We start from the raw sequence: 56961 nt of genomic DNA on the forward strand, positions 1-56961 counted from the left end.
GCAGGGGTTGCTGCTGGCGCAGCAGGCCTTGCTGAATGCGGAGATCGAACAGCAGCGTAAGAGCCTGGAAGGCAATACTGTGCTGCAGGATACGCTGCAGAAACAGCGCGATTACGTGACTGCCCATAGCAACCGGCTGGAACATCAGCTGCAACTGTTGCAGGAAGCGGTGAACAGCAAGCGGCTGACCCTCACCGAGAAAACCGCTCAGGAAGCGGTCTCGCCGGAGGAGACCTCGCGGATCCAAAATAACCCGTTGGTCAAGCAGGAGCTTGAAGTTAACCATCAGCTTAGCGAAAAGCTGATTCAGGCGACGGAAAACGGCAACCAACTGGTGCAGCGCAATATCAGAGTGAAAAACTGGCTCGACCGCGCGCTGCAATCCGAACGCGATATCAAAGAGCAGATTTCGGTATTGAAAGGCAGCCTGCTGCTGTCGCGTATCCTCTATCAGCAGCAGCAAACATTGCCATCAGCGGATGAGCTGCAGGATATGACTAACCGCATTGCCGATCTGCGCCTGGAGCAGTTTGAAGTTAACCAGCAGCGCGATGCGTTATTCCAGAGCGATGCTTTTGTGGCAAAGCTGGAAGAGGGCCATAGCAGCGAAGTCACGCCGGAAGTTCACGACGCCCTGTTGGAAGTCGTGGACATGCGCCGTGAATTGCTCGACCAGTTTAACAAACAGCTGGGGAACCAGCTGATGATGGCCATCAACCTGCAGATTAACCAGCAGCAGTTGATGAGCGTCTCCAGCAATCTGAAATCGATCCTGACCCAGCAGATTTTCTGGGTGAACAGCAATAAGCCGATGGATTGGGAGTGGATCAAATCCTTCCCGGAAGCGCTGAAAGCCCAGTTCAAATCGATGAAAATCACCGTCAACTGGGAGAAAGCCTGGCCGGCGGTATTTATCGCGTTCCTCGCCGGGCTGCCGCTGCTGTTGATTGCCGGGCTGATCCGCTGGCGCTTGCAGTGGCTGCGTGATTACCAGGCTAAGCTGGCCTCCCAGGTAGGCCAGTTACGCAATGATACTCAGCTAAACACGCCAAAAGCGATCCTGATAGATTTAATCAGAGCGCTGCCGGTGGTGCTGCTCATCCTCGCCGCCGGGCTTATCCTGCTGACGATGCAGCTGAATGTCAGCAACCTGCTATGGGCCTACAGTAAAAAACTAGCGATGTTCTGGCTGGTGTTCGGCCTGTGCTGGAAGGTGCTGGAAAAAGACGGCGTGGCGGTGAAGCATTTCAATATGCCCGCGCAGCTCACCAGCCACTGGCGGCGGCAGATCGTCCGCGTCAGCCTGGCGTTGCTGCCGCTGAATTTCTGGTCGGTTGTTTCTGAGCTCTCTCCGCTTAATTTGATGGACGACGTTCTGGGGCAGTTTGTTATCTTCGTCAACCTGCTGCTCATTGCGGTGCTGGTGTGGCCGATGTGCCGCGAAAGCTGGCGTGACAAAGAGTCGCACAGCCTGCGTCTGCTGACGGTGACCGTGCTGTCGATTGTGCCCGTCGCGCTGATGGTCCTCACGGCGACCGGTTACTTCTATACCACGCTGCGTCTGGCTGGCCGCTGGATTGAGACCGTCTATCTGGTGATGATGTGGAATCTGCTGTACCAGACCGTTCTCCGCGGCCTGAGTGTGGCGGCGCGACGTATTGCCTGGCGCCGGGCGCTGGCGCGTCGCCAGCATCTGGTGAAAGAAGGGGCGGAAGGCGCCGAACCGCAGGAAGAGCCGACGATCGCGCTCGAACAGGTTAACCAACAAACGCTGCGCATCACCATGCTGGTGATGGTGGCGCTGTTCGCGGTGCTGTTCTGGGCGATTTGGTCCGATCTGATAACCGTGTTCGCCTATCTCGACAGCATTACGCTCTGGCACTACAACGGCACCGAAGCCGGGGCCAGCGTGGTGAAAAGCGTGACGATGGGCAGCCTGCTGTTTGCGATTGTCGCCTCGATGGTCGCCTGGGCGCTGATCCGCAACTTGCCGGGCCTGCTGGAAGTGCTGGTGCTGTCGCGTCTTAATATGCGCCAGGGCGCCTCCTATGCCATCACGACGATCCTCAACTACGCGATTATCGCCATCGGCGCGATGACGGTCTTCGGCTCCTTGGGCGTGTCGTGGGATAAACTGCAGTGGCTGGCCGCGGCGCTGTCGGTTGGTTTAGGTTTCGGCTTACAGGAGATTTTCGGTAACTTCGTCTCCGGCCTGATCATTCTCTTCGAACGCCCGGTGCGGATCGGCGATACGGTCACTATCGGTACCTTCTCAGGCACCGTCAGTAAGATCCGTATCCGCGCGACGACCATCACCGATTTCGATCGCAAAGAGGTGATTATTCCAAACAAGGCCTTCGTGACTGAACGGCTGATCAACTGGTCGCTCTCCGATACCATCACCCGCGTGGTGATCCGCCTGGGCGTGGCCTACGGATCCGATCTCGATAAAGTGAAAGAGGTGCTGCTGCAGGCGGCGCATGAACATCCGAAAGTGATGCAGGAACCGGCGCCGTCGGTCTTCTTTACCACCTTCGGCGCCAGCACGCTGGATCATGAACTGCGCCTCTATGTGCGTGAACTGCGCGATCGCAGCTACGCGGTGGATGAGCTTAACCGTTCTATCGATCGCCTGTGCCGTGAAAACAATATCGATATTGCCTTCAACCAGCTGGAAGTTCATCTGCGTAACGAGAAGGGAGATGAAGTGACGGAAGTGAAGCGCGATAATAAAGGGGATGATACGGCGCCAGGCGTCGCATAATCGCTAATCGGGGCGGCATATGCCGCCCCGAATCGTTTTATTCTTCTGACAGGGGCGCGTCAGGTTGGGCGTTTTTCAGTTTGTTTTCATAGTCACGCTTAATAATATCCAACGCTCCCAGCACCGTTTTTGCGCTGACCCGGTTTTCCTCCAGCAACATAATTAAATCGACGGCCAGTTTGACCTCGTCCGGTGCATTTTCCAGCGACATAGTCCTCTCCTGTTAGCGCGTTAAACGCGCCAGTACGTTTTCAATATTTTCCAGCGCATCGCGACAGCGGGCCAGGCGCCCGGCATAGGCCTCGACCTCTTTCGTTAGCCGTTGCTGTTCGGCAAGCGTCGTTGCCGACGCCAGCTGACGTTGGCGATCGTTGCGCATTGCCAGCAGGCGGCGCTCATACTCCTGGTGCTGCAGGCGGCGGCGTTGCCAGCGGTTTAGCGTCGGCGAGGCGCTGTCCCATTGGCGTAACGACCAGGTCGCCGTCTCACGACTAATGGCGGCAATCTGCGCCACCAGCCGCTCGGCGAGCCAGGCGACCTGGGGCAGATGCTGATGCTCAACGGCATGCTGGAGCTCGGCGAGATTATGCTGTGCTTCGTCGAGATACGCCTGCATCTGGGTGTCGCGGGTACGGAACAGCTGGCGGTCGAAACGCGGGCTCAACGTAGCGTGGCTGGACAGCGGCGCCACCTGAAGCGCCAGTTCAGCCAGCTGATTTTTCAGCGTTTGTAAAAGCCGGGTGGTTTTCAAATAACTCCTCCATTCCCTACTCAGCAACTGTGCTACAGTAGCGACATCTGCTTGATAACGATTCGCATTATGCCACGTATTATTTTAATCATCATTGGCTGGCTGGCGGTAGTGCTGGGGACGCTGGGCGTATTCTTACCGCTGTTACCGACAACGCCATTTATCCTGCTCGCCGCATGGTGTTTTGCCCGCTCGTCGCCGCGCTTTCACCACTGGCTGCTGTATCGCTCGTGGTTTGGCGGCTATCTTCGCCACTGGCAGCAGTACCGGGCGATGCCGCCGGGGGCCAAGCCGCGAGCCATTATCATGATTTTACTGACCTTTGCCATTTCTCTGTGGCTGGTTAAGCTTATGTGGGTGCGCATCATGCTGCTGGCGATCCTCGTCTGCCTGTTGATATTTATGTGGCGCATTCCGGTGGTTGACGCAAAGCAACAAAAGCACTGATGCGCAATAATGCCTGTTGCAATTGTTGGCGACAGCCAGTAAATTCTGGCGTTTTCGAGCGCGGGTAAGCCTGGTCAAAGGTTAAACAAATGTTTCTTTGGCCCATTTTGCACGCCCGTGGGTAACACCGTTTCAATCAGGCATAAACTTATGACCGCAACTGCACAGCAGCTTGAATATCTGAAGAACAGCATCCAAAGCGTCCAGGATTATCCGAAACCGGGCATCCTTTTCCGCGATGTCACCAGCTTGCTGGAAGACCCTAAAGCCTATGCGCTTAGCATTGAACTGCTGACCGAGCGTTATAAAGACGCCGGCATCACCAAAGTGGTGGGGACCGAAGCGCGTGGTTTTCTGTTCGGCGCCCCGGTTGCGTTGGCGCTGGGCGTTGGCTTTGTTCCGGTTCGTAAGCCGCGCAAGTTGCCGCGCGAAACCATCGCCGAAAGCTATGAGCTTGAATATGGCACCGATCAGCTGGAAATCCACGTTGATGCCATTAAAGAAGGCGATAAAGTGCTGGTCGTTGACGACCTGCTGGCGACCGGCGGCACCATTGACGCCACCGTGAAGCTGATTCGTCGCCTGGGCGGCGAAGTTCACGATGCCGCTTTTATTATCAATCTGTTCGATCTGGGCGGTGAACAGCGCCTGGAAAAACTGGGCATCAATTGCTTTAGCCTGGTGCCTTTCCCGGGCCACTAAGCAAATCCCGACACATAGCCTCGCCGATCCGGCGGGGCTGTGATAGCATTACCCCCTCGTGAATTCACCTTCCAGCGTTTCAGAGCCAGCCCATGAGTTATCAGGTCTTAGCCCGTAAATGGCGCCCACAAACCTTTGCTGACGTCGTCGGCCAGGAACATGTGCTGACCGCACTGGCGAACGGCTTATCGTTAGGGCGCATCCATCACGCATATCTCTTTTCCGGCACCCGCGGAGTAGGGAAAACCTCCATCGCCCGTCTGTTGGCGAAGGGGTTAAACTGCGAAAGCGGTATTACCGCGACGCCGTGCGGCGTCTGCGATAACTGTCGCGAAATAGAACAAGGCCGCTTTGTCGATCTGATTGAGATCGATGCCGCCTCGCGCACCAAAGTGGAAGATACCCGCGATCTGCTGGACAACGTCCAGTACGCGCCGGCCCGCGGCCGCTTCAAGGTCTACCTGATCGATGAAGTGCATATGCTGTCGCGTCACAGCTTCAACGCGTTATTGAAAACGCTGGAGGAGCCGCCCGCGCACGTCAAATTCCTGCTGGCGACCACCGATCCGCAAAAGCTGCCGGTGACGATTTTGTCCCGCTGCCTGCAGTTCCACCTCAAGGCGCTGGATGTCGAACAGATCCGCCATCAGCTTGAACACATCCTTGGCGAAGAGCAGATCGCGTTTGAGCCGCGTGCGCTGCAGCTGCTGTCGCGCGCCGCGGATGGCAGCCTGCGCGATGCATTAAGCCTGACCGATCAGGCAATCGCCAGCGGCGATGGCCGCTTAACCGCGCAGTCCGTCAGCGAAATGCTCGGCACCCTCGACGACGATCAGGCGCTATCCTTGATAGAAGCGCTGGTGGCCGCCGACGGCGAGCGCGTGATGGCGGGCGTCAGCGACGCCGCCTCGCGCGGCGTTGAATGGGAAGCGCTGCTGGTGGAAATGCAAAGTCTGCTGCACCGTATCGCGATGGTTCAGCTCTCGCCATCGGCGCTGGGGGCGGATATGGCCGCCGTCGAGCTACGAATGCGTGAGCTAGCGCGTACCGTGCCGCCGGCCGACGTGCAGCTTTACTATCAGACGCTGCTGATTGGCCGCAAAGAGCTGCCTTATGCGCCAGACCGGCGTATGGGGGTTGAAATGACGCTGCTGCGCGCGCTGGCTTTCCATCCGCGCCAGCCGCTGCCGGAGCCGGAAGCGAAGCCCATGCAGACCGCTGCGCCTGCGCCGCAGCAGCAAACAGCGCCGCCGGTCGCATCGGCTCCGCCGCCGCAGAATCTGCCGCAAAGCACCAGCCAGGTGCTGGCGGCGCGCAGTCGGCTGCAGCGAACCCCGGGAGCAACCACCCCAAAAAAGAGTGAACCGGCAGCCGCATCCCGCGCGCGGCCGGTGAATAACGCTGCGCTGGAACGACTGAGTTCGATTACCGAGCGCGTACAGGCTCGTCCGGCTGCGGCCGCGCTTGAGCAGGCCCCGGCGAAGAAAGAAGCCTATCGCTGGAAATCGACGGCCCCGATTGAAGAGACCCAGGTCGAGGTCGCCACGCCGAAAGCGCTGAAAAAAGCGCTGGAGCATGAAAAAACGCCGGAGCTGGCGGCAAAACTAGCCGTGGAAGCGGTCGAGCGCGATAGCTGGGCGGCGGAAGTGAGCCAGTTGGCGGTACCGAAACTGGTTGAACAGGTGGCGCTGAACGCGTGGAAAGAGCAGGACGGCAATCGCATATGTCTGCATTTACGCCCGAGTCAGCGGCATCTCAACTCCACCGGCGCACAGCAGAAACTTGCTGAAGCGCTGGGCGTGTTGTACGGTGCGCCGGTTGAATTGACTATCGTTGAAGATGATAATTCGGCGATGCGCACGCCGCTGGAGTGGCGACAGGCAATTTATGAAGAGAAGCTCGCGCAGGCGCGCGACGCGATTATTGCGGATAACAACATCCAGACCCTGCGACGATTCTTCGACGCCGATCTGGATGAAGAGAGTATCCGCCCCATTTGAGCGGCAGTCTGACTGGCGTTCAGTACCTTAACGATGACTTACTGAGAGAGAAGCCTATGTTTGGTGGAAAAGGCGGCCTGGGTAACCTGATGAAACAGGCCCAGCAGATGCAAGACAAAATGCAGAAAATGCAGGAAGAGATCGCGCAGCTGGAAGTGACCGGTGAGTCCGGCGCGGGTCTGGTAAAAGTAACCATCAACGGCGCGCATAACTGCCGCCGCGTGGAAATCGACCCAAGCCTGCTGGAAGACGACAAAGAGATGCTGGAAGATCTGGTGGCTGCCGCATTCAATGACGCAGCGCGCCGTATTGAAGAGACCCAGAAAGAGAAAATGGCCTCCGTTTCTGCCGGCATGCAGCTGCCGCCAGGCTTCAAGATGCCGTTCTGATGCAAACCAGCCCGCTGTTAACTCAGCTTATGGAAGCGCTGCGCTGTCTGCCGGGCGTTGGCCCGAAGTCGGCGCAGCGCATGGCGTTTACGCTGCTGCAGCGCGATCGCAGCGGCGGTATGCGTCTGGCGCAGGCGCTAACGCGCGCGATGTCGGAAATCGGCCACTGCGCCGATTGCCGCACCTTCACCGAGCAGGAGGTGTGCAATATTTGCAGCAACCCGCGTCGCCAGGAAAACGGTCAGATCTGCGTGGTGGAGAGTCCAGCGGACATCTACGCCATTGAGCAGACCGGGCAGTATTCCGGCCGCTACTTCGTGCTGATGGGCCACCTGTCGCCGCTTGACGGTATCGGGCCGGATGACATCGGGCTTGACCGCCTCGAGCAGCGCCTCGAAGCCGAGTCAATCAGCGAGTTGATCCTCGCCACCAACCCAACGGTTGAAGGCGAGGCGACGGCCAACTACATCGCTGAGCTATGCGCGCAGTATGGCGTTGACGCCAGCCGCATCGCCCACGGCGTACCGGTTGGCGGCGAGCTGGAAATGGTCGACGGCACCACGCTGTCGCACTCACTGGCCGGGCGCCACAAGATTATTTTCTGAACAAATGGAGGCGGCGTTCGCTGCCTCCGCTTGAAATTTCCCGCACCTATCCCCATCTCCTCCCCAACACGTTATTTCCATTAATAATAAATGGCATTGTTGAGGTCGACTTACATGAAAGGACAAGAAACCCGTGGTTTCCAGTCAGAAGTGAAACAGCTTCTGCACCTGATGATCCATTCTCTTTATTCCAACAAAGAAATCTTCCTGCGCGAGCTCATCTCCAACGCCTCGGATGCGGCGGATAAGCTGCGTTTCCGCGCACTGTCCCAGCCGGATCTGTATGAAGGCGACGGCGAGCTGCGCGTACGCGTATCGTTTGATAAAGACAACCGCACGCTGACCATCGCTGATAACGGCATCGGGATGAACCGCGACGAGGTCATTGACCATCTCGGCACCATCGCCAAATCCGGCACCAAAGCGTTCCTCGAATCTATGGGTTCCGATCAGGCGAAAGATAGCCAGCTGATCGGCCAGTTCGGCGTCGGCTTCTATTCAGCCTTTATCGTTGCCGACAAAGTCACCGTGCGCACCCGCGCCGCGGGCGACAAGCCGGAAAACGGCGTGTTTTGGGAGTCCGCTGGCGAAGGCGAATATACTGTTGCCGATATCACTAAGGCCGATCGCGGAACCGAAATCACGTTGCATCTGCGTGAAGGCGAAGACGACTTCCTCAACGACTGGCGCGTGCGTTCGATCATCAGTAAATATTCTGACCATATCGCGCTGCCGGTTGAGATTGAAAAACGCGAAGAAGTGGACGGCGAAACCGTTATTTCGTGGGAAAAAATCAACAAGGCGCAGGCGCTGTGGACCCGCAGCAAATCTGAAGTCAGCGATGACGAATACAAAGAGTTCTATAAGCATATTGCCCATGATTTCAGCGATCCGCTGACCTGGAGCCACAACCGCGTCGAAGGTAAGCAGGAGTACACCAGCCTGCTGTATATTCCGTCGCAGGCGCCGTGGGATATGTGGAACCGCGATCATAAACACGGCCTGAAGCTGTATGTGCAGCGCGTCTTCATCATGGATGACGCCGAGCAGTTTATGCCGAACTACCTGCGTTTCGTGCGCGGCCTGATAGATTCCAACGATCTGCCGCTGAACGTGTCGCGTGAAATCCTGCAGGATAGCAACGTCACCCGTAATCTGCGCACCGCGCTGACCAAACGCGTGCTGCAGATGCTGGAAAAGCTGGCGAAAGACGACGCCGAAAAATATCAGACCTTCTGGAAACAGTTTGGCCTGGTGCTGAAAGAAGGCCCGGCGGAAGATGCCTCCAACCAGCAAGCGATTGCTAAACTGCTGCGCTTCGCCACTACTCATACCGATTCTTCCGCGCAGACCGTGTCGCTGGAAGAGTACGTTTCGCGCATGAAAGAAGGGCAGGAGAAGATTTACTACATCACCGCCGACAGCTATGCGGCGGCGAAGAGCAGCCCGCACCTCGAGCTGCTGCGTAAAAAAGGTATCGAAGTTCTGCTGCTGTCCGATCGCATTGACGAGTGGATGATGAGCTACCTGACCGAGTTCGACGGCAAGGCGTTCCAGTCGGTTGCCAAAGCCGACGAGTCGCTGGAGAAACTGGCGGACGAAGTTGACGAATCCACCAAAGAAGCCGAAAAAGCGCTGGAGCCGTTCGTTGAGCGTGTGAAAGGCCTGCTGGGTGAGCGCGTGAAAGAGGTGCGTCTGACGCATCGTCTGACCGACACTCCGGCGATTGTCACCACTGATGCCGACGAAATGAGCACCCAGATGGCGAAGCTGTTCGCCGCTGCCGGTCAGGCGGCGCCGGAAGTGAAATACATCTTCGAGCTGAACCCGGCGCATCCGTTGGTGAAACGCGCTGCCGATACCCAGGACGACGCGCAGTTTGGCGAGTGGGTCGAACTGCTGCTGGATCAGGCGCTGCTGGCGGAACGCGGTACGCTGGAGGATCCTAACCAGTTCATCCGCCGTATGAACCAGCTGCTGGCATCCTGACGCGAACCTGAATGAGTAGCCCGGCCGAGCGACGCGACGCCGGGAACGGAATAAATGCCCCGTCTGAGTGATTTGCTCATACGGGGCATTTCACATTAGATTGCATAAAATATCTGACCATTAACCGTTTCAGCCGCACCGCCTTCCTTGAGCCATGGCCGTTCTGGTGGTATGGTTTAGCGTTTTTTGAAAAATTGAAACGACATTTGAGGGGATTTTCGTAATGCGTATTATTCTGCTTGGCGCTCCGGGCGCGGGTAAAGGAACTCAGGCTCAGTTCATCATGGAGAAATACGGTATTCCGCAAATCTCCACCGGCGACATGCTGCGCGCCGCGGTAAAATCCGGCTCCGAGCTCGGTAAACAAGCGAAAGACATTATGGACGCCGGCAAACTGGTGACCGATGAGCTGGTCATCGCGTTGGTGAAAGAGCGTATCGCCCAGGAAGATTGCCGTAACGGTTTCCTGCTGGACGGCTTCCCGCGCACTATCCCGCAGGCTGACGCCATGAAAGAAGCCGGCATCGCCGTTGACTACGTGCTGGAGTTCGCGGTACCGGACGAGCTAATCGTCGATCGTATCGTGGGCCGCCGCGTACACGCCGCTTCCGGCCGCGTCTATCACATCAAATTCAATCCGCCGAAGGTGGAAGGTAAAGACGACGTGACCGGCGAAGAGCTGACCACCCGTAAAGACGATCAGGAAGAGACCGTACGTAAGCGTCTGGTGGAATACCATCAGATGACTGCGCCGCTGATCGGCTACTATCAGAAAGAAGCGCAGGCGGGTAACACTCAATACGCGAAAGTCGACGGCACCAAAGCGGTGGCTGACGTGCGCGCCGATCTGGAAAAAATCCTCGGCTAATTAAGCCCTTTCTCATCCTGCTGCGGCAGGATGAGAACACCTCTCATTTCTACCTTTTGCTATGATTGGTTCCGTTTAACGCCATTTACGCTACAATTGTCAGCGATTCAAATGGTTAAGAGGCGGTAATGCATCAGACGAAAACAGGTATTTTGCTAGCCAATTTAGGCACTCCCGATGCGCCCACGCCCGATGCGGTAAAGCGCTATCTGCGACAATTTCTTAGCGACAAACGGGTAGTGGATACGCCTCGTCTGCTGTGGTGGCCGCTACTGCGCGGCATCATACTGCCGATTCGCGCTCCCCGCGTGGCGAAGCTCTATCAGTCTGTGTGGATGGCGGAAGGCTCGCCGTTGATGGTGTATAGCCGGCAACAGCAGCAGGCGCTGGCGGCCAGGCTACCCGATGTTCCAGTAGCGTTGGGGATGAGCTATGGCTCGCCGTCGCTGGCAAGCGCGGTCGATGAGCTATTGGCCCAGGACGTTGACCATATCGTGGTATTGCCGCTGTATCCGCAATATTCGTGTTCTACCGTGGCGGCGGTATGGGATGAACTGGCGCGGATCCTCGCGAAAAAGCGCGCCATTCCGGGCGTTTCGTTTATCCGCGACTATGCCGACGACGCTGACTATATCCACGCGCTGGCGGCCAGCGTACGCGCTTCGTTCGCCGTTCACGGCGAACCGGATGTGCTGCTGCTCTCCTATCACGGTATTCCGCAACGCTACGCCCATGAGGGCGATGATTACCCGCAGCGCTGCCGGGTAACGACTCGCGAGCTGGTTTCAGTGCTCGGGCTGCCGCCGGAGCGGGTGATGATGACCTTCCAGTCGCGCTTTGGCCGTGAACCCTGGTTGACGCCATATACCGACGAAACGCTAAAAATGCTTGGCGAGAAGGGCACACAGCACGTACAGGTTATCTGTCCGGGCTTCTCCGCCGACTGTCTGGAAACGCTGGAAGAAATCGCGGTGCAGAACCGGGAAATTTTCCTTGAGGCCGGCGGTAAGCAATATGAGTATATTCCGGCGCTTAATGCCGATCCTGCACATATTGAGATGATGGTGAACCTGACCGCGTCGTATCGCTGATCGCGCGCGTGGCGGGGAATATGCTACTATTCCCCGCTTGTTCCCTGTCATTAAATCGCCACTATGAAATTTCCCGGTAAACGCAAATCTAAACACTATTTCCCCGTTAGCGCTCGCGATCCGCTGCTGCAACAAATTCAGCCAGAAAATGAGTCCAACGTCTCCTGGGTGGTTGGCATCGACCAGACGCTGGTGGATATCGAAGCGAAAGTGGATGAGGCGTTTATCGTACGCTACGGCCTGAGCGCCGGTCATTCGCTGGTAATTGAAGATGATGTCGCCGAAGCGTTGTATCAGGAACTGGTACGCGACGGCCTGATCACACATCAATTTGCCGGCGGCACCATTGGCAATACCATGCACAATTATTCGGTGCTGGCGGACGACCGCTCGGTGCTGCTCGGCGTGATGTGCAGCAACATTGAGATCGGCGGCTACGCTTATCGCTACTTGTGCAATACCTCCAGCCGTACTGACCTGAACTACCTGCAGGGCGTTGATGGCGCCATTGGCCGCTGTTTTACGCTGATTAGCGATAGCGGCGAACGTACCTTTGCCATCAGTCCTGGCCACATGAACAAGCTGCGTCCGGAAAGCATTCCGGAAGAGGTGATTGCCGGCGCTTCCGCGCTGGTGCTGACCTCCTACCTCGTGCGCTGTAAGCCGGGCGAGCCGATGCCGGACGCGACGATGAAAGCCATTGAGTATGCCAAAAAGCATGATGTGCCGGTGGTGCTGACGCTGGGAACGAAATACGTGATTGCTGACAACCCGCAATGGTGGCAGCAGTTCCTCAAGGAACACGTTTCGATTCTGGCGATGAATGAAGAAGAAGCGGAAGCGCTGACCGGTATCGCCGATCCGCTCACCGCGGCGGATAAAGCGCTAGACTGGGTCGACCTGGTGCTGTGCACCGCAGGACCGGCGGGTCTCTATATGGCGAGCTTCACCGAAGAGGAAGCGAAGCGTAAAACGCAACATCCGCTCCTGCCGGGGGCGATTGCCGAGTTCAACCAGTATGAATTCAGCCGCGCGATGCGCCATCAGGATTGCGTTAATCCGCTGCGTATCTATTCGCACATCGCGCCTTATATGGGCGGCCCGGAGAAGATCATGAACACCAACGGCGCAGGCGACGGCGCGCTGGCGGCGTTGTTGCATGATATCACCGCCAATAACTACCATCGTAATAACGTGCCGAATTCCAGCAAACATAAATGCAAATGGCTGACCTACTCATCGCTGGCGCAGGTGTGCAAATACGCCAACCGCGTCAGCTATCAGGTGCTGAATCAGCATTCGCCGCGTTTAACCCGCGGCCTGCCGGAGCGGGAAGATAGTCTGGAAGAGGCCTACTGGGACCGTTAATCCCGTGGATAAGCGTACGCCCCGCGAGCGGGGCGTCGGATCAACCGGTAACAATCTCGCCAGCCGGCGGCGTTTCCAGCAGACGTAACATTGCCCGCGCGATTTCGCGTTCCCCCATCACCACCTGATTGGCTCCGCGTTCGGTAATATAATCGACCTCATCGTCGTAATGGGCGCGGGCGATAATCTCAATGTTCGGGCATTTTTCCCGCGCTGAGGCGACAATTTCACCGGCTTCATAGCCGTTAGGGATGGTCAGTAGCAGCCAGCGGGCGCAGTCGAGATGCGCCAGATTCATGATCTCTTCGTTGGCCGCATTGCCCAACACGGCGCTGATGCCGCGCTCACGCAGCTCATCCACGCGGGTGCGGGAGGTTTCAATCACCACCAGCGGGATCCCCTGGGCCATCAGTTTCTCGCCAAGCAGGCTGCCGACGCGGCCAAAGCCGACCAGCAGCGCATGGTTGCAGATATCCACCGGCACCTGTTTTTCGTCTTCCAGCACCTCTTCCAGTGTCTGTTCGTCGAGAGTTTCGGTTTTATCGAGATATTTTTCCAGCAGGGTAAACAGCACCGGGTTAAGCATAATCGAAATTATCGCACCAGCCAGCACCAGGTTCTGCCCGGCCTGCGGCAGCAGATCCAGCGCCATGCCGAGACCGGCAAGAATAAAAGCGAACTCCCCGATTTGCGCCAGGCTGGCGGCGATGGTCAGGGCGGTACGCGGCGAGTGACCGAACATACGTACCAGGAAGAAAGCGGCGGCGGATTTACCAAAGATGATAATCGCCAGCGTCGCCAGCACCGCCAGCGGCTGTTCGACCAGGATCATCGGGTCAAATAGCATCCCGACGGAGACAAAGAACAGCACCGCGAAGGCGTCGCGCAGCGGCAGCGTATCGTGAGCGGCGCGGTGGCTGAGTTCGGATTCGTTAAGCACCATCCCGGCGAAGAATGCGCCGAGGGCGAAGGAGACGTCGAACAGCTCAACGGCGCCGAAGGCGATGCCGAGCGCCAGCGCCAGTACCGACAGGGTAAACAGCTCGCGTGAGCCGGTTGCCGCGCTGCGCGACATGATCCACGGCACCAGACGGCGGCCCACCAGCATCATAATGGCGATAAAGGCGACGACTTTACCGATGGTAATGCCCATGTCGAGCGCCAGCGACGCCAGCCCAACATCGCCTTTTTCGACCATTCCGGCGATAGCGGGCAGCAGCACCAGCGTCAGTACCATCACTAAATCTTCAACGATCAGCCAGCCGATGGCGATTTGCCCACGCTGGCTATCAATAAGCTGCCGTTCCTCCAGCGCGCGCAGCAGCACCACGGTACTGGCGGTGGAAAGACACAGGCCAAAAACGATGCCGGTCATCAGCGACCAGCCGAGCAGGGAAGAGAGCGCCATCCCGAGCAGCGTCGCCACGGCTATCTGGGCGATGGCTCCGGGAATGGCTATCGACTTTACCGCCATGAGATCTTTCAGCGAAAAGTGCAGCCCGACGCCAAACATCAGCAAGATGACGCCAAGTTCGGCCAGTTCAGGCGCAAGCTTGGTATCCGCAACAAAACCAGGAGTAAATGGACCGGCCAGCACGCCCGCTAATAAATATCCTACCAGTGGTGAAATACGTAGCTTATTGGCAATCATGCCGAGGATAAAGGCGAGCACAAGGCCGCCGACAATGGTGGTGATTAGCGGTGTTGCGTGATGCATTCCGTCTCCTTGCGTGTGGTGAGCCGATCCATTTTCGCTACTTAAAGCAAAAAACCGATTAATAGTTTATGACACTTTTGCTCGTTTTGTTTATGAATAATTATTGAAATTTGCGAAAAATTGGAATTACGGCAACAAAAAGCACAGACAGGAAAATGGCGACAGGTCATGGCGGCGTAATGCTGATGGGATAAGGGGTTGTGGCGGCCAAACTTTCACTTTGGCCGCCAGATACTCAGGCTTTTTGATGGTTATTAGGCAGGAATATCGTCAGAATGCCGAGAAGCGGCAGGAAAGCACAGATTTTATAAACCAGATCGATGCTGGTATGGTCGGCTAACAACCCCAACACCGCGGCGCCAAGGCCGCCCATGCCAAACGCGAAGCCGAAGAACAGGCCGGAAACCATACCGATTCTCCCCGGCAACAGCTCCTGGGCATAGACCAGGATAGCGGAAAAGGCTGATGCGAGGATAAAACCAATTATCACCGTCAGGATCCCGGTCCATTCCAGCGATGCGTACGGTAAAATAAGGGTAAATGGCGCCACGCCGAGGATAGAGCCCCAAATTACATATTTACGACCTATCTTATCGCCAACAGGCCCGCCAATCACCGTTCCTGCAGCCACTGCAAACAGGAAGGCGAACAAGTGAAGTTGGGCGTTTTGCACCGATAATCCGAATTTGTGTATCAGATAAAAGGTGTAATAGCTGCTAATGCTCGCCATGTAGAAGTATTTGGAGAAAATCAGCATTAACAGAATGCTGACGGCCAGGATGACCTTGTTACGCGGCAGCGGATTAACGATAACCGGCTTCGGTTTGCCTTTATTCATTCTGTGTTGCGCGGCATACCAGCGGCTGATTTGCGACAGCACGACGATCGCCAGCAGCGCGGCCAGCACGAACCAGGCGACGTTGCCTTTGCCGTAGGGGGCGATGATTACCGCCGCCAGCAGCGGCCCCAGCGAGCTGCCGAAGTTGCCGCCAACCTGGAACAGTGATTGCGCCAGGCCGTGACGGCCGCCGGAAGCCATCCGCGCCACGCGTGAGGACTCCGGATGGAAGACCGAAGAGCCAGTACCGACCAGCGCGGCGGCCAGCAGCACCATGCCGAAGCTGCCGGCCAGCGCTAACAGAATTAAGCCGCAGAGGGTGAAACACATCCCCACCGGTAATGACCACGGCATCGAGCGTTTATCGGTGATGTAACCAATCACCGGCTGGAATAGCGATGACGTCAGTTGGAAGGTGAGGGTGATCATACCGATCTGCACGAAAGTTAACGAGAATTCCGCCTGCAGCAGCGGATAAATCGCCAGGATGAGCGACTGGATCATGTCGTTTAGCAGATGGGAAAGGCTGATTGCCCCCAGGATGCCAAATGAGGTGCGCGCTTTTTGCGGCGGCGCGCCGGTACCGGGTAAGGACTGAGCGGATTGGTTGGTTGTCATAGGTTCACTTCAGCGAGTTCTATTTGTTGTAGAGAATGCAGGTTGAATTATTATCCGACTAACATACCTGTCCCTAAGGTTTGAAGGAAGTCGCAATTCTGAAAACATATTTGTCAAAGCGGCTGACTCGCTATACTTTCGGCACTTGTTATTAAGTCAGGGAGTGAAACATGCATTATTTAAAACGCGGCGTAGCGCTGGCGTTATTCGCCGCCTTATCGCTGGGCAGCCTGTCAGCGCAGGCCTATGAGCAGGACAAAACCTATAAAATCACCATCCTGCACACTAACGACCACCACGGTCATTTCTGGCGCAACGACTATGGCGAATATGGCCTTGCGGCACAGAAGACGCTGGTGGACGGTATCCGCAAAGAGGTGGCGGCCGAAGGCGGTAGCGTCCTGCTGCTGTCCGGCGGCGATATCAATACCGGGGTGCCGGAATCTGATTTACAGGATGCAGAACCTGATTTTCGCGGCATGAACCTGATTGGCTACGATGCCATGGCGGTTGGCAACCATGAGTTTGATAACCCGCTCAGCGTGCTGCGCCAGCAGGAGAAGTGGTCGAAGTTCCCTTTCCTGTCGGCCAATATCTATCAGAAAAGCACCGGCGAACGCCTGTTTAAACCCTGGGCGCTGTTTAAGCGCGGCGGGCTTAAAATTGCGGTGATTGGCTTAACGACCGACGATACGGCGAAAATCGGCAACCCGGAATATTTCACCGATATCGAATTCCGTAATCCGGCGGCAGAAGCCAAGCTGGTGATTCAGGAACTGCAGCAAAATGAAAAGCCGGACGTGATTCTGGCGACCACCCATATGGGCCACTATGACAACGGTAATCACGGCTCTAACGCGCCTGGCGACGTTGAAATGGCGCGGAGTTTACCTGCGGGATCGCTGGCGATGATCGTCGGCGGCCATTCGCAGGATCCGGTCTGCATGGCCTCGGAAAATAAAAAGCAGGTCGATTATATCCCCGGCACCCCGTGCGCGCCGGATCGCCAGAATGGCATCTGGATCGTGCAGGCTCACGAGTGGGGTAAATATGTCGGACGCGCCGATTTTGAATTCCGCAACGGGGAGATGAAGCTGGTGCACTATCAGCTGATCCCGGTCAACCTGAAGAAGAAAGTCACCTGGGATAACGGTCAGAGCGAGCGCGTATTGTATACGCCGCAAATTGCTGAAAACCCGCAGATGCTCTCGCTGTTAACGCCGTTCCAGAATAAAGGCAAGGCGCAGTTACAGGTGAAAATAGGCAGCGTCAACGGCCATCTTGAAGGCGATCGCAGCAAAGTTCGCTTCGTACAAACCAATATGGGGCGTCTGCTGCTGGCGGCGCAGATGGCGCGCAGCAATGCTGATTTCGCGGTGATGAGCGGCGGCGGTATTCGCGACTCTATCGAAGCGGGTGATATTACCTATAAAGACGTGATGAAAGTGCAGCCGTTCGGCAACGTGCTGACTTACGTCGATATGAGCGGTAAAGAGGTGACTGAGTACCTGACCGCCGTCGCGCAGATGAAGCCGGATTCCGGCGCTTATCCGCAGTTCGCCAACGTCAGTTTCGTTGCCAAAGATGGCAAGCTTAACGATCTGAAAATCAAAGGCGAACCGGTGGATCCGGCGAAAACTTACCGTATGGCGACGCTGAGCTTTAACGCCACCGGCGGTGACGGCTACCCGCACATCGATAATAAACCGGGATACGTCAATACCGGCTTTATCGATGCCGAGGTGCTGAAAGAGTACATCGAGAAGAACTCGCCGCTGGATGCGGCGGCTTACGAGCCGAAGGGCGAGGTCAGCTGGCAGTAAGCTATCGCTTAACGGATCCCGGATAAGGCGCGTGTGCCGCTATCCGGGATCCGGTCTCTCAATCGCGGCGGGCGATATCGGCGAACTTCGCGTCCAGAAGCTTCGCCAGATCACTTGCCGCCAGTTCGATATCGAGCCCGCGTTTGCCGCCGGAAATATAGATGGTGGCAAACTCCTGCGCCGGGGCATCAATCACCGTCGGCAGGCGCTTTTTCTGCCCTAGCGGGCTGATGCCGCCGACCAGGTATCCGGTGATCCGCTGTGCGACCATTGGGTCGGCCATATCTACCTTCTTGGCGCCCAGCGCTTTGGCCACTTTCTTCAAATCCAACTGTCCGGCAACCGGGGTGACGGCGACCGCCAGATGTTTCATATCGCCGTTAACGGCCACTAATAGCGTCTTGTAAACCTGATCCGCATTGAGCCCCAGCTTGCGAACCACTTCATCGCCAAAATTGGTCTCTTGAGGATCGTGTTCGTAGCTGTGGATCTGAAAGGTAATTTTGTTTTTTTCGAGTAATTTAACGGCGGGAGTCATAGTAATCCTTCTTACCAACCGACCTAACGTATGACCAGCATACGCGTGAGGGTTGTATAAAAAATAGTACCATCTTGCGCAATAGTATTGGCAGTGATGGTCACTTTGAGCGACAATCAGACGATCCGGGATGTATATCCCGGGATAATAATAATGATGAAATTCCTCTTTGACGGGCCAATAGCAATATTGGCCATTTTTTTACGTCAACATATCCGGCAGGTTCCCTTCGCCATATAGATGCAGCGCGCCGACGGCGACCACATAGCGCCCCGGCGGCAGAGCAAGCAGCGTGTCGCGCCAGGCTATGTTGCGCTGATGCATCAGTACATCATATAAAGATTGGCTGAAGGTCGTTGGCAGCGTTTCCGCGCCGCGCGATGGCGGTTGCTCCAGCCACCAGCCGATCATCACCTGCAGTAAACGGGCGTTAGTGCGCCAGTGGGTCAGCGTATCTTCCAGCAGCGCCTTACCACCGTCTGGTAGATTGCGCAGGAGCGCGATTTGGCTATCGGCGCCTTCCAGCTCCATCACCCTTATGTTGCTCTCGCGGGCAGCCATCAGCAACTGATAATCAATGCCGTAATCGGGCCGTAATCCCAGTTTTTGCGCCTGAGTGGCTTGTAGCACCATCGCCACCTGCCACAGTGGCTGGCTATCGAAAAGATCGGCCGACAAACCCAGCTCGCCGGCGCGTGAGCGTAATTCTGCTAATTGCGTTTCGCTCAGACGTTCAGCCAGCGGGGGATAAGAGGGGAGATTACTGAAAGGCGTTTCATTACCGGTGATGTCCGCTTCGACGATTAAGGCGTCGGCCTGACGTATTTTTTTCAGTAGCTTGGCCGGCGGCGGCGCCATGTCGCGGGTGCCCATATGAATGCTGCCGACGAGATGTAAATAACGGTCGCCGGGCAGGACGATATCCATTGCAGGCCAGGAATAAGACGAGCCGACGGCGGCTCGCCACAGCATTTTTATTCGGTTTAACAGGCCCATACGCGCTCCGAAGTGTGAGGTAATCATGCTAGCGCATCTGGTGGTGGCCGTCATCTTTCCCGCGGGTTTTTCTTGTCGCCAGGAAATAAACGGGCGCTGAGTAACCTCAGCGCCCGTTTTCCTGTGATTGCGCTAATCTTTCGGTTTAAAGCGCAGCAGGCGGTTAGCGTTACTCACCACGGTGATTGACGACAGCGCCATTGCCGCGCCGGCGACCACCGGGTTCAGCAGGGTACCGGTCAGCGGCCAGAGGATCCCGGCGGCAATCGGGATGCCCAGCGAGTTATAAACAAACGCGCCCAGCAGGTTCTGTTTCATATTGCGTAACGTCGCCTTCGAAATCGCTAAAGCATCGGCCACGCCGTTAAGGCTATGGCGCATCAGGGTGATCGCCGCAGTTTCAATAGCGACATCACTGCCGCCGCCCATGGCGATACCGACATCCGCCTGCGCCAGCGCCGGGGCGTCGTTAATACCGTCGCCGACCATCGCCACTTTGTGCCCCTGGCTCTGCAGACGTTTAATCGCGTCAGCTTTGCCGTCCGGCAGCACGCCGGCGATCACTTCATCAATGCCCGCTTCTTTGGCGATGGCATTGGCGGTAGTAGGGTTATCCCCGGTCAGCATCACCAGCCGGTAGCCCTGACGATGCAGGCGCGCCAGCGCGTCGATGCTATCTTCCCGTAACGGGTCGCGGATGGCGAACAGCGCAGCGGCCTGACCATCGATCGCCAGCAGCACCGGCGTGGCGCCGCGCGAGGCCTGTGCCGTCATCTCGCTTTCCAGTTCAGCGGTAGCGATATGCTGCTCGTTAAGCAGCGCCTGGTTGCCGAGCAGCAGTTGATGGCCTTCCGCTTCACCGCTGACGCCGAGCCCGCGCAGGGTACGGAAGCCGCTTACCTCCGGTAAAGTGCTGTCAGCGGCTTTATCGAGGATCGCCCGCGCCAGCGGATGGCTTGAACCCTGCTCGAGCGCGGCGGCAAGCCGCACGACAGTGGATTCATCAAAGCTGGCGAAGGTTTTCACGGCCACCACCTGCGGCTTGCCTTCGGTCAGGGTACCGGTTTTATCAAACACCAGGGTATCGAGCTCGCTGGCGCGCTGCAGAGCATCGGCGTCACGCACCAGCACGCCGTATTCTGCCGCCCGGCCGACGCCGGAAATAATCGACATCGGCGTCGCCAGGCCCAATGCGCATGGACAGGCGATAATCAGTACCGTGGTGGCAATGACGAGGGTATAGACGATTTGCGGCGCCGGGCCGAAGAAGTACCAGATAGTGGCGCTAATCAGCGCAATGGCTACCACTGCCGGAACAAATACCGCCGAGATTTTATCGGCCAGTTGGCCAATTTCCGGTTTGCTACTTTGCGCCTGACGTACCATGCGAATAATCCTTGCCAGCGTGGTCTGGCTGCCGACGGCGCTGGCGGTAAACAGTACGCTGCCATCCTGCACCACGGTACCGGCATGAATGGCGTCGCCATCGCCTTTTTGCTGCGGCACTGGCTCGCCGGTGAGCATCGCTTCATCAAACCAGGCTTCGCCCTGGCTTATCACGCCGTCAACCGGAACGCGATCGCCAGTGGTCAGGCGCAGGGTCATACCCGCCTCTACTTCAGCGAGCGGCAGATCCTTTTCCCCTTCAGGCGTCACAACGCGTGCCGAAGGCGGTGTTAGGTCGAGCAGTTTTTCCAGCGCTTTCGAGGAGCGCTGGCGCGCGCGGGCTTCCAGCATATGGCCGAGGTTGATAAGACCAATGATCATTGCGCTGGCTTCGTAATACAGGTGGCGCGCTTCCATCGGGAACCACTGCGGCCACAGGTTAACGCTCATGGAGTACAGCCAGGCGACGCCGGTACCCAGGGCGACCAGCGTATCCATGGTGGCGGTACCGTTTTTCAGGCTTTTCCAGGCGCTGCGGTAGAAGTGACCGCCGGCGAAGACCATCACCGCGAGGGTGACGAGACCGATGACCAGCCACAGCGATCGATTGTCGTCGCTGACCATCATGTTATCGCCGATCATGCCCCAGACCATAACCGGTACGCCGACCAGCAGGGCGACAATCGCCTGCCAGCGAAAACGTTTCATGGTGGCGATGGCGGTTTCCTGCTGCCGTTCGCGGCGTTCCAGATCGTCTTCGATCGCCTCCGCGCCGTAGCCGGCTTTTTCCACCGCCTGCACTAATTCTGCGGCGGACGCACTGCCCATCACCAGCGCCGTGCGTTCCGCCAGGTTTACCCGCGCCTGTGAGACTCCCGGCACCGCGGCAAGCGCGTTTTGTACCCGGGAAACGCAGCTGGCGCAGCTCATGCCGTTGATCAGCAGCTGTTGACTGTCATCCTCGTCATGGGCTGCCGGAAGCTCAGGAGTGGCCGCTGTCAGTGCTTCCGACGGGATTGATGATTCTGCCAGCGGTTTAGCCTTTGGGTGGCTGAGTTCCGCGCCGTATCCGGCTTGTTTGATGGTCTCAATCAGGGCTTCAGCGCTGGCGCTACCCGTGACGTGGGCTTCGGTAACGGTTACATCAGCCTGTTCAACGTCGGGACGTTGTTCGAGGCTCTCTTTCACGCGTTTAACGCAGTGGCCGCAGGAGAGGCCATCAAGCGTCAGGTCGATAGTGTTAGACATAAAAAACTCCTGAATAATTTCCGGTTAATGATTGACCGAACACACTCTTTCATCGAGTATTAAGAAGGTTAAACCTTCCAGCAAGGGGAAGGTCAAGGGGGAAAAATGAATATTAGCGATGTGGCGAAAAAAACCGGTTTAACCAGCAAAGCGATTCGTTTTTACGAAGAGAAAGGGCTGGTGACGGCGCCGCTGCGCAGCGATAACGGCTACCGTACCTACACTCAGAAGCACCTTGATGAACTGACGCTGCTGCGTCAGGCGCGGCAGGTGGGATTTAACCTGGAAGAGTGCCGCGAGTTGGTGACGTTATTCAACGATCCGTCGCGGCACAGCGCCGATGTGAAAAAACGAACGCTGGAGAAAGTCGCGGATATTGAGAACCATATCCGCGAGTTGCAAAACATGCGTGCGCATCTGCTGGCGCTGGCGGACGCCTGCCCCGGCGATGAGAGCGCGGATTGCCCGATTATTGATAATCTTTCCGGCTGTTGTCACCGCAAAGCGCAGGTTTAACGGACGGTGGCTCTTACCCGCAAGGTAATCCCTTCTACGGCGACCACCTCCACCTTGCAGCCCGCCGCGAGGTCTTCATCGGCAAGCACCGGCCAGGAGCTATCGCCGACGCGGACGTGGCCGCGGCCGTTTTCAAGCGCGCTGTCGAGAGTAAAACGGCGGCCAACCAGCTGCTGGCCGCGCTGGTTAAGCTGTGCGTCGGCGGGGCGCTGCTGCCTCATGCGTTTACGCAGCCATTTTGACCACAGCCACGCCGCCAGCAGGGTAAGGACGGCAAACAGCGTCCCTTGCCATTCCCAACTGAGTGGAATAGCCCATATTAGCAGGCCGGTGACGACGCCAGCTACGCCGCTCCACAGCAGGTAGCCGTTGCTGCCGAGCATCTCCGCCGCCAGCAATAGCCCGCCGAGAGTCAGCCAGAAAATATGCGGATGGGCGAGGATCAGGGCGATCATGATTTTTTCCGCTCGGCGCTACTCTCTTTCAGCAGTTCGCCGATCCCGGCTATCGAGCCCATCAGGCTGCTGGCATCCAGCGGCATCAACACCACTTTGCTGTTGTTGGCGGCGCCAATCTGCTGCAGCGCGTCGGTATATTTCTGCGCCACGAAGTAGTTAATCGCCTGAATATCGCCTGAAGCGATTGCCGATGAGACCATCTGGGTGGCGCGGGCTTCCGCTTCGGCGGAACGTTCGCGGGCTTCCGCCTGCAGGAAGGCAGACTGACGTTCGCCTTCGGCTTTGAGGATCTGCGACTGCTTTTCGCCTTCGGCTTTGAGAATTTCCGCCTGGCGCACCCCTTCAGCCTCAAGGATATAGGCGCGTTTGGTTCGCTCGGCTTTCATCTGGGCGTTCATTGAGGAGATAAGCTCCGCTGGCGGGCGAACGTCGCGGATTTCGACGCGGGTGATTTTCACCCCCCACGGATTGGTGGCGTCGTCGACGATATGCAGCAGGCGGGTGTTAATGCTATCGCGCTGGGAGAGCATTTCATCCAGCTCCATCGAGCCGAGTACGGTACGAATATTGGTCATCGTCAGATTGACGATCGCCAGCTCAAGATTGCTGACTTCATAGGCGGCTTTTGGCGCATCGATCACCTGAATGAAGCAGACGGCGTCAATAGTGACGTTGGCGTTATCGCGAGAGATGACTTCCTGCGAAGGGATATCCAGCACCTGCTCCATCATGTTCACTTTACGGCCGATGCGGTCCATAAACGGCACCACTAAACTTAAACCCGGCTGCAGCGTCTGCGTGTAGCGGCCAAAGCGTTCGACGGTCCATTGATATCCCTGCGGCACGATTTTTACTGCCGCCCCCACAATGACCAGTGCGACAAAAATAAGAACGGGGATAAAAATCAGCATCAAAAACCTCCTGTCTTGTTGCCTGATGGGCGCCGCAGCGAAATGGCGCATGTTTAAACAGAGTATAACTTTCTCCTTGTTCCGGTGAAAGAAAACTGGAGTAAACTGTTTGGGTTTTAGGAAATAAACTGGACATATAATGAAGGAAAATAACGCGATTTTGCGCCTCGAGGGCGTCGGTTTTAAAACCGACGACGCGGTCATCCTGAATAATATCGATCTCCGGATTGCGGCCGGGGAATTTAAGTTGATTACCGGGCCATCCGGATGCGGCAAAAGTACGCTGCTGAAAATTATCGCCTCGCTGCTGAGCCCGACCAGCGGAGAGATTTTTTTCAACGATAAAGATATCGCCACGCTGTCGCCGGAAAACTATCGCCAGCAGGTTTCTTATTGCGCGCAAACCCCGGCGCTGTTCGGCGATTCGGTTTATGACAACCTGGTCTTCCCATGGCAGATCCGCAACAAACAGCCGGATCCTAAAGCGCTGGTTGCCGATCTCGAACGCTTCGGGCTGGCGGATAATACGCTGGAGAAATCCATTAATGAGCTTTCCGGCGGTGAAAAACAGCGGGTCTCGCTCATTCGTAATTTGCAGTTTCTACCGCAGGTTCTGCTGCTTGATGAAATTACCAGCGCGCTGGATGAAAGTAATAAGCGCAACGTTAACGAGATTATTCATCGCTACGCGACGGAAAAAGGGGTGGCCATTCTGTGGGTCACTCACGATCAGAACGAAATTGCCCACGCTGATGAAGTGATCACGCTACAGCCTGCCGGCGGGAAAATGCAGGAGGTAAAAAATGAACGGGCATAATATTACTAACGAGTCGCTGGCGCTCTCGATGGTGCTGGTGCTGGTGGCAATCGTCGTCAGCTATCGGGAAAAATTGGCGCTGGAAAAAGATATCATCTGGAGTATTTGCCGGGCGATAGTGCAATTGATTATCGTCGGCTACGTGCTGAAATATATCTTTAACGTCAATCATGCGGTGTTGACGCTATTGATGGTGCTGTTTATCTGCTTTAACGCGGCGTGGAATGCGAAGAAGCGCAGTAAATATATCGATAAAGCTTTTGTTTCATCGTTTATCGCTATTACCACTGGCGCCGGACTAACCCTGGCGGTGCTGGTCTTCTCGGGGTCGATCGCCTTTGTGCCGATGCAGGTTATTCCGATTGCCGGCATGGTGGCCGGTAACGCCATGGTGGCGGTAGGGCTGTGCTACAACAATATGGGCCAGCGTTTTAACAGCGAGCAGCAGCAGATTCAGGAGAAGCTAAGTCTTGGCGCGACGCCGAAGATGGCCTCCGCGCGGCTGATCCGCGATAGCATACGCGCATCGTTGATTCCCACGGTAGATTCGGCGAAAACGGTCGGGCTGGTGAGTTTACCGGGCATGATGTCGGGGTTGATTTTCGCCGGGATAGATCCGGTGAAGGCGATTAAGTATCAGATTATGGTCACGTTTATGTTGCTATCGACCGCCAGTCTGTCGACGATTATCGCCGGTTATCTGACCTACCGGAAGTTCTTCAATGCCCGCCATCAATTGGTTGTGACGCAGTTGAAAAAGCGCCCGTAAGTATTCCCGGAGGCGGCGCGTTGCGCCTTCTCCGGGCTACCACGGCGTAATCTGTAGCCCGGATAAGCGTAGCGCTATCCGGGTCAGCGCCTCTGATTAATACAGCAATGAATACAGCTGGCGGCGGTATTTCGCCGCCAGGGCGTCGCCGGTGCCGAGCGCCGCGAGGATCTCCTGCAGCATTTTGCGCACCTGGCCATCGCCGGCGCCTAAATCTTTTTGCAGATGCGTGAACAGCAGCGCCAGCGCTTCTTCGTTGCGCCCGACCTGGTGCAGCTGCAACGCCAGCTGAGACGCCAGCGCCGCGTCGTCCGGGTTCTGCTCGACCTGCTGCTGCAGTTGCTGGATTTCAGGGGTATCAGCCGCTTGTTTAAGCAGTTCAATCTGCGCCACCAGCCCCTGATAACGGGTGTCCTGATCCTGCAGCGGCACAGTTTTCAGCACGCTTTCAGCTTCATCGGAACGCTGCAGGGCAATTAGCGTTTCCGCCAGCAGCAGGCCAATCTGGCTATCCTGGTTAGACAACTGCCAGGCGTCTTTCAGCAGCGGCAGCGCGTCGGCGTATTTTTCTTCCTGCATCAGCGCCAGCGCTTCCTGCGCTTTCAATTCTTCTTCGCGCGGCAGCACTTTATCCAGCAGGGCGCGGATGGCCTCTTCCGGCTGCGGGCCTTCAAAACCATCTACCGGCTGGCCGTTCTGGAACAGATACACCGTTGGAATCGCGCGCAGACCAAACTGCGAGGCCAGCATTTGCTCCGCGTCGCAATCTACTTTCGCCAGCGTAAACTGACCGTGGTATTGGGCGGCCAGGCGCTCAAGCACCGGCGTCAGTTGTTCGCAGTGCTGGCTGCGGGCGGACCAGAAATAAAACAGCACCGGCGCGTTCATGGATTGCTGCAGCGTCTGCTGCAGGTTGGCTTCGGTAATATTGACAATATTCTGTTCGGACATGAGCGTATCTCGTTGGTCGATTTCTGTTTTAGATGGGGGCGACATTCAGCGCTTCAACTCAGCCCTGGATAATTTTGTCCATCGCACGGGCCGGTAGCAGGCGTTTTAACCAGCCTACCGCGTGGGTGACCAGCGTCACCGGATAGCGCAGTTTCGGCTTATCGCTGACGAAGGCGTGACGCACTTTTTCCACCACTGCCTCCGGGCCGAGCGTAAAGCGCGCGGCAATACCGGGGTTTTCTACCGTCTTGTCGCCGGTCTGGTTAACATTGTTGGTAAAGCGGGTGCGGATTGGTCCAGGCTCAATCAGGCTGACTTTTATGCCACTGTGGCGGAGTTCCATGCGCAGCGCATCGGACCACGCCTCCAGCGCGTATTTACTGGCGGCATAGGCGCCGCGGCCGGGGCTGGAAATCAGCCCCATCACCGAAGAGGTCATCACGATGCGGCCCTCGCCGTGCGGCTGCATAGCGGGCAGCAGCAGCATGGTGAGCTGGTGGGCGCCGAAAAAGTTGGCGGAAAACTGCTGTTCCATTTGCTGACGGCTGATGGTGGTGAGCGGGCCGTAGACGCCGTAGCCAGCATTATTGAACAGGCCATACAGGCGGTTCTCGGTCAGCGCGATGACCTCGGCGGCGGCATTTTCGACGCTTTGCGGATCATCGAGATCCAGCAAAATACCGGTCAGACCCAGTTCCTGCATACGAGCGACATCATCCCCCTTACGGCAGGCTGCCAGTACCCGGAAGCCCTGACGCTTTAAATCGAGCGCGCTTTCGAGGCCAATTCCGCTGGAACATCCTGTAACTAAAACCGATTTTTGCATAACTTTACCTGTGAATGACTCCCGGCGTTCAGGAGTCATGATTAACTAAGGGAGCCAACCGGGTTGCCATCCAGTCGGCAATAAACGGTTGCGCATCGCGATTAGGATGAATGCCGTCGTCCTGCATCCATTGTGGCTTGAGATAAACCTCCTCCATAAAAAAGGGCAGCAGAGGAATATCGAATTCTTTGGCCAACTGCGGATAAATCGCGCTAAAGGCTTCATTATAACGGCGCCCATAGTTGGCAGGCAGGCGTATTTGCATCAGCAGCGGTTGGGCCTTCGCCGCTTTGATATCCTGAATAACGGTGCGTAGCGTCTGCTCCGTTTGTTGCGGCGGGAAACCGCGCAGCCCGTCGTTGCCGCCCAGTTCCACCAGCACCCAGCGCGGTTGGTGCTGCTTCAGTAGCGCCGGCAGGCGCGCCAGGCCCTGCTGCGAGGTGTCGCCGCTGATACTGGCGTTGACCACCGTCGTTTTGGCCTGCCACTTGTCGTTGAGCAGAGCAGGCCAGGCCGTATTGGCCGCCATTCGATAGCCGGCGCTCAGGCTATCGCCAAGCACTAACAGCGTATCCGCCGCCATCGCGCGGCAGGTAAACAGAACCATAAACAGGAAAGGCAAATGCCAGCGGAAAACATACTTGAAGTTCATCATCTTAAGAAATCCGTCGGTCAGGGAGAGCATCAGCTGTCCATCCTTACCGGAGTTGAGCTGGTTGTCAAACCGGCGCAAACCATCGCCCTGATTGGCGAGTCCGGTTCCGGGAAATCCACGCTGCTGGCGATTCTCGCCGGGCTTGACGACGGCAGCAGCGGCGAAGTGTCTCTTCTGGGGCAGCCGCTGCATCAAATGGATGAAGAGGCGCGCGCGAGGCTACGCGCAAAGCACGTAGGCTTTGTCTTTCAATCGTTTATGTTGATTCCGACGCTAAACGCCCTTGAGAACGTCGAGCTGCCGGCATTGCTGCGCGGCGCCAGCGATAGCCAGAGCCGTGGCGATGCGCACGCGCTGCTTGAACAACTGGGGCTTGGCAAACGGCTGCACCATTTGCCGGCGCAGCTTTCCGGCGGCGAGCAGCAGCGAGTGGCGCTGGCCCGCGCCTTTAACGGCCGTCCGGCGCTGCTGTTTGCCGATGAGCCGACCGGCAATCTCGACCGTCACACCGGCGATAAAATCGCCGATCTGCTGTTCTCGCTTAACCGCGAACACGGCACCACGCTGATTCTGGTGACCCACGATCCGCTGCTGGCGGCGCGCTGCGATCGTCGCTTACGCCTGGTGGATGGCAAGCTGCAGGAGGAAGCATGATAGCCCGCTGGTTCTGGCGCGAATGGCGCTCGCCTTCGCTGCTCATCGTCTGGCTGGCATTAAGCATGGCGGTGGCCTGCGTGCTGGCGCTGGGCTCAATCAGCGACCGTATGGAAAAAGGGTTGAGCCAGCAAAGCCGCGAATTCATGGCCGGGGATCGCACCCTGCGCAGTTCACGCGAAGTGCCTGCCGAGTGGCTCTCCCAGGCGCGTACGCTAGGGTTAACCGTCGGCGAACAGCTGAGTTTCGCCACCATGACTTTCGCTGTAGATACCCCGCAGTTGGCGGACGTGAAGGCGGTTGATGATACTTATCCGCTGTACGGCACGCTGGAGACCGCACCGGCGGGATTAAAACCGCAGCGCGGCAGCGTCCTGCTGGCGCCAAGGCTGATGGCATTACTGAACCTGAAAACCGGCGATAACATTGACGTTGGCGACGCCACCTTGCGCATCGCTGGCGAGGTCATTCAAGAGCCGGACGCCGGATTCAACCCCTTCCAGATGGCGCCGCGGCTAATGATGAATATCGCCGACGTGGCGAAAACCGGCGCGGTACAGCCCGGCAGCCGCGTCTCCTGGCGCTATAAATTCGCCGGTAGCGCACAGCAGCTGGCGGCTTACGAGCGGTGGCTGCTGCCGAAGCTTGGCGCGGAACATCGCTGGATTGGCCTGGAGCAGGATGATAGGGCGTTGGGTAAATCGCTGGAGCGCTCGCAGCAATTTTTACTGCTGTCCGCGTTACTAACGTTGCTGCTGGCGGTCGCCGCGGTAGCGGTAGCGATGGGCCATTACTGCCGTAGCCGCTACGATCTGGTCGCCATCCTTAAGACGCTGGGCGCCGGGCGGGCGCAGCTGCGTAAACTTATCGTCGGTCAGTGGCTAATGTTGCTGGTGCTGGCCGTGGTGGCGGGGGGCGCGATGGGGCTGCTGCTGGAAAAAGCCCTGCTGCTGATGCTTAAACCGGTGCTGCCCGCCGCGCTGCCGCCCGCCAGCGGCTGGCCGTGGTTGTGGGCTATCGGCGCGATGGTGGTGATTTCGCTGCTGGTCGGCTGGCGGCCGTACCGGCTGCTGCTGGCGACTCTGCCACTGCGGGTATTGCGGCAAGATGTGGTGGCTAACGTCTGGCCGCTAAAACACTATATTCCGGTGGTTTGCGCGGTGGTTGTCGGCGGACTGGCATGGCTGATGGGCGGTAGCCCGCTGCTGTGGTCGGTGTTGGTCGGGGCGCTGGTACTGGCGCTGTTGTGCGGGCTGGTAGGCTGGGCCTTGCTGTGGTTGCTCAAGCGCTTAACGCTGAAAGCGTTACCGTTGCGCCTGGCGGTGAATCGCCTGTTGCGTCAACCGTGGTCTACGCTGAGCCAACTGGCGGCGTTTTCGCTGTCGTTTATGCTGCTGGCGCTTCTGCTGGTGCTGCGCGGCGATCTGCTCGAGCGTTGGCAACAGCAACTCCCCCCGGAAAGCCCGAACTACTTCCTGATTAATATCGCTCCCGAACAGGTGGTGCCGGTGAAGACATTCCTTGCCGAACACCAGACCCGGGCGGCGGAGTTTTACCCCATCGTGCGCGCGCGGCTGACGCAGATTAACGGTCAAACCACCGAGGGCAATAAAGACGAAGCGCTAAACCGCGAGCTTAATCTCACCTGGAGCGAGCAGCGCCCGGATCATAATCCGCTGGTGGCCGGCAGTTGGCCGCCGAAGGCGGGCGAGGTGTCGATTGAAGAGGGGCTGGCGCAGCGGTTGGGCGTCAGGATCGGTGATAGCGTCACCTTTACCGGCGACACTCAGCAATTTAACGCTAAGGTGACCAGCGTGCGCAAAGTTGACTGGGAGAGCCTGCGGCCAAACTTCTTCTTTATTTTCCCGCCAGGGGCGCTGGATGGGCAGCCGCAAAGCTGGCTCACCAGCTTCCGCTGGGATAATGGCAACGCGATGCTGACCCAGCTTAATCGCGAATTCCCCACCGTTAGCCTGCTGGATATCGGCGCCATCCTGCGCCAGGTAGGCCAGGTGTTGACGCAGGTAAGTCGCGCGCTGGAGGTCATGGTGGTGCTGGTCACCGCCTGCGGCGTGCTATTGCTGCTGGCTCAGGTGCAGGTCGGGATGCGTCAGCGGCATCAGGAGCTGGTCGTCTGGCGGACGCTGGGGGCCGGTAAAAACTTGCTACGTACCACGCTGTGGGCGGAGTTCGCTCTGCTTGGCGTGGTGTCGGGGCTGGTGGCGGCCATTGGCGCCGAGGTGGCGCTGGCGATGCTGCAAACCAAAGTGTTTGATTTTCCATGGACGCCGGACTGGCGGCTGTGGGTTATGCTGCCATTATCCGGCGCTATATTATTATCGTTGTGCGGCGGATGGTTGGGATTACGCTTATTAAAAGGAAAAGCGTTATTCCGACAATTTAACCAGTAAATAGATTTCATTTTTATGAAGCGCCGCGCAATTTCGCGGCGCTTTTATTTTAACGGCACAAAATGATAATTCCTTGATTTTTAAGCGCACAAAACATTAAAAACCCAACAACACGTCGTGCTAATTCGCAGTTAATATTCAACTGGCAAATATAAGGTTGCTTATTACTCAAGGAAAAAGCATGGCACATAAAATAAAAGCGCTGGCGATCTCGATCGGCGCAGCATTAGCGTTAACCTCTTTTGCATCCCAGGCTGAGATTACGCTGCTGAAACAAGATCCGCAGGCGGGCGATCCGTTAAGCCGCCTTAACTTTACCGTCGGCGGCAGTATTCGTCCGCAGTTCAACATGATGACCGGCGATGGCGATAAAGGTTCCTACAAGCGTAACGGTTTCGACGGCGGCACCCGTTTCCGCTTTGCGGCTGATTACTATCTGTTTGATGATATTAGCTGGATCAGCTACTACGAATTGGGCGTGAATATTCCGGCGCTGTTCGATTGGGACAATCACTACGCGGAAGGGGCGAACAATACCACTCGTCGTATGCTTTATACCGGTCTGAAGAGCGATACCTGGGGGACATTAACCTACGGTCAGCAGAACAGTATTTACTATGATGTCGTCGGCGTGAAAACCGATATCTGGGACTACGATATGATCGGTCAGGCTCCGGGTAACGGTATTAACGGCGACTACGATGGTTCTTATCGTTCACGCAATATGTTGAAATATAAGAAAACCGTCGGTGATGTCGATCTGTACGGATCCTATCTGTTTGAAGATAGCGAGTATCTGCCGGGCGATGGTCTGCGCTACAAACGTAAAGGCGGCGGGTCTATCGGCGTGGATTACCACATCATGAAGGACCTGACCTGGGGTACCGCGTGGAACTACACCCGCGCCGAGATGCGCGACCCGTCAAGCTCCGATAGCAAAACCTACGACCAGAATATTGTCGGTACCGCGCTGAGCTGGACTCCGGATAACTGGACCTTCTCCTTCGGCGGCGGCTGGTATCAGAACTTCCTGACTACCAAGAAAACCAATGTGCATGATTACTTCGCCGGCGATGCCTGGGGTATTGAATACTTTGCCGGCTATAAATTCCCGATCAATCAATACGCTGTTAAATCTATTCAGCCGTACTTTATGGGCGACCGTCTGGAGTACGTGAATGGCCGCAACTACCAGCGTATTGATAACGGTTTGGGTGTTAGCTTCCAGCTGGATTACGGTTTCCGTGTTGATTACGAGCACGTGTTTACCTCCAGCACCGATGATCTGGGCGATATGAACCTGGTGCGTCTGCGCTACGACTTCTGACGATGAGCCGCCGCAAGCCGGGAATTTCCCCGGCTTGCGCTGCGCTAAGCGGGAGTAGATACTGTTAACGGTTTGCAACCTTTTAGCTTGAGAAAAGCGTTTATCTCGTTTCGCTCCAGAGTATCTTGCGCTCCCGGTTAATTTTTCTGCAACATGTTTTCCGTGGCGCAGGGAGCGCACAGGGGGCGGCCAGTCGCCACCGCCCCCTGTACCCCCGGGCTTTGGCCGCCAAAATCGCCACTTCGTGGTACCTTCGACTTATCCCGGCAGGCTTCGGGTCGGGCCGAGGCAGCGTCCTTGCAAATCACGGCCCTCAGCCCGCATCCATGCGGGCTGCCCCGGCCTTCCGGTAACGTCTCAGCGATTTTGAGGCCACCAACACCGGCAGTTTCAGTCAGCGTGGTGAATAAATTAAAGGCAGGCCGCACGGACCGTAGGCCGGATAAGGCGCAGCCGCCATCCGGCGCAAAAGCGGCTCCTTATCCGCGGATATTGCCCGGCGGCGCTGCGCTTGCGCGGGCCTACAGATCCAGTGCAATGGGTGGCCCAGTGCCATGGGTAGCCCGGGTAAGGCGCCCGCCGCTACCCGCGAAGCCGTCTGGTTGGGAGAGCTACTTCGCCAGCCAGGCGGCGACCTCCTGCCAGTTGCCGCGAAAAATAATTTTCCCGGCTTTTTTCCCCAACTGATAGCGATACATTGGATCGTAGTATTCATTTAACAGCGGGACCAGCCAGGTGAAGTGAGCTTCGGTACTGGCGGTACGCTGTTGCTGCAACAATGCCGCGTCGAGTAGTTCGGTTAACTGAGCAAAGCGCTGTAGCCCCAGCCGACGCCGGATGGCAAACAGCCCGTGATGCAGATACTCGCTATATTCCTGCCAGCCTTTCTCTTCGCCATAGGCGGCAATAAAGTCGCGGTGCATACGATCGAAGTACTCTTCGCGCAGTCGCTCCAGACGAACGTCAAACGGATCTTCCACCACCGCCAGCGGCGATTGCGCCATGCGGATACGCAGACACTCCGGCAGGTGGTTCGCGCCAATCATATGGCCTTCATCTTCCAGCACCCAACGTGTTTGTTGTTCAGCCTTTTTAAGCAGGGAGACCGCCAGATGGTTTTCGAACGTCGCCTGCGGGTGTTGCTGCTGCAACGTACGGCCAAATGACGAACCGCGGTGGTGGGCGTGACCTTCAAGATCGATACCGTCCGGGCGCGAGCAAACCAGCTGGGTTTTGCCATTGCCGGTGCAGCCGCCAATCAGCACGATAGGGCGCTGTACCAGCTCCTCGGTAGCCTGGATTGCCGCCTGGCGTAGCGCTTTGTAGCCGCCGACAATCAGCGGATAATCGACGCCTGCTTCACGCAGCCACTGCTGCACGATATGCGAGCGCTGGCCGCCGCGGGCGCAGCACAGATAGCCTTGTGGATAGCGGGCGCAGGCCGACAGCCACGCCTTGAGGCGGCTGGCGCGCAGGTCGCCATCGACCAGTTTATGTCCGAGGGCTAATGCCGCTTCCGGCCCCTGGCGCTTGTAACAGGTGCCGACGGCGGCGCGTTCATCATCGTTCATCAGCGGCAGGTTAATCGCCGCGGGCATCGCGCTTTGCAGAAATTCCACCGGCGCGCGGACGTCGATAAGCGGCGTATCCGCGCTGAGGATGGCGCGATAGTGTGTCCCATTTTCCATGGGTCGTCCTTTTGAGTTAAAACCGGGATGTGCTTACTGCGAGGTGGGGATTCTACGCGCCGAAGGGCATGCCGGGGAAGGGGATAGATCAAATCCCCGGCACGAATGGCTTAATTAAGCTGCGACTGCGCCCAGAAAACGCCGCTGGCGTATTCGGCTGGCAGGAGCGGTTTCAGCGCCTCCAGCGTGGCGCTCAGGCGATCGGTATCGCTGTCGGTCAGATTCAGGTGCCCGACTTTACGCCCCGGACGAACTTCTTTGTCGTACCAGTGCAGATGTACCAGCGGCAGTTTTAGCCAGTCGTAGTTCAGATCGCTGCCGATTAGGTTGATCATCACCGATGGGCTGTTGACCACCGGCGGCGGCAGCGGTAAATCGGTAATGGCGCGCAGATGCAGTTCAAACTGGCTAATGGAAGCGCCGTTCTGCGTCCAGTGGCCGCTGTTGTGCACGCGCGGCGCCAGTTCGTTGATCAGCAGTCCCTCGGCGGTGACGAAGCACTCCATGGCCATCACGCCCACGTAGTTGAGCTCGTTCATGATCGCCGTCAGCATGCTTTCGGCCTGCGCCTGCTGGCGCGCATTGGCCTGCGGGAAGGCGACGCTGGCGCGCAGAATGCCGTCCTGGTGCAGGTTGCGGGTCAGCGGATAAAACACCGTGCTGCCGTCGCGGCCGCGGGCACCAACCAGCGACACTTCGCCGGAGAAGTTAATTCCCTGCTCGACGATACACTCGCCGTAATTATCATCCGGCAGTTGTGCGGTTTCGTTCTCGCGTAGACGCCACTGCCCGCGGCCATCGTAGCCGCCGACGCGGCGCTTGACGATAGCCAGTTCGCCCAGACGGGCAAACACGGCGGGCCACTCGCTTTTATCCGCCAGTAGCTGCCACGGCGCGGTGGCGAGGCCAAGTTTGTCGAACAACTGTTTCTGGGTCAGGCGGTCGGCGATGATCGGAAAAACGTCGCGGTTGACGAAAGCCGGATGGCGCGCCAGTTCGCGGGTCAGGGCGGTTTCCGGCCAGCGTTCGATTTCAGCGGTGATGACGCTTTGCTGGAATGGCACCGCTTCCGGGTCGGCTTCCAGGCCAACCGGCCAGACGGCGATGCCCAGCGGTTCACCGGCCTGACGCAGCATGCGGCCTAACTGTCCGTTACCGAGGACGCAAACCTGTTTCATGCCGCACCTCGCGGGTCCGGGTTATCCAGCACCTCATCGGTTTGCGCCTGACGCCAGGCGCTCAGACGCTGGTGCAGTTCGGCATCATGCTGGGCGAGAATTTGCGCGGCGAGCAGGGCGGCGTTAGCGGCGCCGGCTTTGCCGATGGCCAGTGTGCCGACCGGGATGCCGCGGGGCATTTGAACGATAGAGTAGAGGCTGTCAACGCCGCTTAACGCCGCGCTCTGAACCGGCACGCCAAGCACCGGCACCAGAGTTTTCGCTGCAATCATGCCCGGCAAATGCGCCGCGCCGCCCGCACCGGCGATGATCACCTGATAACCGTTGCTTTCGGCGCTTTCGGCGAAGCTAAACAATTTATCGGGCGTACGGTGGGCGGAAACCACTTCAACATGGTGCGGAACGTTCAGGGTATCAAGGATTTCTGCGGCGAACTGCATGGTAGCCCAGTCGCTTTTGGACCCCATCACGATGGCGATACGCGCCGGATTATTGCGGGAAGACATGCGTCTGAAAACTCCTGTGGGTGTGCTTCACACTGCTTTAGAGGCCACAGAGAATAGCACGATATCCCGGCAAGGAAAACGGTTGCGTCGGCGGAAATACAGGGAAATCGTTGGCGAAATTAAAACGGGAAATGGATGAGTTCGACGCCATCGGCGCTGACTTTCACCATTGACCCTTCGCTGTGCCACGCGCCGAGGACCACGCGCCATGCGGGCTGACCGTTGGCCAGCAGTTCATGGACGGCCGGGCGATGGGTATGTCCGTGAATCAGCCACTGCACCTGATGCCGCTCCATCGCGTCAACGACCGCCTGCGGATTCACATCCATAATTTCCATCGATTTGCTGCTGTTAGCGGCTTTGCTATCGGCGCGCATTTTAGCGGCGATGCGGCGGCGGATAAACAGCGGCAGGGCGAGAAATAGACGTTGGATCCACGGGGTATGGACTTTAGCGCGAAACGCCAGGTAACCGGGGTCATCGGTACATAAGGTGTCGCCATGCATAATCAACACTTCACGGCCATAGAGGTCCAGCCGCTCTTCTTCGGCGAGCAGGATCATGCCGCTCTGGCGGGCGAAGCGCTGGCCGACGAGAAAATCGCGGTTGCCGTGGATGAAGTAGCAGGGTACGCCGGCGTCGACGACGGCTTTGATGGCCGAAGCGATTTGCTGATGCAGCGGGTTCGGATCGTCATCGCCGATCCACGCCTCGAACAGATCGCCAAGGATATACAGGGCGTCAGCCTGACGGGCTTCCCCCTGTAAAAAACGCAGAAAACCGGCGGTGATCGCCGGTTCTTCTGTTTGCAGATGCAGGTCTGCAATAAAAAGTGTCGCCACGAATTATTCGCTGACGGTGACGCTTTTGATGACAACATCCTCTTTCGGCACATCCTGGTGCATGCCGCTGCGGCCGGTGGCAACCGCTTTGATTTTGTCGACCACGTCCATGCCTTCAACCACTTCGGCAAAGACGCAGTAGCCCCAACCCTGCAGGCTTTCGCCAGAGAAGTTCAGGAAGTCGTTGTCTACTACGTTGATGAAGAACTGCGCGGTGGCGGAGTGCGGGGCCTGAGTACGGGCCATCGCCAGCGTACCACGGGTATTTTTCAGACCGTTGTTAGCTTCGTTCTGAATCGGAGATTTGGTCGCTTTCTGATTCATGCCCGGCTCAAAGCCGCCGCCCTGAATCATGAAGCCGTTGATAACACGGTGGAAAATGGTGTTGTCGTAGAAACCTTCGCGGCAGTAGTCCAGGAAGTTTTTAACTGTTTCCGGCGCTTTGTCGTCAAACGTTTTGATTACGATATCGCCATGATTGGTGTGGAAAGTAACCATTTTTGCATCCTGTTCCGATGATTGTAGTGCTGAACCCAAGGTTGGGTATGACATAGGTGGCTGTTATAGCATAACCGCGGGGGTCGATGCACCTTGCAATGTGTGCTGCTTCCGGTTTGAATTAGGGTTAGAATAAGCGACTTATATCCACACACGTCTACACGGAATCTTCGATGTTAAAAATTTTTAATACACTGACGCGCCAAAAAGAAGAATTTAAACCTATTCATGCCGGGGAAGTTGGCATGTACGTGTGTGGAATTACCGTTTACGATCTCTGTCATATCGGCCATGGCCGCACCTTCGTCTCCTTCGACGTTGTCGCTCGCTATCTGCGCTTTCTTGGTTACAAGCTGAAGTACGTGCGCAACATTACCGATATCGACGATAAAATCATTAAGCGCGCTAATGAAAACGGCGAAAGCTTTGTCGCGCTGGTCGATCGCATGATCGCCGAAATGCATAAAGATTTTGACGCTCTGAACATTCTGCGCCCGGACAACGAGCCGCGCGCCACCCACCATATCGCTGAAATTATCGAAATCACCGAGCAGCTGATCGCCCGCGGTCACGCTTATGTGGCGGATAACGGCGACGTGATGTTCGACGTGCCGACCGACCCTAACTACGGTCTGCTATCGCGCCAGGATCTCGACCAGCTGCAGGCGGGCGCTCGCGTCGACGTGGTTGACGTCAAGCGTAACCCAATGGACTTCGTCCTGTGGAAGATGTCAAAAGAGGGCGAGCCGAGCTGGCCGTCACCGTGGGGTGAAGGGCGTCCAGGCTGGCACATTGAATGCTCGGCGATGAACTGCAAACAGCTGGGTAATCACTTTGATATTCACGGCGGCGGTTCGGATCTGATGTTCCCGCATCATGAAAACGAAATCGCGCAATCGACCTGCGCCCACGACGGCGAATATGTCAACTACTGGATGCACTCCGGAATGGTGATGGTCGATCGCGAGAAAATGTCGAAATCGCTGGGCAACTTCTTTACCGTTCGCGACGTGCTGAAGTACTACGATGCCGAAACCATCCGCTACTTCCTGATGTCCGGCCACTATCGCAGCCAGCTGAACTACAGCGAAGAGAACCTCAAGCAGGCGCGTTCGGCGCTGGAGCGTCTGTACACCGCGCTGCGCGGGACCGACAAATCCGCGCAGCCTGCCGGCGGCGAAGCCTTCGAAGCGCGCTTTATTGAAGCGATGGATGACGACTTCAATACCCCGGAAGCCTACTCGGTGCTGTTCGATATGGCGCGTGAAGTGAACCGCCTGAAAACGGAAGACGCGGCGGCTGCGAACGCGCTGGCGGCCCATATGCGTAAGCTCTCTTCGGTGCTGGGGCTGCTTGAGCAGGAGCCGGACGCTTTCCTGCAGAGCGGCGCGCAGGCCGATGATGGCGAAGTGGCGGAAATCGAAAGGCTTATTCAACAGCGTCTGGATGCGCGTAAAGCGAAGGACTGGGCGGCGGCGGATGCGGCGCGCGATCGTCTTAACGAGATGGGTATTGTGTTAGAAGACGGCCCGCAGGGCACTACCTGGCGCCGTAAGTAAACCATAAAAAACGCCCGGTTAGCCGAGCGTTTTTGTTTATGCGATCACAGTAATGCTTTGACCGTCAAAGGTCACCGTTTGCCCGGCAACGATTTTACAGCGTTTGCGGGTTTCCACCGCGCCGTCGACTTTCACCAGCCCTTCGGCGATGAAGATTTTGGCCTGCGCGCCGCTCTCGCTCCAGCCTTCCAGCTTCAGCAGGTCACATAGTTCAACATGCGGGTGTTTGCCCAGAGAAAAATTCGCCATCTTAGGCCTCCTGAATGTCGTGATACTCTTCGCACGCCTGCAGCGTATTCTGAATGAGGGTCGCTACGGTCATCGGGCCGACGCCGCCAGGCACTGGCGTAATGTAGGACGCGCGTTCCGCCGCGTCTTCAAACACCACGTCGCCGACCACTTTGCCGCTTTCCAGACGGTTAATGCCGACGTCCACCACGATGGCGCCTTCTTTAATCCACTCGCCCGGGATAAAGCCCGGTTTACCGACTGCGACAATCAGCAGATCGGCATTTTCAACGTGGTGGCGCAGGTTTTTGGTGAAACGGTGGGTGACGGTGGTGGTGCAGCCCGCCAGCAGTAGCTCCATGCTCATCGGACGACCGACGATGTTAGAAGCGCCAATCACCACCGCGTTGAGGCCATAGGTATCGATATTGTAACGCTCAAGCAGGGTAACGATACCGCGCGGCGTACATGGGCGCAGACGCGGCGCGCGCTGACACAGACGACCAACGTTATACGGATGGAAGCCGTCGACGTCTTTGTCCGGCGCAATGCGCTCGAGGACTTTAACGTTGTCGATACCGGCAGGCAGCGGCAGCTGTACCAGGATGCCGTCGATAGTATTATCGGCATTCAGCGTGTCGATAAGTTCCAGCAGCTCGGCTTCGCTGGTGGTTTCCGGGAGATCGTAAGAGCGGGAGACGAAACCCACCTCTTCACATGCCTTGCGTTTGCTGCCGACATAAATCTGCGACGCAGGGTTGCTGCCGACCAGCACAACGGCGAGCCCGGGGGCGCGTTTTCCGGCCGCTACGCGCGCCTTCACTTTTTCCGCGACCTCAGAGCGCACCTGCTGCGCAATCGTTTTACCGTCAATAATTTTTGCTGCCATCAGAGAGAGGATTCCATCTGTCACTTTACGAAAGGGGGATGTGGATATTTTGTCAGAAGCCAGCCTCGCTGTCAGTTATCGTTTGCGTTTTTATCGGTTTTCCGCCGCGAGAAGGGCGAAACAGGCTATTTATCTGCGCCGTGGCGACGTAGAGGGCCAGTCGCGAACGGAAAGGGCGAACAATCCTTAACCAGACATCGCGTTAATAATCGACAAGCTCGCTATGCTGCTGTCTTTTCCGGGCAAAATGCATTGACTCACCGGAGGTTGACCGTATAATTTCACGCGATTGCACCTCCCGAAGCTCCTGCTTCTCAGTGCGCCCTTAGCTCAGCTGGATAGAGCAACGGCCTTCTAAGCCGTAGGTCACAGGTTCGAATCCTGTAGGGCGTGCCATTATCGCTTCTCTTACGTTCGATTCCTCCATCCCACACAAGACTTTGGCGTAGATCCGCGCTGCTATTACCCGTTAACTAATAACGAAAAGTTTAATTTTATTTCCCATCGCGCTGACTATAGTGATGACACATTCACTTGCTTATTAAGGTCATCGCTCATGAAGTTAATTATCGCTTCCGTTATTTCATTGTTGAGCTTCAGCGCGCTTGCGGCCCCGGAAGGGACATTAAGCGTACATATTCTCAATCAGCAGACCGGTCTGCCTTCTCAAGGGGTGCAGATTGAGCTCGATAAGCAGCAGGGCAGCGGCTGGCAGCATATCGCCAGCGGTAAAACGGATGCCGATGGCCGTATCAAGTCGCTTTATCCGCAGGCCGATAATATGGAGCCCGGGGTGTATAAAGTAACCTTCAAAACCGGTGACTACTTTAAAAGTCATAATATGAGCACCTTCTTTCCCGTCATTCCGGTTATTTTCAGCGTAATGGAACAGAACCAAAAGTTACATATCCCGCTGTTGTTGAGCCAGTATGGCTACTCTACCTACCGCGGTAGTTGATCCTCGCCCATCTGCAGGCCGGGCAAAGCGAAGACCGCCGTGTCTTGCTTTGTCCGGCACGTGTCACCGAATCCACTAAAACATCTGTCTAACATTTCATCCTACCCCTGATTGCCGCAACATCGTGGCTACACCTCCCTTTTGTTTTCAATAAACCATCTGTCGTTCGATTTCTTTTTGATATGTGATGACGGTAACTAAAACACTGTTTTGTTTTCATTGAATCATCATTTCACATGATCAATGATAACGGCATGGTATCAGTGTGGTGCGCACAACCCTGAGACTCCTGACTTTTCTCATCTGTTCGTAATGCAATGAACAGTAATAATTTTTTCAAACGCTATTGAAAGAATAAGTCACATCCTTGCCGTTCAGGTGGGGTGGAGATGAGGACAAAAAATGAAGATCAAAGCAACCATTGAACGTATCCCAGGCGGTATGATGCTGGTTCCATTGCTGCTGGGCGCGGTGCTTAATACCCTGGCGCCGGATACCGGTAATTACTTTGGTTCATTCACCAAAGGCATGATTGGCGGCACGGTACCGATCCTGGCGGTGTGGTTTTTCTGTATCGGCGCATCGATCGATTTGCGCGCCACCGGCACCGTATTACGTAAGTCCGGCACGTTAGTGATCACCAAAATTGCCGTCGCCTGGATTGTGGCCTTTATCGCCGCGATGGTCATTCCGGAAAACGGCGTCCAGACCGGTTTCTTTGCCGGATTGTCGGTGTTGGCAATTGTCTCGGCAATGGATATGACCAACGGTGGCCTGTACGCCAGCCTGATGAATCAGTACGGCAGTAAAGAAGAGTCCGGCGCGTTTGTATTGATGTCGCTGGAGTCCGGGCCGCTGATGACGATGGTTATCCTTGGCTCCGCCGGTCTGGCTTCCTTCGAGCCTCACCATTTTATCGGCGCGGTGCTGCCATTCCTGGTGGGCTTTGCCTTAGGTAACCTCGACCACGACTTCCGCGCCTTCTTTAGCAAAGCCACTCCGGTGCTGATTCCGTTCTTTGGCTTTGCGCTGGGCAACACCATCAACCTGAGCGTGATTCTGGATACTGGACTGCTGGGGATTGTGCTTGGCGTGGCGGTCATCATCATTACCGGCATCCCGTTGATTATTGCTGACCGGGTTATCGGCGGCGGTAACGGGACAGCTGGCGTCGCGGCCTCTTCCGCAGCGGGCGCGGCGGTCGCGAACCCGGTGATCATCGCGCAGATTAATCCGGCCTTTGAACCGGTGGCCGCTTCGGCGACGGCGCTGGTCGCGGCAAGCGTCATCGTCACCGCGATTTTAGTACCGATTATTACCGCCTTGTATGCCAAACGCTTTGGCAACGCGCAGGTGGTGAAAGCGCCTGGCGCCAGCGTGGCGCCATCGGCAAATCACTAATCTATTCTCGCCCTCCTGCGGAGGGCTTTGTCATTCAAGAATCTGCCTGGAGGCTAACGTGGACGTAAGACAAAGTATCCACAGCGCGCATGCGAAAACTCTGGATACCCAGGGGCTGCGTAATGAGTTTTTAGTTGAACGAGTGTTTGTGGCTGATGAATACACCATGGTGTACAGCCATATTGACCGCATTATTGTTGGCGGCGTTATGCCGGTGCAGCGCGGGGTGTCGGTGGGTGGCGAAGTCGGTAAACAGCTTGGGGTAAGCTATTTCCTCGAACGCCGTGAGTTAGGGGTGATTAATATCGGCGGCCCGGGTTGTATTACCGTTGATGGCCAATGTTATGAAATCGGCCACCGTGAGGCGCTGTACGTCGGTAAGGGGGCGAAAGAGGTGGTTTTTACCAGCGTCGACCACGCAAAACCGGCGAAGTTTTACTACAACTGCGCCCCGGCGCATACCACTTATCCAACGAAGAAAGTCACTCCTGCCGATGTAGCGCCGGTGACGCTGGGTGACAACCTGACCAGCAACCGCCGCACCATCAATAAATATTTCGTGCCGGATGTACTGGAAACCTGTCAGCTCAGCATGGGCCTGACCGAACTGGCGCCGGGCAACCTGTGGAACACCATGCCTTGCCATACCCATGAGCGGCGGATGGAGGTCTATTTCTATTTCAACATGGATGAGGACGCCTGTGTCTTCCACATGATGGGGCAGCCGCAGGAGACCCGTCATATTGTGATGCATAACGAGCAGGCGGTGATTTCGCCAAGCTGGTCGATTCACTCAGGGGTGGGTACCCGCGCTTATACCTTCATCTGGGGGATGGTCGGCGAGAACCAGGTCTTCGACGATATGGATCACGTCGCCGTACGCGATCTTCGTTAAAACTCCCCCTCAAGCCCGGATTGCCGGGGATGGAAATGCAGCGGAGTTCACACTATCAGCGTATAGAGGCGGGGCGGAGGGGGAGACCCGTCGCCCCGTCATTGTTGATGTCGCTTAACTCGCAGGCTTTATTAATGTGTCAGACGCATCAATAGATGCGCAAAATGCGCTTATTCCTGGCTACAACTTCCCGCACTCTTACGGTTACCTAAATGTTAATGAGAGTTAACTATTCAGTTAATCAGGGAGAGTGTGATGTCCGCAACTGCCGCAACTTCAGTATTTCGCGCCAGGGCCAAAGTGATCCTGCAGGTGACCTCAGGGAATTTTCTTGAGCAGTTTGACTTCTTTTTATTTGGTTTTTACGCCACCTATATCTCCCATACTTTTTTTCCTTCCGAAAATGAATTCGCCTCATTAATGATGACCTTCGCCGTTTTCGGCGCTGGGTTCTTGATGCGGCCCGTTGGCGCCGTGGTGTTAGGCGCCTGGATTGACAAGGTCGGCAGACGTAAAGGTTTAATCGGCACGTTGTCGATTATGGCGATGGGGACCATCCTGATCGTGCTGGTGCCAGGTTATCAGACTATCGGTTTGTGGGCGCCGGCGCTGGTGCTGTGCGGCCGACTGTTGCAGGGCTTTTCTGCTGGTGCGGAACTGGGCGGCGTCTCGGTTTACCTCGCAGAAATGGCGACACCTGGACGTAAAGGGTTCTATACCAGTTGGCAATCTGCCAGTCAGCAGGTCTCGATTATGGTGGCCGCTTCATTGGGCTATCTGCTCAATATGCTGCTCAGCGAGTCGAGTCTGCATCAGTGGGGATGGCGAATCCCGTTCGCGATTGGCTGCCTGATCGTGCCTTTTATCTTCTTTTTACGCCGCAACCTGAATGAAACCGCGGAGTATACGGAGCGTAAGGAACATCCGACCTTAGGACAATCGCTGACTATTCTGCTGGCAAACTGGCGGGTGGTGATTGCGGGGATGCTAATGGTGGCCATGACCACTACCGCGTTCTATTTGATCACGGTCTACGCGCCAACCTTTGGCAAAAACGTTTTGTTATTAAGCGCCTCGGATAGCCTGCTGGTCACGCTATTGGTGGCTATCTCCAATTTCATCTGGCTGCCTATCGGCGGCATGCTTTCCGATAAGTTTGGTCGTAAACCTGTGCTGGTCAGCATGACGCTGCTGGCTATTTTCACCAGTTGGCCTGCGTTATCGCTGCTGGCCCGCATGCCGGACTTCGCCATGATGTTGTCCGTGCTGCTGTGGCTCTCCTTTATTTACGGCATCTACAACGGCGCGATGATCCCCGCGCTGACGGAAATTATGCCCAGGTCGGTCAGGGTCGCTGGTTTTTCCCTGGCTTACAGCCTGGCTACCGCTCTGTTTGGCGGTTTTACGCCGGCGATGTCCACTGCGTTAATTAAAATCACCGGGGATAAGGCGGCGCCCGGCTACTGGATGAGTTTTGCGGCAATCTGCGCGCTACTGGCGACGCTGTATCTCTATCAACGCGTTTCCCGACAGGCATTGAAAACGCAAAATTCTTTAGGTTAAGAGGTGAACATGCAACGTAAATCATGGGTTTTCTCGTTACTGGTATTCACCTGCGGCTATGCGCATGTTGCCGTCGCGCAGGAGATCACGGTGATGATTTCCGGCGGCTTCTCCGCGGCGTTGGATAAACTGGCGCCCGACTATCAGCAAAAAAGCGGCAATACCTTACATATCATTCATGGTCCCTCGATGGGGAAATCCGCGGAGGCGATACCGAACCGCCTGGCGGCAGGGCAAAAGGCGGATGTGGTGATTATGGTGGGATACGCCCTGGATGATCTGCAGAAGCAGGGCAAAGTGATGCCGGGGTCGCGTATTGAACTGGCGGATTCACGTATTGGCGCCGTCGTGCCAAAAGGGGCCCCGGTACCGGATATCAGCAGCGTCGCCGCGTTGAAACAAACATTGCTGCAGGCGAAATCCATCGCCTATTCGGATAGCGCCAGTGGGCGCTATGTTGAAAAGGAGCTGTTCAGCAAACTGGATATTGCCGCGCAGGCGAGCCCCAAAGCAAAAATGATCGAAAAAATCCCCGTTGCTTCGCTGGTGGCAAAAGGGGACTACGCGATAGGGTTTCAGCAGGTTAGCGAACTGTTGCCGGTCAGCGGCGTGACGTTCGTTGGCCGTTTGCCGGATGAAGTGCAATACGTTACCCGCTTCGCGGGCGCCGTAGTTGCCGATTCATCCGCGCAGTCGCAGGCGAAGCAGTTGCTGTGCTATCTGGCTTCAGTCCCGGCGCAGGCGGAAATCCGTCGCACAGGCATGGATCCTTTACCCTCCAACGCCTGCGAATTACCGGAAGAGGGCTAATTATGCGGTGGGACGGTAAAAATCGGTAATGGCTTTTTCGAGTTCGGCGGCCAGAGGAGGTAATGCTCTGCCCGCTTTTTTTATCAGCCCCACCTGCCTTTTCACCTCTGGTTCCACTAGCGGAATACTGGCTAACGCGTGGTGTGCATAGGCCGGCAGCGCCATCGCCGGGATGGCCGCAATACCGAGGCCGGCATCAACCATACCCAGCATGGTCGTCACATGGCGGGTTTCACAAACTGCAGTGCGTCGTGGCCCTACGTCGCTCAGGGCGCCGTCCAGCAGGTGGCGATTGCCGGAGATCTTATCAAGCCAGATGTAATCGTGGTTAAAAAATTCTTGCCAGCTGAGGCTGTTACGCTGCGCCAGCGGATCGTCTCGTCGGCAAACCGCCAGGTAGCGTTCATGGACCAGCGGCGTAAATACCACCTCGGACGCGATTTCGGAGAGAAAACTCAGGCCGAAATCCGCCTGGTGATTCTGCACGGCGCTATAAACATTTCCGGCGCTGGTATCAATGACCTTGATCCGCGCTTTGGGAAAACGCAGACGGAATTGGCTGATAACCTGCGGCATAAAATAGTTGGCGGCTGAGGGGACACAGGCAACCGTCACCAGCCCGTTGCCGAAGGCGGCGCGGTCGCTAATACCGTCCAGGGCATCTTCGAATTCGGAAAGCAGATGCTGCGCCTTTGGGGCGAAAGCTCTGCCGGTTTGCGTGAGGGTCACCCGGCGAGTGGTTCTTTCAAACAATCTCACCCCTAAAGCGGTTTCCAGCTTCTCAATTCGCCTGCTTAACGCCGATTGCGAAATGCAAATCGCCTCGGCGGCGTAGCGAAAGCTGCCGTGCTCGCTGAGGGCTAAAAAGGCGTAGAGATCCTGCAGGTCAAAAAGGGGCAAGTGGCGCTTCTCCTGGATTTAACAAAAAAACAACAATCAATTGTACTGTTTATTTGGTTTTCCAGGAAGAAACAACACCGACCAGCCGCAGGTTAAATAGATGACCTGCGGCCCGGCATCAGGCGTGCGCCAGCAGCGGGAACATCAATTTGTTGTCGTGGAAGATGTTCTCTTTAGTCGCATAGATAAACAACATATCGTCGCCGTCTATTTTTTCGTACTCGCCCAGGCGCGCTTCCTTCGGCGTAAAACCTAGCACCGCCTGTTGCGATTGCGGCTGGGCGAGTTCATTGATAATGGTCGCCATGGATTGTCCGGCATCGCAAAAAATATCAAAGCAGATAAGCTCATGGGCGCTTTGCATCGCAATGGCGACGGCCTGGTTTTTCTCCGAGTAGTAGACAAAATGCTTCATAAACGCCGAACAGTAAAACATCAGCAGACCGAAGTTATTCTCCACTCGTAGCTGTGAAAAGGGGTTGGATTTCTGGTAGTAGTGCTTAAGCAGGGCGATATCCTGCGCACTATCCATATCCAGTTTACGGAAGTCGCCGGGAGTCGGCGAAACGGGCGCCACATATTGATATTCGTCGGTCCGCGTAAAGCCAAATTTGGGATAGAAGTCGACGGTAGTAGAGTTGGCGAACAGGAAAAAAGCATCCGCTTTGTCACGCCAGTCATCAAGGATATGTTGTATCAACTGTCCGGCAAGCCCTTTATTACGGTAATCAATATTGGTCATTACCGTACCTATTTGAATATAGCGTCGGGGTTGGCCTTGCCAGACCAGATCAATAATATTCGCGGAGGCGTTGGCGATAACTTTATTCTTATCAACGAAAGCGTAAGGGATATAGGATTCGCTCCAGTATCCCTGCTGATACCAGGCGTCAAAGGATAGATCGAACGTTTTGATGGCTAAATCAATAAAGCTTTTTCTTAATGTATTATCATCTTTGAGTTGCTTAACCAATTTGTAGTGCATCGCAGTCATTCCTTTCTTATTCGTTTTGCTATCCGGGATTGCTACAGGCAAATTTTACCCCTTGAAAATCACAGGTTTTGTGCCTGAGTATGGCGGTTTTCTGCAGTTTGTACAGCATTGGAGGAAGGGTATCGCTCAGGACGTTGCCTGGCTCACAATTAACAGCAAACATTCTGCGTGGATAAGGTAAGTAAGGCGTAAACGCAGTGGTTTAAAAATGAGCGTGTGGGGCATTTGGTTTATTCTTTTTTCTCGGGGAATAATCTGAAGAAATCTATTTGAGAGAAATTTACAGCAGAGCGTAAGTATAAGATAAAAATATTTTAATTATTTGTTTTTGGCATAACGCGCTGATATTTATCTATAAAATAAAAGATATCGAAAAGGCATATTTAATCAATAGGTAATATGAACTAACTCTCAACGGCACAAGGCGTATTTTAGCTTCTGCGATGATATTAAATTGCTGAGGGATGAGCTAAATGAGCCATCATCTTCTACACTTTGTGGCACCGTTGCCATTGAGGTTTTTCGCAAGTAAGGGAAAAACATCATATCAGCGCTGAATGTAACCAATTGAATGTTAATGAGAAGTTGTCATATTTTCAATAGAGGAGTTCGTGATATGGCATTCGTAACAACTAAAGATGGCGTTAATATTTATTTTAAAGACTGGGGTCCGAAAGAGGCTCAGCCTATTGTGTTCCACCATGGCTGGCCGTTAAGCGCTGATGACTGGGATAACCAGATGCTGTTTTTCCTCGCGCAAGGGTTTCGCGTCATCGCTATCGACCGCCGCGGCCATGGGCGTTCCGACCAGGTAAGCGAAGGCCATGATATGGATCACTATGCGGCCGATGCTTCTGCTGTGGTCGAAAGTCTGGATTTGCATAACGCTGTTCACGTTGGTCATTCAACCGGCGGCGGTCAGGTCGCGCGCTATGTGGCTAAATATGGCCAGCCGCAGGGCAGGGTAGCCAAAGCGGTATTAATCAGTTCCGTACCGCCGTTAATGGTGAAAACCGACAATAACCCCGGCGGTACGCCCATCGAAGTATTTGACGGTTTCCGCAAGGCGCTTGCGGCTAATCGCTCACAGTTCTATCTCGATGTTGCCAGTGGCCCGTTCTACGGTTTTAACCGAGATGGCGCAGAGGTTTCGCAAGGTACCATTCAAAACTGGTGGCGTCAGGGGATGACCGGTAGCGCGAAAGCCCATTATGAAGGGATTAAAGCCTTCTCTGAAACCGATCAGACCGACGATCTGAAAGCGATTACGGTGCCGGTGCTGGTGATGCAGGGCGATGACGACCAGGTTGTTCCTTATAAGAATGCCGCCATTTTGCAGGATAAACTCTTAGCGAATAGCGAGCTGAAAATTTATCCGGGCTTACCGCATGGTATGCACACGTCACATGCGGATGTGATTAACGCCGATCTGCTGGCTTTCATTCGTTCATAACAATATTCAGCCTTCGGGGAGGTTTCTTCGAAGGCTATTTATTTATTGTTGAAGATAAATAACGCAAGCTTGAGTACCGCTATACCAAAAATTAATAATAAATTTGTTACACAGTTCGTTTAATACCAGGGCAGTGTAGAGGTTATACTCTACGCTTGTATGCGTATTACCGCACGAATAGGAAAAAACTAAATGTTGTGGATCGGGTACCTTATCCGCAAATTCGGACTGAGGCCTCCCACTGGCATGTAAATCAAGGATCCTGAAGAGCAATAGTCAGATGTCGCATTTACCCAAATTCTCTCTTTCATTATTACACCCGCGTTACTGGCCGGCATGGCTGGGTATTGGCTTATTGTGGCTGGTGGTACAACTTCCTTATCCGCTGATCTATCGTCTGGGCCATGGTCTGGGGCGTTTATCTATGCATTTTTTGCGCGGAAGGGTACGTATTGCGCAGCGCAATCTTGAGCTCTGCTTTCCTCACCTCAGCCCGGCGCAGCGTCATGAAATGTTGGTTAAGAATTTTGAATCTTTGGGCATGGGGTTGATGGAAACCGGCATGGCATGGTTCTGGCCAACCCATCGCGTCGAGCGCTGGACCGAGACCAGTGGCGTCAATGAAGTCGTTGAACTGCAGGAACAGAAGCAGGGTATTTTGCTAATTGGCATTCACTTTCTGACCCTGGAACTCGGCGCGCGGATGTTTGGCATGTTCACGCCGGGGATTGGCGTTTACCGGCCAAATGATAATCCGCTGATCGACTGGCTGCAAACCTGGGGACGGCTGCGTTCTAACAAGACGATGCTGGATCGTAAAAACTTGAAAGGTATGGTTAAGTCGCTGAAAGAGGGCGAGATCCTCTGGTACGCTCCGGATCATGATTATGGTCGCGCCAGTAGCGTATTTGTTCCCTTTTTCAATGTGGATAATGCTGCGACCACCACCGGTACCTGGATGCTGGCGAGAATGTCAAAAGCCACCATCGTTCCTTTTGTTCCGCGAAGAAAGCCCAATGGTGCCGGGTATGAGCTGATTGCGCTGCAGCCAGAGGCGACGCCGCCGCTGGATTCCCCGGAAACTACCGCCAGCTGGATGAACAAAATTATTGAGCAATGTATCCTGATGGCGCCGGAACAGTACATGTGGCTGCATCGTCGTTTTAAGACCCGTCCGGAAGGGGTACCGTCGCGCTACTAAGCGCGGTGAACGGTGAAAAATAATCCGATAAATAGCGCGCTTATTAATCTAGTGTCTATACTGAAAGAGCCTCAATTAGGCTCTAATCCAAGGAGAATGTAGGATGAAAAAGGTATTAGTCGCTTTAGCTCTTTCTGCTGTTGCCTTTGGCGCCTCGGCAGCGCAATTAATTACTAAAGAAGAAGCTTCGCATTTCAAACTGACTCACGTGGGCAGTATTTCTGTGGGGCCGTCTGGCGGGCAATTCTCTTCACCTTCTGACCTGCACGACCAACTTTCTAAGTTGGCAGATGAGAAGGGCGGTAAATATTATATTATTACCGCGGCGCGTGAACATGGGCCGAACTTTGAAGCAACGGCGGAAGTGTATAAATAATTAATCACATTGATTAATTATACATAAACGTCGAAAGTCTTATTTTTAACCCGGCATGCCATAGCGCTGCCGGGTTTTTTATTTAAGTGCTATGAAGCGATTTGCTGCGTTTACTTCCCATCGACGGTAGGGTAGTCGAGGTAGCCCTCTTTACCACCGCCGAAAAACTGCTCTCTGATTGGCTGGTTCAGCGGCAGGTTGTGTTGCAGGCGATAGGGCAGATCCGGGTTGGCGATAAACGGACGGCCGAAACCAATCAGGTCGGCCCAGCCCTTAGCCAGCGCCTCTTCGGCACGTTCTACGGTGTATTTCCCTGAATAAATCATCGTGCCGCGGAACACCTGGCGCAGCGCTTCTTTAAAGGCGGCGGGCATCACCGGCGCATCATCCCAGTCGGCTTCGGCGATATGAATATAGGCGATGCCGATATCATTAAGGACGCTGGCCGCCGCCAGATAAGTGGCTTCCGGCGTATCGTCTTTCGACCCCATTAAGGTGGTCAGCGGCGCCAGGCGGATACCCAGTTTCTCTTTCCCAATCGCATCGGCAACGGCCTGCGCGACTTCTTTGAGGAAACGCAGGCGATTGGTTAATGAACCACCGTACTCATCGGTGCGCTGGTTTTCTCGAGAATCAATAAACTGATTAATCAGATAGCCATTCGCACCGTGTAGTTCTACGCCATCAAAACCGGCGGCCATAGCGTTACGCGCGGCCTGCGCATATTGTTCGATGATAGCCGGGATCTCTTCGCGAGTCAGAGCGCGCGGCATCGAGTGCTGCACCATTTCACCGACGCCGTTTTCCGGGCCGCGGCCTTCGACATCGACAAAGACCTTCACCCCTTCAGCCTGAATAGCAGACGAGGAAACCGGCGCGGCATTGCCCGGCTGCAGTACAGTATGGGAGACACGCCCTACGTGCCAGAGCTGGGCAAAAATTTTGCCTCCCGACTGGTGTACCGCAGAGGTGACTTTTTTCCAGCCGGCGATCTGCGCTTCATTATAGATGCCCGGCGTCCAGGCATAACCCTGTCCCTGTTGGCTAATCTGCGTGCCTTCGCTGATAATTAAACCGGCGCTGGCGCGTTGGGCGTAATACTCCGCCATCTGATCGGTAGCGACATCACCGGCTCCGGCGCGGGAACGCGTCATCGGCGGCATAACGATACGGTTTTTTAACGATAGGTCCTGCAAGGAATAGTGGTCGAATAACATAATGCGTCTCCTTAACGACTTGATGGACGCAGCATAGACCCTGGCTATTGTGGATTAAATGACAACGATGTTCATAGACTGTTAACTGATTTGTATATAAAGGGAGTAGCTTATGCCAAACGTGTGGGGTATTGACCACCCGCATAATTAGGTAGGCGAAATGTGGTATTATCGCGCCTTTCCCTTTTCGTCCTGGGGTTTTTTTATGCAACAACCTGTTGTTCGCGTTGGGGAATGGCTCGTTACTCCTTCTGTAAACCAAATTAGCCGGAACGGACGTCAGCTTACTCTCGAACCGCGTTTAATCGATCTTCTGGTCTACTTTGCTCAACATCCTGGCGAGGTACTTAGCCGGGACGAGCTTATCGATCACGTCTGGACGCGCAACGTGGTGACCAGCCATGTCGTCACCCAAAGTATTTCCGAGTTGCGTAAGTCACTGAAAGACGGCGATGACGGCAGCATGGAATATATTGCGACGGTGCCCAAACGCGGCTACAAGCTGACGGTCCCGGTAATTTGGTGTACGGAAGAGGGCGAAGAGTTGGCGCCGGTTGTCCCGCCAGTGGCCCCTGTCACCGTTCCTGAAACGTCGCCACCGACTATTTCTCCTTCATCTGCTGCGCCAGCGGCGGCGGCAGTGCCGGAAAAACGTAAACGGATCACCACCTTCTGGGTGTGGACGCTGTTCCTGCTGGCGTTGGGCAGTTGCGTCGCGTTAGTTGCTTTGTCGTCGATAGAATCGCGGCCGCCGGAAACCAAAACTCGCCTGCTGCTCAACCCGCGCGATATCGACATACACCTGGTAAACGGCAGTTCATGCAACAACTGGGCATCGCAGCATGCCTATGCGGTAGGATTGGGCAGCCTGGTAACCACCTCGCTCAACACTTTCTCGACCTTTATGGTCCACGATAAAACGAACTACAACATCAACGAGCCCAGCAGTTCGGGTAAAACGTTGACCATCGAATTCGTTAATCAGCGCCACTATCGCGCCCAGCAGTGCTTTATGTCGGTGCAACTGGTCGATAACGCCGACGGCTCGACGATGCTCGATAAACGCTACTTTATTACCATGGATAACCAGCTCACCATTCAGAATGACCTGCTGGATAGTCTGTCAACCGCGCTAATGCAGCCGTGGCCGGATCGCATGAAAGCGATGCTGAAACAGTATCAACCCGCGCAAAGCCCTTCATTAACCCGTCTTTATCAGGCCCATCAGCTGTTAATGAAAGGTGATGTCGATTCATTAGGTAAAGCCAGCGATATACTCGATGACGTCATTAAACAATCGCCGGACTTTATTTATGCTTACGCCGAAAAAGCGCTGGTGGATGTATTACGTCATTCGCAGCAGCCGTTGGATGAAAAACAATTAGCGACGCTGTATGCCGAGGTTGAAAAAGTAGGTGAAATGCCCGGCATTAAAGATATGGCGATTTTCTACCAGATAAAAACGGTAGATATGTTAGGCAAAGGGAAAATAGATGAAGCGTACAGCGCGATCAACACGGGCATTGATTTAGAAATGTCGTGGATGAATTACGTGCTACTCGGAAAAGTCTATGAGATGAAAGGACAGAACCGCGAAGCTGCCGATGCCTACCTGACGGCGTTTAATTTACGCCCTGGCGAAAACACCTTGTACTGGATTGAAAACGGAGTATTCCAGACCTCCGTTACCCGCGTAGTACCGTATCTCGACAATTTCCTCGCTTCAGAATAAGTAAACCCTCATCATGCTCATGGTTTTGAGTATGATGAGGTTAAATTTATGTATCTCATGAGCACTCTGATTGTTACCTGAAATAAGCGTTATTTTCCTGCCTGGTAACACAATTTCAACACCATAATGTCTCTCTAACTCTTTGTAATTCGGCGATGTTTATCTTTTTTTGATATCAACATGTCATGTTTATATGTTAATCGAAAAAGGTCAAAATATCATTTGTCTGATGTTTGTAGTTATTTCACTTTATCTTTAGGATTTATCTCGTACGAATCAGTAATCTTGTTGGCAGTTGGTCGGGTCAATAAATGGTTCTCTATCATGATCTGTACCTCCCAAATAAACTTAGGAGAAAAACAACCATGAGTTCTGCCAAAAAGATCGGGCTATTTGCCTGTACCGGCGTAGTCGCCGGTAATATGATGGGGAGCGGTATTGCACTATTACCTGCGAACCTCGCCAGCATCGGTGGTATTGCCATTTGGGGTTGGGTGATTTCTATTATTGGCGCGATGTCTTTGGCTTATGTTTATGCCCGACTGGCGACCAAGAACCCGCAGCAGGGTGGTCCAATTGCGTACGCAGGGGAAATTTCTCCGGCCTTCGGTTTCCAGACCGGCGTCCTTTATTATCATGCAAACTGGATTGGTAACCTGGCAATCGGTATTACCGCCGTCTCTTATCTCTCTACGTTCTTCCCAATTTTAAATAACCCGGTGCCAGCAGGTATTGCCTGTATTGCCATCGTGTGGATCTTTACTTTCGTTAATATGCTCGGCGGGACCTGGGTAAGCCGTCTGACCACAATTGGTCTGGTACTGGTGCTTATTCCGGTAGTGATGACAGCGGTCGTCGGCTGGCATTGGTTTGACGCGGCAACTTATCAGGCGAACTGGAACACCTCCAGCACCACTGATAGCCACGCGGTCATTAAAAGTATCCTGCTCTGCCTGTGGGCCTTCGTTGGCGTAGAATCCGCCGCAGTGAGTACCGGGATGGTGAAAAACCCGAAACGTACCGTACCGCTGGCAACCATGCTGGGTACTGCGATGGCTGGTATCGTCTATATCGCCGCGACTCAGGTTATCGCCGGTATGTATCCTGCTTCTCAGATGGCCGCATCCGGCGCGCCGTTCGCGATTAGCGCCTCTACCATTCTCGGCGGCTGGGCTGCTCCGATGGTTTCCGCTTTCACCGCCTTTGCTTGCCTGACTTCTCTGGGCTCGTGGATGATGCTGGTTGGCCAGGCCGGTGTACGTGCCGCCAACGACGGTAACTTCCCGAAAGTGTATGGCGAAGTCGATAGCAACGGTATCCCGAAAAAAGGCCTGCTGCTGGCGGCGGTGAAAATGACCGCGCTGATGGTGCTGATTACCCTGATGAACTCCGCCGGTGGTAAAGCTTCTGACCTGTTCGGCGAACTGACCGGTATCGCGGTACTGCTGACCATGCTGCCTTACTTCTACTCCTGTGTTGACCTGATTCGTTTCGAAGGCATCAATATTCGTAACTTCGTTAGCCTGATTTGTTCGGTACTGGGTTGCGTGTTCTGCTTCATCGCGCTGATGGGCGCAAGCTCCTTCGAACTGGCCGGCACCTTCATCGTTAGCCTGATTATCCTGATGTTCTACGGTCGCAAAATGCACCAGCGCCAGCAGAACAACGCAACGGATAACAACAGCCCCGCTAACGCGCACTAATCAGTAACCCTTTTTCCTGAGGCTCCTTCCATCACCTGTCACATCGAGACGGGAGGGGCTTTCTACATCTGGAGATTTGACTATGAACGTTATTGCAATCATGAATCACATGGGTGTTTACTTCAAAGAAGAACCCATCCGTGAACTGCATCGTGCTCTCGAACGCCTGGACTTCCGTATTGTCTACCCGAACGACCGTGACGACTTATTAAAACTTATCGAAAACAATTCTCGTCTGTGCGGCGTGATCTTCGACTGGGATAAATACAATCTCGAACTGTGCGAAGAAATCAGCAAAATGAACGAGTACATGCCGCTGTACGCTTTCGCTAACACCTACTCCACGCTGGACGTTAGCTTGAACGATCTGCGCATGCAGGTTCGCTTCTTCGAATATGCGCTGGGCGCCGCTGAAGATATCGCGAACAAAATCAAACAGAACACTGATGAATACATCGATACCATTCTGCCGCCGCTGACCAAAGCGCTGTTCAAATATGTACGTGAAGGCAAATATACTTTCTGTACCCCAGGCCACATGGGCGGTACCGCATTCCAGAAAAGCCCGGTAGGCAGCATCTTCTATGATTTCTTTGGTTCCAACACCATGAAATCCGATATCTCCATTTCGGTTTCTGAACTGGGTTCACTGCTCGACCACAGCGGCCCGCACAAAGAAGCGGAAGAGTATATCGCTCGTGTGTTTAACGCTGAACGCAGCTACATGGTGACCAACGGTACATCTACCGCTAACAAAATCGTCGGTATGTACTCCGCGCCTGCCGGCAGCACCGTGCTGATTGACCGTAACTGCCACAAATCGCTGACTCACCTGATGATGATGAGCGACATTACGCCGATCTACTTCCGTCCGACCCGTAACGCCTACGGTATCCTCGGCGGGATCCCGCAGAGCGAGTTCCAGCACGCGACTATCGCCAAGCGTGTGAAAGAGACGCCGAATGCGACCTGGCCGGTACACGCGGTTATCACCAACTCAACCTATGATGGTCTGCTGTATAACACCGACTTCATCAAGAAAACCCTGGATGTGAAATCCATCCACTTTGACTCCGCATGGGTCCCTTACACCAACTTCTCGCCGATCTATGAAGGCAAATGCGGGATGAGCGGCGGTCGCGTTGAAGGGAAAGTGATCTACGAAACCCAGTCCACGCATAAACTGCTGGCGGCATTCTCTCAGGCTTCGATGATCCACGTGAAAGGCGACGTTAACGAAGAAACCTTCAACGAAGCCTACATGATGCACACCACCACTTCTCCGCACTACGGTATCGTGGCTTCCACCGAAACCGCGGCGGCGATGATGCGCGGTAACGCCGGTAAACGCCTGATCGACGGTTCTATCGAACGTTCTATCAAGTTCCGTAAAGAGATCAAACGTCTGAAAGGCGAGTCTGAAGGCTGGTTCTTCGATGTATGGCAGCCGGAACATATCGATGGCGCTGAATGCTGGCCGCTGCGTTCCGATAGCGCATGGCACGGTTTCAAAAACATCGATAACGAGCACATGTACCTCGACCCGATCAAAGTCACGCTGCTGACTCCGGGGATGAAGAAAGACGGCACCATGGATGAGTTCGGTATTCCGGCAAGCATCGTGGCGAAATATCTCGACGAACACGGCATCGTGGTTGAGAAAACCGGTCCGTATAACCTGCTGTTCCTGTTCAGCATCGGTATCGATAAGACCAAAGCGCTGAGCCTGCTGCGTGCGCTGACCGACTTCAAACGCGCGTTCGACCTGAACCTGCGGGTGAAAAACATGCTGCCGTCTCTGTACCGTGAAGATCCTGAATTCTATGAAAACATGCGTATTCAGGACCTGGCGCAGAACATCCATAAACTGGTTGAGCATCACAACCTGCCGGACCTGATGTTCCGCGCATTCGAAGTGCTGCCATCCATGGTGATGA

Annotated in this window: 51 protein-coding genes, 1 tRNA gene and 1 other annotated feature (2 of these 53 only partly in view); of the genes, 30 read left to right on the forward strand and 22 right to left on the reverse strand. The window is 55.5% G+C overall.

Features of this window, described 5'->3' with window-relative positions; genetic code table 11:
- Nucleotides 1-2764 carry the 3' portion of a mechanosensitive channel MscK gene (gene mscK, locus AC2CGP_RS10615; RefSeq protein WP_015704612.1) on the forward strand. 581 nt of this gene lie to the left of the window's left edge, so only the last 2764 of its 3345 coding nucleotides appear in the window; its start codon lies beyond the left edge, outside the window; the stop codon is at nt 2762-2764.
- Between the two features lie 37 nt (nt 2765-2801).
- Here the strand turns inward: mscK and rsmS are convergent, their stop codons facing one another.
- Nucleotides 2802-2975 (reverse strand): pleiotropic regulatory protein RsmS, encoded by a 174-nt coding sequence (gene rsmS / locus AC2CGP_RS10620; protein WP_015704613.1) that lies wholly within the window; start codon nt 2973-2975, stop codon nt 2802-2804.
- Nucleotides 2976-2987: 12 nt separating this feature from the next.
- Nucleotides 2988-3515 (reverse strand): primosomal replication protein N'', encoded by a 528-nt coding sequence (gene priC / locus AC2CGP_RS10625; RefSeq protein WP_015367910.1) that lies wholly within the window; start codon nt 3513-3515, stop codon nt 2988-2990.
- Between the two features lie 69 nt (nt 3516-3584).
- Here priC and AC2CGP_RS10630 point away from each other — a divergent pair, with 69 nt between their 5' ends.
- The 9 genes from AC2CGP_RS10630 (at nt 3585) to AC2CGP_RS10670 (ending at nt 12974) form a co-directional block, all read left to right on the forward strand.
- The gene (locus AC2CGP_RS10630) at nt 3585-3962 is read left to right on the forward strand and encodes a DUF454 family protein (protein WP_015367909.1); all 378 of its coding nucleotides are present in this window, start codon (nt 3585-3587) and stop codon (nt 3960-3962) included.
- A 150-nt stretch (nt 3963-4112) separates the two neighbouring features.
- Nucleotides 4113-4664 (forward strand): adenine phosphoribosyltransferase, encoded by a 552-nt coding sequence (apt, locus tag AC2CGP_RS10635; protein WP_015367908.1) that lies wholly within the window; start codon nt 4113-4115, stop codon nt 4662-4664.
- A 92-nt stretch (nt 4665-4756) separates the two neighbouring features.
- Nucleotides 4757-6664, forward strand: a complete 1908-nt coding sequence (gene dnaX / locus AC2CGP_RS10640; protein WP_015367907.1) for a DNA polymerase III subunit gamma/tau — start codon at nt 4757-4759, stop codon at nt 6662-6664.
- Nucleotides 5997-6061: a sequence feature (DnaX frameshifting element), on the forward strand. (Overlaps the previous gene by 65 nt.)
- A 56-nt stretch (nt 6665-6720) precedes the next feature.
- Nucleotides 6721-7053 carry a YbaB/EbfC family nucleoid-associated protein gene (locus AC2CGP_RS10645; RefSeq protein WP_008805448.1) on the forward strand — a complete coding sequence of 111 codons (333 nt, stop codon included), beginning with the start codon at nt 6721-6723 and terminating at the stop codon, nt 7051-7053.
- Complete coding sequence (gene recR, locus AC2CGP_RS10650; RefSeq protein WP_015367906.1) at nt 7053-7658, forward strand: recombination mediator RecR; 606 nt, start codon at nt 7053-7055, stop codon at nt 7656-7658. The genes AC2CGP_RS10645 and recR overlap by 1 nt, the downstream gene beginning before the upstream one ends.
- Nucleotides 7659-7772: 114 nt before the next feature.
- The gene (gene htpG / locus AC2CGP_RS10655) at nt 7773-9647 is read left to right on the forward strand and encodes a molecular chaperone HtpG (protein ID WP_015367905.1); all 1875 of its coding nucleotides are present in this window, start codon (nt 7773-7775) and stop codon (nt 9645-9647) included.
- A 223-nt stretch (nt 9648-9870) separates the two neighbouring features.
- Nucleotides 9871-10515, forward strand: a complete 645-nt coding sequence (gene adk / locus AC2CGP_RS10660; RefSeq protein ID WP_015367904.1) for an adenylate kinase — start codon at nt 9871-9873, stop codon at nt 10513-10515.
- 128 nt (nt 10516-10643) lie between these two features.
- Nucleotides 10644-11606 carry a ferrochelatase gene (hemH, locus tag AC2CGP_RS10665; protein ID WP_015367903.1) on the forward strand — a complete coding sequence of 321 codons (963 nt, stop codon included), beginning with the start codon at nt 10644-10646 and terminating at the stop codon, nt 11604-11606.
- 63 nt (nt 11607-11669) lie between these two features.
- On the forward strand, nt 11670-12974 hold the full coding sequence (locus AC2CGP_RS10670) for an inosine/guanosine kinase (RefSeq protein ID WP_015367902.1): 1305 nt from the start codon (nt 11670-11672) through the stop codon (nt 12972-12974).
- A gap of 40 nt (nt 12975-13014) precedes the next feature.
- On the opposite strand, the gene ybaL is transcribed toward AC2CGP_RS10670, so the two are convergent.
- Nucleotides 13015-14691: a YbaL family putative K(+) efflux transporter gene (ybaL, locus tag AC2CGP_RS10675; protein ID WP_015367901.1), complete on the reverse strand. Its 1677-nt coding sequence runs from the start codon at nt 14689-14691 to the stop codon at nt 13015-13017.
- A 235-nt stretch (nt 14692-14926) separates the two neighbouring features.
- Complete coding sequence (locus AC2CGP_RS10680) at nt 14927-16147, reverse strand: MFS transporter (protein ID WP_015367899.1); 1221 nt, start codon at nt 16145-16147, stop codon at nt 14927-14929.
- Between the two features lie 170 nt (nt 16148-16317).
- Between AC2CGP_RS10680 and ushA the strand changes: the two genes are divergently transcribed.
- A complete protein-coding gene (ushA, locus tag AC2CGP_RS10685; RefSeq protein WP_020079445.1) occupies nt 16318-17970 on the forward strand; it encodes a bifunctional UDP-sugar hydrolase/5'-nucleotidase UshA in 1653 nt (550 codons plus the stop codon).
- Between the two features lie 58 nt (nt 17971-18028).
- Here ushA and ybaK read toward each other — a convergent pair whose 3' ends face one another.
- From ybaK to copA, 3 genes are all read right to left on the reverse strand, one after another.
- Entirely contained in the window at nt 18029-18508 is a 480-nt protein-coding gene (gene ybaK, locus AC2CGP_RS10690) for a Cys-tRNA(Pro)/Cys-tRNA(Cys) deacylase YbaK (RefSeq protein ID WP_015367897.1), read from the reverse strand.
- Nucleotides 18509-18709: 201 nt separating this feature from the next.
- Entirely contained in the window at nt 18710-19504 is a 795-nt protein-coding gene (locus tag AC2CGP_RS10695) for a TraB/GumN family protein (RefSeq protein ID WP_047039026.1), read from the reverse strand.
- Between the two features lie 132 nt (nt 19505-19636).
- Nucleotides 19637-22138 carry a copper-exporting P-type ATPase CopA gene (gene copA, locus AC2CGP_RS10700; RefSeq protein WP_171830071.1) on the reverse strand — a complete coding sequence of 834 codons (2502 nt, stop codon included), beginning with the start codon at nt 22136-22138 and terminating at the stop codon, nt 19637-19639.
- Between the two features lie 105 nt (nt 22139-22243).
- On the opposite strand from copA, the gene cueR reads away from it, so the two are divergent.
- Entirely contained in the window at nt 22244-22654 is a 411-nt protein-coding gene (gene cueR, locus AC2CGP_RS10705) for a Cu(I)-responsive transcriptional regulator (protein WP_042893743.1), read from the forward strand.
- Here the strand turns inward: cueR and AC2CGP_RS10710 are convergent.
- Nucleotides 22651-23109, reverse strand: a complete 459-nt coding sequence (locus AC2CGP_RS10710; RefSeq protein ID WP_047038891.1) for an NfeD family protein — start codon at nt 23107-23109, stop codon at nt 22651-22653. The genes cueR and AC2CGP_RS10710 overlap by 4 nt on opposite strands.
- Entirely contained in the window at nt 23106-24023 is a 918-nt protein-coding gene (locus AC2CGP_RS10715; RefSeq protein WP_020079443.1) for an SPFH domain-containing protein, read from the reverse strand. The genes AC2CGP_RS10710 and AC2CGP_RS10715 overlap by 4 nt, the downstream gene beginning before the upstream one ends.
- 139 nt (nt 24024-24162) lie before the next feature.
- Here AC2CGP_RS10715 and fetA point away from each other — a divergent pair, with 139 nt between their 5' ends.
- Together fetA and fetB are read left to right on the forward strand one after the other, a co-directional pair.
- Entirely contained in the window at nt 24163-24840 is a 678-nt protein-coding gene (gene fetA / locus AC2CGP_RS10720) for an iron efflux ABC transporter ATP-binding subunit FetA (RefSeq protein WP_015367891.1), read from the forward strand.
- Nucleotides 24827-25609, forward strand: a complete 783-nt coding sequence (fetB, locus tag AC2CGP_RS10725; protein WP_015367890.1) for an iron efflux ABC transporter permease subunit FetB — start codon at nt 24827-24829, stop codon at nt 25607-25609. The genes fetA and fetB overlap by 14 nt, the downstream gene beginning before the upstream one ends.
- A gap of 96 nt (nt 25610-25705) precedes the next feature.
- Here fetB and AC2CGP_RS10730 read toward each other — a convergent pair whose 3' ends face one another.
- From AC2CGP_RS10730 to tesA, 3 genes are read right to left on the reverse strand one after another with little or no spacing between them, the layout of a single operon-like run.
- Nucleotides 25706-26560, reverse strand: a complete 855-nt coding sequence (locus AC2CGP_RS10730) for a co-chaperone YbbN (RefSeq protein WP_015367889.1) — start codon at nt 26558-26560, stop codon at nt 25706-25708.
- A gap of 58 nt (nt 26561-26618) precedes the next feature.
- Nucleotides 26619-27425, reverse strand: a complete 807-nt coding sequence (locus AC2CGP_RS10735; RefSeq protein WP_162182302.1) for an SDR family oxidoreductase — start codon at nt 27423-27425, stop codon at nt 26619-26621.
- Complete coding sequence (tesA, locus tag AC2CGP_RS10740) at nt 27415-28041, reverse strand: multifunctional acyl-CoA thioesterase I/protease I/lysophospholipase L1 (RefSeq protein ID WP_015704624.1); 627 nt, start codon at nt 28039-28041, stop codon at nt 27415-27417. Before tesA ends, AC2CGP_RS10735 begins: the two co-directional genes overlap by 11 nt.
- Here tesA and ybbA point away from each other — a divergent pair.
- The 3 genes from ybbA to AC2CGP_RS10755 all read left to right on the forward strand — a co-directional run bounded on the left by ybbA (nt 28009) and on the right by AC2CGP_RS10755 (nt 32433).
- Complete coding sequence (ybbA, locus tag AC2CGP_RS10745; protein WP_484502334.1) at nt 28009-28695, forward strand: putative ABC transporter ATP-binding protein YbbA; 687 nt, start codon at nt 28009-28011, stop codon at nt 28693-28695. The genes tesA and ybbA overlap by 33 nt on opposite strands.
- The gene (ybbP, locus tag AC2CGP_RS10750) at nt 28692-31106 is read left to right on the forward strand and encodes a putative ABC transporter permease subunit YbbP (protein WP_484502335.1); all 2415 of its coding nucleotides are present in this window, start codon (nt 28692-28694) and stop codon (nt 31104-31106) included. The genes ybbA and ybbP overlap by 4 nt, the downstream gene beginning before the upstream one ends.
- A 181-nt stretch (nt 31107-31287) precedes the next feature.
- Nucleotides 31288-32433 (forward strand): porin, encoded by a 1146-nt coding sequence (locus AC2CGP_RS10755; protein WP_015367884.1) that lies wholly within the window; start codon nt 31288-31290, stop codon nt 32431-32433.
- 611 nt (nt 32434-33044) lie between these two features.
- Here the strand turns inward: AC2CGP_RS10755 and mnmH are convergent.
- The 5 genes from mnmH to ppiB form a co-directional block, all read right to left on the reverse strand.
- Nucleotides 33045-34121: a tRNA 2-selenouridine(34) synthase MnmH gene (gene mnmH / locus AC2CGP_RS10760; RefSeq protein WP_163366045.1), complete on the reverse strand. Its 1077-nt coding sequence runs from the start codon at nt 34119-34121 to the stop codon at nt 33045-33047.
- A 110-nt stretch (nt 34122-34231) separates the two neighbouring features.
- Nucleotides 34232-35299, reverse strand: a complete 1068-nt coding sequence (gene purK, locus AC2CGP_RS10765; RefSeq protein WP_020079437.1) for a 5-(carboxyamino)imidazole ribonucleotide synthase — start codon at nt 35297-35299, stop codon at nt 34232-34234.
- The gene (purE, locus tag AC2CGP_RS10770) at nt 35296-35805 is read right to left on the reverse strand and encodes a 5-(carboxyamino)imidazole ribonucleotide mutase (protein ID WP_015367880.1); all 510 of its coding nucleotides are present in this window, start codon (nt 35803-35805) and stop codon (nt 35296-35298) included. The genes purK and purE overlap by 4 nt, the downstream gene beginning before the upstream one ends.
- A 119-nt stretch (nt 35806-35924) precedes the next feature.
- A complete protein-coding gene (gene lpxH, locus AC2CGP_RS10775) occupies nt 35925-36647 on the reverse strand; it encodes a UDP-2,3-diacylglucosamine diphosphatase (RefSeq protein ID WP_020079436.1) in 723 nt (240 codons plus the stop codon).
- A 3-nt stretch (nt 36648-36650) separates the two neighbouring features.
- Complete coding sequence (gene ppiB / locus AC2CGP_RS10780) at nt 36651-37145, reverse strand: peptidylprolyl isomerase B (RefSeq protein ID WP_015367878.1); 495 nt, start codon at nt 37143-37145, stop codon at nt 36651-36653.
- A 173-nt stretch (nt 37146-37318) separates the two neighbouring features.
- On the opposite strand from ppiB, the gene cysS reads away from it, so the two are divergent.
- Nucleotides 37319-38704, forward strand: a complete 1386-nt coding sequence (cysS, locus tag AC2CGP_RS10785) for a cysteine--tRNA ligase (protein ID WP_032707566.1) — start codon at nt 37319-37321, stop codon at nt 38702-38704.
- A gap of 36 nt (nt 38705-38740) precedes the next feature.
- On the opposite strand, the gene ybcJ is transcribed toward cysS, so the two are convergent.
- A complete protein-coding gene (ybcJ, locus tag AC2CGP_RS10790; protein ID WP_015367876.1) occupies nt 38741-38953 on the reverse strand; it encodes a ribosome-associated protein YbcJ in 213 nt (70 codons plus the stop codon).
- A 1-nt stretch (nt 38954) separates the two neighbouring features.
- Entirely contained in the window at nt 38955-39821 is an 867-nt protein-coding gene (gene folD, locus AC2CGP_RS10795; RefSeq protein WP_015367875.1) for a bifunctional methylenetetrahydrofolate dehydrogenase/methenyltetrahydrofolate cyclohydrolase FolD, read from the reverse strand.
- A 319-nt stretch (nt 39822-40140) separates the two neighbouring features.
- On the opposite strand from folD, the gene AC2CGP_RS10800 reads away from it, so the two are divergent.
- From AC2CGP_RS10800 to AC2CGP_RS10825, 6 genes are all read left to right on the forward strand, one after another.
- Nucleotides 40141-40217 (forward strand) — tRNA-Arg (locus tag AC2CGP_RS10800).
- 160 nt (nt 40218-40377) lie between these two features.
- Complete coding sequence (uraH, locus tag AC2CGP_RS10805; RefSeq protein ID WP_020079433.1) at nt 40378-40779, forward strand: hydroxyisourate hydrolase; 402 nt, start codon at nt 40378-40380, stop codon at nt 40777-40779.
- 402 nt (nt 40780-41181) lie between these two features.
- Nucleotides 41182-42180 (forward strand): 2-keto-3-deoxygluconate transporter, encoded by a 999-nt coding sequence (gene kdgT, locus AC2CGP_RS10810; protein ID WP_015704632.1) that lies wholly within the window; start codon nt 41182-41184, stop codon nt 42178-42180.
- 58 nt (nt 42181-42238) lie between these two features.
- Nucleotides 42239-43075 carry a 5-dehydro-4-deoxy-D-glucuronate isomerase gene (kduI, locus tag AC2CGP_RS10815; protein ID WP_180243995.1) on the forward strand — a complete coding sequence of 279 codons (837 nt, stop codon included), beginning with the start codon at nt 42239-42241 and terminating at the stop codon, nt 43073-43075.
- A gap of 255 nt (nt 43076-43330) precedes the next feature.
- On the forward strand, nt 43331-44638 hold the full coding sequence (tcuC, locus tag AC2CGP_RS10820) for an MFS transporter (protein ID WP_213759360.1): 1308 nt from the start codon (nt 43331-43333) through the stop codon (nt 44636-44638).
- A gap of 9 nt (nt 44639-44647) precedes the next feature.
- Nucleotides 44648-45448: a substrate-binding domain-containing protein gene (locus AC2CGP_RS10825; protein ID WP_032707569.1), complete on the forward strand. Its 801-nt coding sequence runs from the start codon at nt 44648-44650 to the stop codon at nt 45446-45448.
- Here the strand turns inward: AC2CGP_RS10825 and AC2CGP_RS10830 are convergent, their stop codons facing one another.
- Both AC2CGP_RS10830 and AC2CGP_RS10835 read right to left on the reverse strand, forming a co-directional pair.
- Nucleotides 45449-46348: a LysR family transcriptional regulator gene (locus AC2CGP_RS10830; protein ID WP_213759361.1), complete on the reverse strand. Its 900-nt coding sequence runs from the start codon at nt 46346-46348 to the stop codon at nt 45449-45451.
- A 118-nt stretch (nt 46349-46466) separates the two neighbouring features.
- Complete coding sequence (locus AC2CGP_RS10835; protein WP_047076208.1) at nt 46467-47333, reverse strand: GNAT family N-acetyltransferase; 867 nt, start codon at nt 47331-47333, stop codon at nt 46467-46469.
- A gap of 625 nt (nt 47334-47958) precedes the next feature.
- On the opposite strand from AC2CGP_RS10835, the gene AC2CGP_RS10840 reads away from it, so the two are divergent.
- The 3 genes from AC2CGP_RS10840 to AC2CGP_RS10850 all read left to right on the forward strand — a co-directional run bounded on the left by AC2CGP_RS10840 (nt 47959) and on the right by AC2CGP_RS10850 (nt 50372).
- Complete coding sequence (locus tag AC2CGP_RS10840) at nt 47959-48795, forward strand: alpha/beta fold hydrolase (RefSeq protein ID WP_015367864.1); 837 nt, start codon at nt 47959-47961, stop codon at nt 48793-48795.
- Nucleotides 48796-49075: 280 nt separating this feature from the next.
- Nucleotides 49076-49996, forward strand: coding sequence for a Kdo(2)-lipid IV(A) acyltransferase (locus AC2CGP_RS10845; RefSeq protein WP_015704646.1), 921 nt, complete (start codon nt 49076-49078; stop codon nt 49994-49996).
- 103 nt (nt 49997-50099) lie between these two features.
- On the forward strand, nt 50100-50372 hold the full coding sequence (locus AC2CGP_RS10850) for a YdgH/BhsA/McbA family protein (protein WP_015367862.1): 273 nt from the start codon (nt 50100-50102) through the stop codon (nt 50370-50372).
- A 110-nt stretch (nt 50373-50482) separates the two neighbouring features.
- Here AC2CGP_RS10850 and AC2CGP_RS10855 read toward each other — a convergent pair whose 3' ends face one another.
- On the reverse strand, nt 50483-51589 hold the full coding sequence (locus tag AC2CGP_RS10855; protein WP_213759362.1) for an alkene reductase: 1107 nt from the start codon (nt 51587-51589) through the stop codon (nt 50483-50485).
- A gap of 205 nt (nt 51590-51794) precedes the next feature.
- On the opposite strand from AC2CGP_RS10855, the gene cadC reads away from it, so the two are divergent.
- The 3 genes from cadC to cadA all read left to right on the forward strand — a co-directional run.
- The gene (cadC, locus tag AC2CGP_RS10860; RefSeq protein WP_015704648.1) at nt 51795-53321 is read left to right on the forward strand and encodes a lysine decarboxylation/transport transcriptional activator CadC; all 1527 of its coding nucleotides are present in this window, start codon (nt 51795-51797) and stop codon (nt 53319-53321) included.
- 365 nt (nt 53322-53686) lie between these two features.
- A complete protein-coding gene (gene cadB, locus AC2CGP_RS10865; protein WP_015367859.1) occupies nt 53687-55024 on the forward strand; it encodes a cadaverine/lysine antiporter in 1338 nt (445 codons plus the stop codon).
- A gap of 82 nt (nt 55025-55106) precedes the next feature.
- Nucleotides 55107-56961 carry the 5' portion of a lysine decarboxylase CadA gene (gene cadA, locus AC2CGP_RS10870; RefSeq protein ID WP_032707573.1) on the forward strand. The gene runs 293 nt beyond the window's last position, so only the first 1855 of its 2148 coding nucleotides appear in the window; the start codon lies at nt 55107-55109; its stop codon lies beyond the right edge, outside the window.

The organism is Klebsiella sp. SYXHC3, assembly GCF_057196925.1.

What these genes read in the sequence shown, in the direction of transcription:
- rsmS (WP_015704613.1), bottom strand. Translation starts at nt 2,975, where the DNA reads ATGTCGCTGGAAAATGCACCGGACGAGGTCAAACTGGCCGTCGATTTA.
- AC2CGP_RS10630 (WP_015367909.1), top strand. Translation starts at nt 3,585, where the DNA reads ATGCCACGTATTATTTTAATCATCATTGGCTGGCTGGCGGTAGTGCTG.
- apt (WP_015367908.1), top strand. Translation starts at nt 4,113, where the DNA reads ATGACCGCAACTGCACAGCAGCTTGAATATCTGAAGAACAGCATCCAA.
- dnaX (WP_015367907.1), top strand. Translation starts at nt 4,757, where the DNA reads ATGAGTTATCAGGTCTTAGCCCGTAAATGGCGCCCACAAACCTTTGCT.
- AC2CGP_RS10645 (WP_008805448.1), top strand. Translation starts at nt 6,721, where the DNA reads ATGTTTGGTGGAAAAGGCGGCCTGGGTAACCTGATGAAACAGGCCCAG.
- recR (WP_015367906.1), top strand. Translation starts at nt 7,053, where the DNA reads ATGCAAACCAGCCCGCTGTTAACTCAGCTTATGGAAGCGCTGCGCTGT.
- htpG (WP_015367905.1), top strand. Translation starts at nt 7,773, where the DNA reads ATGAAAGGACAAGAAACCCGTGGTTTCCAGTCAGAAGTGAAACAGCTT.
- adk (WP_015367904.1), top strand. Translation starts at nt 9,871, where the DNA reads ATGCGTATTATTCTGCTTGGCGCTCCGGGCGCGGGTAAAGGAACTCAG.
- hemH (WP_015367903.1), top strand. Translation starts at nt 10,644, where the DNA reads ATGCATCAGACGAAAACAGGTATTTTGCTAGCCAATTTAGGCACTCCC.
- AC2CGP_RS10670 (WP_015367902.1), top strand. Translation starts at nt 11,670, where the DNA reads ATGAAATTTCCCGGTAAACGCAAATCTAAACACTATTTCCCCGTTAGC.
- ybaL (WP_015367901.1), bottom strand. Translation starts at nt 14,691, where the DNA reads ATGCATCACGCAACACCGCTAATCACCACCATTGTCGGCGGCCTTGTG.
- AC2CGP_RS10680 (WP_015367899.1), bottom strand. Translation starts at nt 16,147, where the DNA reads ATGACAACCAACCAATCCGCTCAGTCCTTACCCGGTACCGGCGCGCCG.
- ushA (WP_020079445.1), top strand. Translation starts at nt 16,318, where the DNA reads ATGCATTATTTAAAACGCGGCGTAGCGCTGGCGTTATTCGCCGCCTTA.
- ybaK (WP_015367897.1), bottom strand. Translation starts at nt 18,508, where the DNA reads ATGACTCCCGCCGTTAAATTACTCGAAAAAAACAAAATTACCTTTCAG.
- AC2CGP_RS10695 (WP_047039026.1), bottom strand. Translation starts at nt 19,504, where the DNA reads ATGGGCCTGTTAAACCGAATAAAAATGCTGTGGCGAGCCGCCGTCGGC.
- copA (WP_171830071.1), bottom strand. Translation starts at nt 22,138, where the DNA reads ATGTCTAACACTATCGACCTGACGCTTGATGGCCTCTCCTGCGGCCAC.
- cueR (WP_042893743.1), top strand. Translation starts at nt 22,244, where the DNA reads ATGAATATTAGCGATGTGGCGAAAAAAACCGGTTTAACCAGCAAAGCG.
- AC2CGP_RS10710 (WP_047038891.1), bottom strand. Translation starts at nt 23,109, where the DNA reads ATGATCGCCCTGATCCTCGCCCATCCGCATATTTTCTGGCTGACTCTC.
- AC2CGP_RS10715 (WP_020079443.1), bottom strand. Translation starts at nt 24,023, where the DNA reads ATGCTGATTTTTATCCCCGTTCTTATTTTTGTCGCACTGGTCATTGTG.
- fetA (WP_015367891.1), top strand. Translation starts at nt 24,163, where the DNA reads ATGAAGGAAAATAACGCGATTTTGCGCCTCGAGGGCGTCGGTTTTAAA.
- fetB (WP_015367890.1), top strand. Translation starts at nt 24,827, where the DNA reads ATGAACGGGCATAATATTACTAACGAGTCGCTGGCGCTCTCGATGGTG.
- AC2CGP_RS10730 (WP_015367889.1), bottom strand. Translation starts at nt 26,560, where the DNA reads ATGTCCGAACAGAATATTGTCAATATTACCGAAGCCAACCTGCAGCAG.
- AC2CGP_RS10735 (WP_162182302.1), bottom strand. Translation starts at nt 27,425, where the DNA reads ATGACTCCTGAACGCCGGGAGTCATTCACAGGTAAAGTTATGCAAAAA.
- ybbA (WP_484502334.1), top strand. Translation starts at nt 28,009, where the DNA reads ATGCCAGCGGAAAACATACTTGAAGTTCATCATCTTAAGAAATCCGTC.
- tesA (WP_015704624.1), bottom strand. Translation starts at nt 28,041, where the DNA reads ATGATGAACTTCAAGTATGTTTTCCGCTGGCATTTGCCTTTCCTGTTT.
- ybbP (WP_484502335.1), top strand. Translation starts at nt 28,692, where the DNA reads ATGATAGCCCGCTGGTTCTGGCGCGAATGGCGCTCGCCTTCGCTGCTC.
- AC2CGP_RS10755 (WP_015367884.1), top strand. Translation starts at nt 31,288, where the DNA reads ATGGCACATAAAATAAAAGCGCTGGCGATCTCGATCGGCGCAGCATTA.
- mnmH (WP_163366045.1), bottom strand. Translation starts at nt 34,121, where the DNA reads ATGGAAAATGGGACACACTATCGCGCCATCCTCAGCGCGGATACGCCG.
- purK (WP_020079437.1), bottom strand. Translation starts at nt 35,299, where the DNA reads ATGAAACAGGTTTGCGTCCTCGGTAACGGACAGTTAGGCCGCATGCTG.
- purE (WP_015367880.1), bottom strand. Translation starts at nt 35,805, where the DNA reads ATGTCTTCCCGCAATAATCCGGCGCGTATCGCCATCGTGATGGGGTCC.
- ppiB (WP_015367878.1), bottom strand. Translation starts at nt 37,145, where the DNA reads ATGGTTACTTTCCACACCAATCATGGCGATATCGTAATCAAAACGTTT.
- cysS (WP_032707566.1), top strand. Translation starts at nt 37,319, where the DNA reads ATGTTAAAAATTTTTAATACACTGACGCGCCAAAAAGAAGAATTTAAA.
- ybcJ (WP_015367876.1), bottom strand. Translation starts at nt 38,953, where the DNA reads ATGGCGAATTTTTCTCTGGGCAAACACCCGCATGTTGAACTATGTGAC.
- folD (WP_015367875.1), bottom strand. Translation starts at nt 39,821, where the DNA reads ATGGCAGCAAAAATTATTGACGGTAAAACGATTGCGCAGCAGGTGCGC.
- uraH (WP_020079433.1), top strand. Translation starts at nt 40,378, where the DNA reads ATGAAGTTAATTATCGCTTCCGTTATTTCATTGTTGAGCTTCAGCGCG.
- kdgT (WP_015704632.1), top strand. Translation starts at nt 41,182, where the DNA reads ATGAAGATCAAAGCAACCATTGAACGTATCCCAGGCGGTATGATGCTG.
- tcuC (WP_213759360.1), top strand. Translation starts at nt 43,331, where the DNA reads ATGTCCGCAACTGCCGCAACTTCAGTATTTCGCGCCAGGGCCAAAGTG.
- AC2CGP_RS10825 (WP_032707569.1), top strand. Translation starts at nt 44,648, where the DNA reads ATGCAACGTAAATCATGGGTTTTCTCGTTACTGGTATTCACCTGCGGC.
- AC2CGP_RS10835 (WP_047076208.1), bottom strand. Translation starts at nt 47,333, where the DNA reads ATGCACTACAAATTGGTTAAGCAACTCAAAGATGATAATACATTAAGA.
- AC2CGP_RS10840 (WP_015367864.1), top strand. Translation starts at nt 47,959, where the DNA reads ATGGCATTCGTAACAACTAAAGATGGCGTTAATATTTATTTTAAAGAC.
- AC2CGP_RS10845 (WP_015704646.1), top strand. Translation starts at nt 49,076, where the DNA reads ATGTCGCATTTACCCAAATTCTCTCTTTCATTATTACACCCGCGTTAC.
- AC2CGP_RS10850 (WP_015367862.1), top strand. Translation starts at nt 50,100, where the DNA reads ATGAAAAAGGTATTAGTCGCTTTAGCTCTTTCTGCTGTTGCCTTTGGC.
- AC2CGP_RS10855 (WP_213759362.1), bottom strand. Translation starts at nt 51,589, where the DNA reads ATGTTATTCGACCACTATTCCTTGCAGGACCTATCGTTAAAAAACCGT.
- cadC (WP_015704648.1), top strand. Translation starts at nt 51,795, where the DNA reads ATGCAACAACCTGTTGTTCGCGTTGGGGAATGGCTCGTTACTCCTTCT.
- cadB (WP_015367859.1), top strand. Translation starts at nt 53,687, where the DNA reads ATGAGTTCTGCCAAAAAGATCGGGCTATTTGCCTGTACCGGCGTAGTC.